This window comes from Pseudomonas sp. RIT-PI-S (assembly GCF_025642975.1).
Taxonomy (GTDB): domain Bacteria; phylum Pseudomonadota; class Gammaproteobacteria; order Pseudomonadales; family Pseudomonadaceae; genus Aquipseudomonas.
Window position 1 is genome coordinate 113,858 of record NZ_JANZKJ010000012.1, and the last position, 41,836, is coordinate 155,693.

At 63.8% G+C, this 41,836-nt stretch carries 41 protein-coding genes and 1 pseudogene (1 of these 42 only partly in view); 17 read left to right on the plus strand and 25 right to left on the minus strand.

Going from position 1 to position 41,836, the window contains the following annotated elements:
- A protein-coding gene (locus OGL93_RS16785) for a DUF979 domain-containing protein (protein WP_263263934.1) crosses the window boundary here: on the plus strand, window positions 1-281 show its final stretch. The gene continues 670 nt to the left of window position 1, outside the view; the window shows 281 of its 951 coding nt (coding positions 671-951); its start codon lies beyond the left edge, outside the window; the stop codon is at window positions 279-281.
- Window positions 282-292: 11 nt separating this feature from the next.
- Here the strand turns inward: OGL93_RS16785 and OGL93_RS16790 are convergent, their stop codons facing one another.
- Complete coding sequence (locus OGL93_RS16790) at window positions 293-1,657, minus strand: sensor histidine kinase (protein ID WP_263263935.1); 1,365 nt, start codon at window positions 1,655-1,657, stop codon at window positions 293-295.
- Window position 1,658: 1 nt separating this feature from the next.
- Window positions 1,659-2,360, minus strand: coding sequence for a response regulator transcription factor (locus tag OGL93_RS16795; RefSeq protein ID WP_263263936.1), 702 nt, complete (start codon window positions 2,358-2,360; stop codon window positions 1,659-1,661).
- A 164-nt stretch (window positions 2,361-2,524) separates the two neighbouring features.
- On the opposite strand from OGL93_RS16795, the gene OGL93_RS16800 reads away from it, so the two are divergent.
- Window positions 2,525-5,284, plus strand: a complete 2,760-nt coding sequence (locus OGL93_RS16800) for a response regulator (protein WP_263263937.1) — start codon at window positions 2,525-2,527, stop codon at window positions 5,282-5,284.
- 203 nt (window positions 5,285-5,487) lie between these two features.
- Window positions 5,488-5,910: a hypothetical protein gene (locus OGL93_RS16805; RefSeq protein ID WP_263263938.1), complete on the plus strand. Its 423-nt coding sequence runs from the start codon at window positions 5,488-5,490 to the stop codon at window positions 5,908-5,910.
- A 153-nt stretch (window positions 5,911-6,063) separates the two neighbouring features.
- On the opposite strand, the gene OGL93_RS16810 is transcribed toward OGL93_RS16805, so the two are convergent.
- Complete coding sequence (locus tag OGL93_RS16810) at window positions 6,064-6,531, minus strand: TlpA disulfide reductase family protein (RefSeq protein WP_263263939.1); 468 nt, start codon at window positions 6,529-6,531, stop codon at window positions 6,064-6,066.
- Window positions 6,532-6,599: 68 nt separating this feature from the next.
- Here OGL93_RS16810 and arsC point away from each other — a divergent pair, with 68 nt between their 5' ends.
- From arsC to OGL93_RS16825, 3 genes are read left to right on the plus strand one after another with little or no spacing between them, the layout of a single operon-like run.
- The gene (gene arsC, locus OGL93_RS16815; protein WP_263263940.1) at window positions 6,600-6,953 is read left to right on the plus strand and encodes an arsenate reductase (glutaredoxin); all 354 of its coding nucleotides are present in this window, start codon (window positions 6,600-6,602) and stop codon (window positions 6,951-6,953) included.
- Entirely contained in the window at window positions 6,950-7,564 is a 615-nt protein-coding gene (wrbA, locus tag OGL93_RS16820) for an NAD(P)H:quinone oxidoreductase (protein WP_263263941.1), read from the plus strand. The genes arsC and wrbA overlap by 4 nt, the downstream gene beginning before the upstream one ends.
- Window positions 7,565-8,236 carry a DNA-3-methyladenine glycosylase I gene (locus OGL93_RS16825; RefSeq protein ID WP_263263942.1) on the plus strand — a complete coding sequence of 224 codons (672 nt, stop codon included), beginning with the start codon at window positions 7,565-7,567 and terminating at the stop codon, window positions 8,234-8,236. It begins immediately after the preceding gene.
- 3 nt (window positions 8,237-8,239) lie between these two features.
- On the opposite strand, the gene ttcA is transcribed toward OGL93_RS16825, so the two are convergent.
- Entirely contained in the window at window positions 8,240-9,064 is an 825-nt protein-coding gene (gene ttcA, locus OGL93_RS16830; protein ID WP_263263943.1) for a tRNA 2-thiocytidine(32) synthetase TtcA, read from the minus strand.
- 181 nt (window positions 9,065-9,245) lie between these two features.
- Between ttcA and OGL93_RS16835 the strand changes: the two genes are divergently transcribed.
- Window positions 9,246-9,740 (plus strand): SprT family zinc-dependent metalloprotease, encoded by a 495-nt coding sequence (locus tag OGL93_RS16835; protein ID WP_263263944.1) that lies wholly within the window; start codon window positions 9,246-9,248, stop codon window positions 9,738-9,740.
- A gap of 160 nt (window positions 9,741-9,900) precedes the next feature.
- Here OGL93_RS16835 and OGL93_RS16840 read toward each other — a convergent pair whose 3' ends face one another.
- The 4 genes from OGL93_RS16840 to OGL93_RS16855 form a co-directional block, all read right to left on the minus strand.
- On the minus strand, window positions 9,901-11,223 hold the full coding sequence (locus OGL93_RS16840; RefSeq protein WP_263263945.1) for a dicarboxylate/amino acid:cation symporter: 1,323 nt from the start codon (window positions 11,221-11,223) through the stop codon (window positions 9,901-9,903).
- Window positions 11,224-11,509: 286 nt separating this feature from the next.
- On the minus strand, window positions 11,510-12,859 hold the full coding sequence (locus OGL93_RS16845) for an ATP-binding protein (protein WP_263263946.1): 1,350 nt from the start codon (window positions 12,857-12,859) through the stop codon (window positions 11,510-11,512).
- Window positions 12,856-13,533: a response regulator gene (locus OGL93_RS16850; protein WP_263263947.1), complete on the minus strand. Its 678-nt coding sequence runs from the start codon at window positions 13,531-13,533 to the stop codon at window positions 12,856-12,858. The genes OGL93_RS16845 and OGL93_RS16850 overlap by 4 nt, the downstream gene beginning before the upstream one ends.
- A gap of 125 nt (window positions 13,534-13,658) precedes the next feature.
- Window positions 13,659-14,861: a PLP-dependent aminotransferase family protein gene (locus tag OGL93_RS16855; RefSeq protein WP_263263948.1), complete on the minus strand. Its 1,203-nt coding sequence runs from the start codon at window positions 14,859-14,861 to the stop codon at window positions 13,659-13,661.
- 194 nt (window positions 14,862-15,055) lie between these two features.
- Here OGL93_RS16855 and OGL93_RS16860 point away from each other — a divergent pair, with 194 nt between their 5' ends.
- Together OGL93_RS16860 and OGL93_RS16865 are read left to right on the plus strand one after the other, a co-directional pair.
- A complete protein-coding gene (locus OGL93_RS16860; protein WP_263263949.1) occupies window positions 15,056-15,880 on the plus strand; it encodes an NAD(P)-dependent oxidoreductase in 825 nt (274 codons plus the stop codon).
- A gap of 68 nt (window positions 15,881-15,948) precedes the next feature.
- Window positions 15,949-16,566 (plus strand): TetR/AcrR family transcriptional regulator, encoded by a 618-nt coding sequence (locus OGL93_RS16865; protein ID WP_263263950.1) that lies wholly within the window; start codon window positions 15,949-15,951, stop codon window positions 16,564-16,566.
- 149 nt (window positions 16,567-16,715) lie between these two features.
- Here OGL93_RS16865 and OGL93_RS16870 read toward each other — a convergent pair whose 3' ends face one another.
- Both OGL93_RS16870 and OGL93_RS16875 read right to left on the minus strand, forming a co-directional pair.
- A complete protein-coding gene (locus OGL93_RS16870; protein WP_263263951.1) occupies window positions 16,716-17,885 on the minus strand; it encodes a zinc-dependent alcohol dehydrogenase in 1,170 nt (389 codons plus the stop codon).
- Window positions 17,885-18,700: an SRPBCC family protein gene (locus tag OGL93_RS16875; protein ID WP_263263952.1), complete on the minus strand. Its 816-nt coding sequence runs from the start codon at window positions 18,698-18,700 to the stop codon at window positions 17,885-17,887. Before OGL93_RS16875 ends, OGL93_RS16870 begins: the two co-directional genes overlap by 1 nt.
- Window positions 18,701-18,893: 193 nt before the next feature.
- Between OGL93_RS16875 and OGL93_RS16880 the strand changes: the two genes are divergently transcribed.
- The 5 genes from OGL93_RS16880 (at window position 18,894) to OGL93_RS16900 (ending at window position 28,182) form a co-directional block, all read left to right on the plus strand.
- Window positions 18,894-19,433: a hypothetical protein gene (locus tag OGL93_RS16880; RefSeq protein WP_263263953.1), complete on the plus strand. Its 540-nt coding sequence runs from the start codon at window positions 18,894-18,896 to the stop codon at window positions 19,431-19,433.
- A gap of 115 nt (window positions 19,434-19,548) precedes the next feature.
- Complete coding sequence (locus OGL93_RS16885; protein ID WP_263263954.1) at window positions 19,549-22,461, plus strand: chemotaxis protein CheB; 2,913 nt, start codon at window positions 19,549-19,551, stop codon at window positions 22,459-22,461.
- A complete protein-coding gene (locus OGL93_RS16890; protein WP_263263955.1) occupies window positions 22,436-24,694 on the plus strand; it encodes a GGDEF and EAL domain-containing protein in 2,259 nt (752 codons plus the stop codon). Before OGL93_RS16885 ends, OGL93_RS16890 begins: the two co-directional genes overlap by 26 nt.
- Window positions 24,695-24,798: 104 nt before the next feature.
- Complete coding sequence (locus OGL93_RS16895) at window positions 24,799-25,794, plus strand: sulfate ABC transporter substrate-binding protein (RefSeq protein WP_263263956.1); 996 nt, start codon at window positions 24,799-24,801, stop codon at window positions 25,792-25,794.
- A gap of 231 nt (window positions 25,795-26,025) precedes the next feature.
- The gene (locus tag OGL93_RS16900; RefSeq protein ID WP_263263957.1) at window positions 26,026-28,182 is read left to right on the plus strand and encodes an acyltransferase family protein; all 2,157 of its coding nucleotides are present in this window, start codon (window positions 26,026-26,028) and stop codon (window positions 28,180-28,182) included.
- On the opposite strand, the gene OGL93_RS16905 is transcribed toward OGL93_RS16900, so the two are convergent.
- From OGL93_RS16905 to ccmA, 10 genes are read right to left on the minus strand one after another with little or no spacing between them, the layout of a single operon-like run.
- Window positions 28,077-28,472: a hypothetical protein gene (locus OGL93_RS16905; protein ID WP_263263982.1), complete on the minus strand. Its 396-nt coding sequence runs from the start codon at window positions 28,470-28,472 to the stop codon at window positions 28,077-28,079. The genes OGL93_RS16900 and OGL93_RS16905 overlap by 106 nt on opposite strands.
- A gap of 14 nt (window positions 28,473-28,486) precedes the next feature.
- On the minus strand, window positions 28,487-29,668 hold the full coding sequence (ccmI, locus tag OGL93_RS16910; protein WP_263263958.1) for a c-type cytochrome biogenesis protein CcmI: 1,182 nt from the start codon (window positions 29,666-29,668) through the stop codon (window positions 28,487-28,489).
- Window positions 29,661-30,122: a cytochrome c-type biogenesis protein gene (locus tag OGL93_RS16915; RefSeq protein WP_263263959.1), complete on the minus strand. Its 462-nt coding sequence runs from the start codon at window positions 30,120-30,122 to the stop codon at window positions 29,661-29,663. Before OGL93_RS16915 ends, ccmI begins: the two co-directional genes overlap by 8 nt.
- On the minus strand, window positions 30,119-30,655 hold the full coding sequence (locus tag OGL93_RS16920) for a DsbE family thiol:disulfide interchange protein (protein ID WP_263263960.1): 537 nt from the start codon (window positions 30,653-30,655) through the stop codon (window positions 30,119-30,121). Before OGL93_RS16920 ends, OGL93_RS16915 begins: the two co-directional genes overlap by 4 nt.
- Complete coding sequence (locus OGL93_RS16925; RefSeq protein WP_263263961.1) at window positions 30,652-32,616, minus strand: heme lyase CcmF/NrfE family subunit; 1,965 nt, start codon at window positions 32,614-32,616, stop codon at window positions 30,652-30,654. The genes OGL93_RS16920 and OGL93_RS16925 overlap by 4 nt, the downstream gene beginning before the upstream one ends.
- Window positions 32,613-33,056: a cytochrome c maturation protein CcmE gene (gene ccmE / locus OGL93_RS16930; RefSeq protein ID WP_263263962.1), complete on the minus strand. Its 444-nt coding sequence runs from the start codon at window positions 33,054-33,056 to the stop codon at window positions 32,613-32,615. Before ccmE ends, OGL93_RS16925 begins: the two co-directional genes overlap by 4 nt.
- The gene (ccmD, locus tag OGL93_RS16935) at window positions 33,053-33,229 is read right to left on the minus strand and encodes a heme exporter protein CcmD (RefSeq protein WP_263263963.1); all 177 of its coding nucleotides are present in this window, start codon (window positions 33,227-33,229) and stop codon (window positions 33,053-33,055) included. The genes ccmE and ccmD overlap by 4 nt, the downstream gene beginning before the upstream one ends.
- Window positions 33,226-33,987, minus strand: coding sequence for a heme ABC transporter permease (locus tag OGL93_RS16940; protein ID WP_263263964.1), 762 nt, complete (start codon window positions 33,985-33,987; stop codon window positions 33,226-33,228). The genes ccmD and OGL93_RS16940 overlap by 4 nt, the downstream gene beginning before the upstream one ends.
- 25 nt (window positions 33,988-34,012) lie before the next feature.
- The gene (gene ccmB, locus OGL93_RS16945) at window positions 34,013-34,696 is read right to left on the minus strand and encodes a heme exporter protein CcmB (RefSeq protein ID WP_263263965.1); all 684 of its coding nucleotides are present in this window, start codon (window positions 34,694-34,696) and stop codon (window positions 34,013-34,015) included.
- Window positions 34,693-35,322, minus strand: a complete 630-nt coding sequence (ccmA, locus tag OGL93_RS16950; RefSeq protein WP_263263966.1) for a cytochrome c biogenesis heme-transporting ATPase CcmA — start codon at window positions 35,320-35,322, stop codon at window positions 34,693-34,695. Before ccmA ends, ccmB begins: the two co-directional genes overlap by 4 nt.
- Before the next feature lie 199 nt (window positions 35,323-35,521).
- On the opposite strand from ccmA, the gene OGL93_RS16955 reads away from it, so the two are divergent.
- Genes OGL93_RS16955 through OGL93_RS16965 form a run of 3 tightly spaced genes read left to right on the plus strand, consistent with a single transcriptional unit; the run spans window position 35,522 to window position 37,623 of the window.
- Window positions 35,522-37,099 carry a flagellar hook-length control protein FliK gene (locus OGL93_RS16955; RefSeq protein WP_263263967.1) on the plus strand — a complete coding sequence of 526 codons (1,578 nt, stop codon included), beginning with the start codon at window positions 35,522-35,524 and terminating at the stop codon, window positions 37,097-37,099.
- Window positions 37,096-37,437 (plus strand): EscU/YscU/HrcU family type III secretion system export apparatus switch protein, encoded by a 342-nt coding sequence (locus OGL93_RS16960; protein ID WP_263263968.1) that lies wholly within the window; start codon window positions 37,096-37,098, stop codon window positions 37,435-37,437. Before OGL93_RS16955 ends, OGL93_RS16960 begins: the two co-directional genes overlap by 4 nt.
- A 51-nt stretch (window positions 37,438-37,488) precedes the next feature.
- Complete coding sequence (locus OGL93_RS16965) at window positions 37,489-37,623, plus strand: hypothetical protein (protein ID WP_263263969.1); 135 nt, start codon at window positions 37,489-37,491, stop codon at window positions 37,621-37,623.
- A gap of 1,342 nt (window positions 37,624-38,965) precedes the next feature.
- Here the strand turns inward: OGL93_RS16965 and OGL93_RS16970 are convergent.
- The 5 genes and pseudogenes from OGL93_RS16970 to OGL93_RS16990 form a co-directional block, all read right to left on the minus strand.
- Window positions 38,966-39,337 carry a hypothetical protein gene (locus tag OGL93_RS16970; protein ID WP_263263970.1) on the minus strand — a complete coding sequence of 124 codons (372 nt, stop codon included), beginning with the start codon at window positions 39,335-39,337 and terminating at the stop codon, window positions 38,966-38,968.
- A gap of 792 nt (window positions 39,338-40,129) precedes the next feature.
- Window positions 40,130-40,447 carry a hypothetical protein gene (locus tag OGL93_RS16975; RefSeq protein WP_263263971.1) on the minus strand — a complete coding sequence of 106 codons (318 nt, stop codon included), beginning with the start codon at window positions 40,445-40,447 and terminating at the stop codon, window positions 40,130-40,132.
- A gap of 229 nt (window positions 40,448-40,676) precedes the next feature.
- A pseudogene (locus OGL93_RS16980) lies at window positions 40,677-40,979 on the minus strand (IS3 family transposase); the annotation flags it as partial.
- 44 nt (window positions 40,980-41,023) lie between these two features.
- Window positions 41,024-41,326 (minus strand): hypothetical protein, encoded by a 303-nt coding sequence (locus tag OGL93_RS16985; protein WP_263263972.1) that lies wholly within the window; start codon window positions 41,324-41,326, stop codon window positions 41,024-41,026.
- Window positions 41,327-41,337: 11 nt separating this feature from the next.
- Window positions 41,338-41,836, minus strand: a 499-nt coding sequence (locus OGL93_RS16990) for an RHS repeat-associated core domain-containing protein (protein WP_263263973.1), incomplete at its 5' end; no start/stop codon positions are given.

Sequence of the window (41,836 nt, forward strand, 5' to 3'; positions counted from 1 at the left end):
TGATCATGGGCAATGGCTTCGCCGCCTTCCCGGTGATGACCGGCGGCGTGGGCGTGCCGATCCTGGTGGGGGTATATGGCGGCAACCCAGCGGTGGTCGCGGCCATCGGCATGTTCTCTGGCTACTGCGGCACGCTGATGACGCCCATGGCGGCTAATTACAACCTGGTGCCAGCCGCCCTGCTCGAACTGCCGGACCGTTATGCGGTGATCAAGGTCCAGGTGCCGACCGCGCTGGCGATGCTGGTGGTCAATACGGTGCTGCTGTACGTGCTGATGTGATGGGCTGGGGCTCAAATAGCGGGCGCAAGGGGCGGCTCACACGCGGCGAAACGCAGCGCCACCCGTAAACCGCCCAGCGCGTTGGTCGCCTGCAGGGTCCCGCCCTGGCGCTCGACGGCGTGCCGGGCGATGCTCAGGCCAAGGCCAAAGCCGCCATCGCCCGGGCGCGCCCCGTCCAAACGGGTGAATGGTTCGAATATCCGTAGCAGGTCGGCTTTGGCCACGCCGCCGCCTCGATCCTGCAGGCTCAATTGCCAAAAGGCCTCGTCACGCTCCGCAGAGAAGGTGATCTCGGCGCCGGCTGGCGAATGCCGGATCGCGTTGCGCAAGATGTTTTCCAGCGCTTGGGCGAGGCTGTCCAGGTGGCCACTCACCCAGCAGTCTTCAGGCACCGCACAGCGCAGCCGCTCAGGCGCCCAGCCGGTTTCGAAGGCAGCGTCCTCGGCGAGCATGTCCCATAGGGCCTGCACCTGAATCGGTTGCAGTGCCGGCGGCCGGCGCTCGGCGTCCAGCCAGGCCAGCTGCAGAGTGTCCTCCACCAGCCTCTGCATGGTATCGACCTCCCGCGCCAACCGCTCGCGCAGGCGGTCGCTGTCCGGTTCTGCCTCGCAGGCCACGCGTAAACGGCTCAAGGGCGTGCGCAGCTCATGCGAGAGGTCGCGCAGCAACCGCTGTTGCATGTTGACGGTTTCGCGCAGGCGCTCGCCCATGTCGTCGAAGGCGCGGGCGAGTTCGCCCAACTCGTCACGGCGAGCTAGGGCCTGTGGTGCCAGCCGGGTATCGAGGCGGTCGGCGCGCCATTGTTGAGCCTGGCGCCGCAGTTGCTCCAAAGGCGCCACCAGCGTGCGGTACAGCCCCGCGCAGAGCAGCAGGGTAAACAGCGCCGGGACGATGCCCTTGGTCAGCACGTGGGAGAGAAACACCTCACGCCCTGGGGTGAAGCGCGGGGGTAACTCGATCACCAGGTTCCCCCGCGCCGGCGCCACAGGAAAGGGCACCCGCAGCCAAGGCGCTGCCCGGCTGCGATGGCTCACGGGCCAATCGATCCCGCGCAGGAAGGTCAAACGCTGGCGCTGTTCAGGGGTCAGGGCAACCCCCCCGAGGGGCGCCAGGTCAGCGCCGATCGCGGTGACGAACACCCCTTCGCGGGCGGCGATTTCACCGAGCAACGCATCCAGGCCGGCCGTGCCGTGCTCGTCGTAAGCCTGTTCGGCAGCCCTGGCATACCCACCGAGGGTGGCCCGCGCCTGGGCCGACAAGGATGCCGTCTGCGCCTCCAGGTATCGGCCCCAGGCCCAACTGAGCCAGATCATCAGCAGGCAAAAGCCGATCAACAGCGCGGCGAGTTTCCAGAACAGTGAATGGCGACCCGGCATCTCAATCGCCGCTCGCACTGAACACATACCCCCTGCCCCACACCGTGCGCAGCTCATGCCCCAAGTAGCCTATGACCTTGAGCTTGCGGCGGATCTGGCTTACGTGCATGTCCAGGCTACGGTCGTGGCGGGCATAGCCACGCTGCAGCACATGCTGGTACAGGAAGGGCTTGCTCAACACATCTTCGGCATGCCGCTGCAACGTTTCGAGCAGGCGGAATTCACAGGGCGTAAGCCCGGCGGGCTGGCCTCGGTAGCGAACATCCTGGCGCTGCTCCTCGAAGCACAATTGGGCAGCGGCGGCGTCGCGCGGGGGCAGGCCACGCTCCAAGGCCACCCGGCGCAGGATGGCCTCCACGCGCACCTGCAGCTCATCGAGGCTGAACGGTTTGGGCAGGTAATCGTCGGCACCGCCGCGGAAGCCTTCGATGCGGTCCTGTTCGGCACCCAGCGCCGACATCAGCAGCACCGGCGTGCGGTTACGCTGGCGCAACCGCGTCAACACCTCCAACCCGTTCATGCCAGGCAGCAGCACGTCCAGCAGCACCAGGTCGAACGGTTCACGCAGCGCCAGTGCCAGCCCTTCGTTGCCGTCACGGCACCATGTCACATGCAAACCGGCCGCGCCGAGCCGATCCCGCACGAACGCGCCGAGCACGGGATCGTCCTCCACGGCCAGCAAATGAGCTGCGGATCCATTCATAAGACGTATTAGCACCCGCGAAAGATTCTCAGTGCCATTATTCTGCAATATCGTAGCGCCAGCAACGAGCGGAGCGACGGGCGGCACTGGCAGGTGCATGGAGGGCGCCGGCAGGGTATGGTGCGGCAAACCACGGGGGTAGCCCCGGCGACTGAGGTGCGGGCGTGTTGAGGAAACTGGGAATCAAGGGGCGGGTCATTCTGCTCACGATGTTGCCGGCCAGCCTGCTGGCGGTGTTGCTCGGCGGATATTTCACCTGGGTGCAGCAAACCGAACTGCGCGGCCAGTTGCTCGGCCGCGGCGAAATGCTCGCCGGCCAGCTGGCGCCGCTGGTCGCCCCGGCGCTGGCCTCGCGCGATACGGCGCAGCTCGAACGGGTCGCCGCGCAGGCACTGGAGCAAGCTGACGTGCGCAGCGTGACCTTCCTCGACGCCGAGCGCGGGCTGCTTGCCCATGCCGGGCCAAGCATGCTCAATGCTGCCCCCAGCGGCAGCGCTGGCAAGCTTGCACAGCGCAGCGGCAGCGACGCTACCCGCTACTTGCAACCGGTGTTCGGTCGTGACCGGGACCTGGCCGGCGCGCAGGTGCCCGATGAGGCCGACCGCCTGCTCGGCTGGGTGGAAATCGAGTTGTCCCACACCAATACCCTGCTGCGCGGTTACCGCATGATGTTCGCCAGCCTGATGCTGATCGCCACCGGGCTTGTGATCACCCTGCTGCTGGCGCTGCACCTGGGCCGAGGCATCAGCGCTCCGCTGGGACATATAAAGCTGGCCGTCGCGCGGATCAAGGAAGGCCGCCTGGACTACCGCCTGCCCACGCTGGGCAACCATGAACTGGACGAACTCGCCGCGGGCATCAACCGCATGGCGCAATCCCTGGAAGAGGCGCACGACGAACTGCAGCACAGCATCGACCAAGCCACCGAGGACGTGCGCCAGAACCTGGAAACCATCGAGATCCAGAACATCGAGCTGGACCTGGCGCGCAAGGAGGCCCTGGAGGCCAGCCGGATCAAGTCCGAGTTCCTGGCCAACATGAGCCACGAGATCCGCACCCCGCTCAATGGCATCCTGGGGTTCACCCACCTGCTGCAAAAGAGCGAGCTGACCCCGCGCCACCTCGATTACCTCAACACCATCGAAAAGTCCGCCGACAGCCTGCTGGCGATCATCAATGAAATCCTCGACTTCTCGAAGATCGAGGCCGGCAAGCTGGTGCTCGACAGCATTCCGTTCAACCTGCGCGATTTGCTGCAGGATACCCTCACCATCCTTGCCCCCGCCGCCCACGCCAAGCAGCTGGAGCTGGTCAGCCTGGTGTACCGGGACACGCCGGTGGCCCTGGTGGGCGACCCGCTGCGGTTGAAACAGATCCTCACCAACCTGGTGAGCAATGCCATCAAGTTCACCCGTGAAGGCACTATCGTCGCCCGCGCCATGCTCGAAGACGAAGGCGGCAGCGAGGACACCGCGCAACTGCGGATCAGCGTTCAGGACACGGGCATCGGGCTATCCAACGAGGATGTGCGCGCCCTCTTCCAGGCGTTCAGCCAGGCGGACAACTCACTGTCCCGGCAGCCCGGCGGCACCGGCCTCGGTTTGGTGATTTCCAAGCGCCTGGTGGAGCAGATGGGCGGCGAAATCGGTGTGGACAGCACCCCGGGCGAAGGCAGCACCTTCTGGATCAGCCTGACCCTGCCCCGCGCTCGCGAAGACGCCGAAGACCTGCCCTCGCCGCCGCTGCTCGGCCGCCGGGTCGCCCTGCTCGAGCACCACGACCTGGCGCGCCAGGCGCTGGAGCACCAACTGCAAGACCTTGGGCTCAAGGTTGTCGCCTTCAATGCCTTGGAGCGGCTGGCCGAGGCGGTCACGGCGGCGCGCCTGGGTGGCCAGCCGATCGAACTGGCGGTGTTGGGCGTCACCAACCAGCAACAATCGGCCGAGCGCCTGCGCCCGTATCTGCGTGAACTGCAACAGCAAGGCTGCCACGTGCTGGTGCTGTGCCCGACCACCGAGCAGGCGGGTTATCACTCGGCGGTGCCCAATCCGCATAGCCAGCTGCAGGCCAAGCCCGCCTGTAACCGCATCCTGCGCCGCGTGCTCAGCGAACTGGTCAGCCCAAACCGGATGCAGCCGGCGCTCGACGACGCGCCCACGGACCGACCACCACGCATCCTGTGCGTAGACGACAACCCCGCCAACCTCTTGCTGGTGCAAACCCTGCTCGAAGACATGGGCGCGTTGGTGCAGGCGGTCGACAGCGGCCAGGCCGCGCTGGAGGCGGTGCAACAGCGGCCGCTGGACCTGGTGCTGATGGACGTGCAGATGCCGGGCATGGATGGTCGCGAGACCACCGAACATATTCGCCAGTGGGAGGCCGCGCGGCCTGGCTCGGCACTGCCGATCGTCGCCCTGACCGCCCATGCGATGGCCAACGAAAAGCGCGCGCTGCTGCACAGCGGCATGGACGACTACCTGACCAAGCCGATCAGCGAGCGCCAGCTGGCCCAGGTGGTGCTCAAATGGACTGGCCTTTCCCTGCGCGGCCAGCCTGCCGAGCGGCTGAGCGAGTGGTCCAGCGGCGAGGGCGAAGAGCAGATCATCGACCACGAGGAAGGCCTGCGCCTGGCGGCCGGCAAGGAAGATTTGGCCGTGGACATGCTCGCCATGCTGCTAGCGGCGCTAGACGATGACCGCCAGGCCATCCACGCGGCCCGGCAAGACAACGACCGCCATGCCTTGCTTGAACGCATCCACCGGTTGCACGGCGCCACGCGCTACTGTGGCGTGCCACAGCTGCGTGCGGCCTGCCAGCGCAGCGAGACCCTGCTCAAGCAGCAGGACCCCGCCGCCGACGCAGCGCTGGACGCCCTTGACCAGGCCATCGTGCGGCTGGCGGCGCATGCCAGGGTGAGTGCCTAGGCTGAAGCTGGCGCCGCCCTGGGGTTAGCAGGCTGCACCCGTTCCCAAACAATCCCCCTACCCTGCGGCGGGGGGCGAAGCCCGCGAAACGGCGGCACCTGGGTTGCTAGGGCTCTCGCATCGGCCGGCCGCCCCGAGCCTACAGTCGCGCACGTGGGCCACACCCAGCCGTGCTACCATGCGCGCCCTTCTTCGGAGGCCCTATGGTCGAACACGATTTCCGCTACAGCCTGCTGACCCCGCAACACACCCTGATCGAGTGCCGGGCGTTGTCGCCGGGCCGTTACCAAGTCACCGGTAATGGCGGCGCCGTTCGCGCCGACGACGTGCTGCTGGTCACGCTCAAGGGCAGCCAGACCCTCAGCATGCGCCTGACCGTTGAAAAGGTTCGTCACCTGATCAACCCAGTCGGCCAATGGACGGCCGTAGCGCGTGGCCCGGCGTTCAATGCCTTGGCGATCCATCGCTGGGACGTGAACTGCGATCGCTGTGGCAAGGCGATGAATTTCGAATTCGCCGTGGACGCCAGCCTTGGCGAGGCGGCGTTGCAACCGGCCGCGGCCGCGCGCATCGCCGAGTTGGGTTGGCGCAGCGAGGGCGACAAGCACTTCTGCCCTGACTGCTAGGCTCTGTACGAAAAGCGGCGAGCGACGGTCAGGCAAGGCTACAATCGGCCGGGCCGCGTAGGCGAGGACGTGACGTTTACTGGTTGGGAATGAGCATTCCGAGCCGGTTTTTCAACGCAGCATGGCCGGGCGCAGCTGCTTTTCGTACAGAACCTAACCCCCGCGCAGCTGCGCCAGGCGCTGCTTGAGGCCCGCGGCGGTCTGCTCGCCGAGCAAGGTCGCGCGGACCTGGCGTTGCGGGTCGAGCACAAAGGTCACGGGCAGGCCCTCGGCCGCGGGCAGGTTCAGCGCCTCGGCGGGGTTCTGCACGAGCACCCGGTAGGTGATGCCCATCTGCTCGGCCGCCTGTGCCAGCTCGTCTGCGCGCATGGGGTCGAAGTTGACCCCCAGCACCTGTACCCCCTCGGCGGCCGCCTGCGCGGCGAACGCGTTGAGTTCGGGGATCTCCCGGCGGCATGGCCCGCACCACACCGCCCAATAGTTGATCACCAGCCACTGGCCTTTCAGGCTTTCGCCGCTCACCGCCTGGCCATGCTGGTCTGGGCCCAGGTCTTGCCCACAACCGGCCAGGCAAAGCGTCGCCAGCAGCGCGAGCAGATACCCCTTGCAGCAGCGAACCATCGTCGTCCTCGTCTTCGCGGGTCAGGCAGGTAGAATAGCCGCCACTCGATAGCACAGGCGACCCCTCGATGAGCGACCTTACCCTGTATCACAACCCGCGCTGCTCCAAGTCCCGCGCGGCGCTCGAACTGCTTGCCAGCCGCGGCCTGGCCCCGACCGTGGTGCGCTACCTTGAAAGCCCGCCCAGCGCCGACACCCTGCGCGACCTCCTACAGCGCCTGGGCGTGGGTGCCCGCGAGTTGCTGCGCACCGGTGAAGACGAATATGCGGCATTGAACCTGGCCGACCCGGCACTCTCAGAGCAGGCCCTGATCGAGGCCATGGCGGCACATCCGAAGTTGATCGAACGGCCAATCCTGGTTCGCGGCGACAAGGCCGTGATTGGCCGGCCCACGGAAAAACTGCTGGAGTTGCTGCCATGAGCGCCCCCTACGTTCTGGTGTTGTATTACAGCCGCCACGGCGCTACTCGCGAAATGGCCTTGCAGATGGCCCGGGGCATTGAACGCGCCGGGCTCGAAGCACGCATTCGCACTGTGCCGGCAGTGTCCAGCGAATGCGAGGCAGTGGCGCCGAGCGTGCCCGAGCACGGCGCTGCCTATGCCACCCTGGATGACCTGACCCACTGCGCGGCCCTGGCCTTGGGTAGCCCCACCCGCTTCGGCAACATGGCCGCGCCCCTGAAGTACTTCCTCGATGGCACCAGCAGCCTCTGGCTCAGCGGCGCCCTGGTGGGCAAGCCAGCGGCGGTGTTCACCTCTACCGCCAGCCTGCATGGCGGCCAGGAGACCACCCTGCTGTCGATGATGCTGCCACTGCTGCACCACGGCATGCTGATCACCGGCCTGCCCTATAGCGAACCTGCGTTGCTGGAAACCCGTGGCGGCGGCACGCCCTACGGCGCCAGCCACCACGCGGGCAGCGACGGCAAGCGCCCGCTCGACGAGCATGAGACCGAACTGTGCCGCGCCCTCGGCTTGCGTTTGGCGCAAGCTGCCCGGCGCTTGGCGCTAGCGCTGGACGGCGAGGCCTGAATGCGGGATTACCAATGGTTGTATGAGCATTGCCTGAACCGCTTCGGCTCGGTGCAGGCCCTGGAAGCGCGGCTGCCACGGCCGCGCCCGGACAGCGAACTGCAGGCGCTGGGCGACGACCGATACCTGTCCACGCTGGCCCTGCGCATCTTCCGCGCGGGCCTCAAGCACAGCCTGGTCGATGCCAAGTGGCCGGCGTTCGAAGAGGTGTTCTTCGGCTTCGATCCGGAAAAGGTCGTGTTGATGAGCGGCGAGCATCTGGAGCGGCTGATGCAGGACAGCCGGATCATCCGCCACCTGGGCAAGCTGCGCAGCGTGCCGATCAATGCGCAGATGATCCTGGACGTCACCCATGAGCACGGCAGCTTCGGGGCGTTCATCAGCCAATGGCCCGTTGAAAACATCACCGGCTTGTGGCGCTACCTGACCCGCCACGGCAACCAGCTCGGCGGGCTATCAGCGCCACGCTTCCTGCGGATGGTGGGCAAGGACACCTTCATCCCCAGTGCCGACGTGGTCGCCGCGCTCAACGCCCAGGGCATCGTCGACCGGGTGCCCACCAGCCAACGGGACCAGGCGGCGGCCCAAGCGGCGTTCAACACCTGGCAGCAACAAAGCGGCCGGCCGTTGTGCCAGCTATCGGTGATGCTGGCGCATACCGTGAATCACTGAGCTTCAGAGGTTCATCACATCGACGAAGCGCGGCGTTGCGCTGTCGTCGATGCGCAGGTCGGCGAAGTTGAACAGATCGCGGTCAGCCAGCTGCGACGGCACCACGTTCTGCAGGCCGCGGAAGATGCTCTCGGTGCGCCCGGGGTGCTTGCGCTCCCAGTCCTGCAGCATGTCCTTGACCACCTGGCGCTGCAGGTTTTCCTGCGAGCCGCAGAGGTTGCAAGGGATGATCGGGAACTGCTTGAGATCCGAGTAAGCCTGGATGTCCTTCTCGGCGCAGTAGGCCAGCGGGCGGATCACCACGTTGCGGCCATCGTCGGCGAGCAGCTTGGGTGGCATGGCCTTGAGCGACCCGTTGAAGAACATGTTGAGGAAGAAGGTTTCGACGATGTCGTCACGGTGATGGCCCAGGGCCATTTTAGTGGCGCCTATTTCATCGGCGAAGGTGTAGAGCGTGCCGCGACGCAGGCGTGAACACAGCGAGCACGTGGTCTTGCCTTCCGGGATCAGCGCCTTGACCACCGAATAGGTGTCTTTCTCCAGAATGTGGTACTCCACCCCCAGCTCCTTGAGGTAGGCGGGCAACACATGCTCGGGGAACCCCGGCTGCTTCTGGTCCATGTTGACCGCCACCAGCTCGAACCGGATGGGCGCCACCTTCTGCAGGTGCAGCAGCACGTCCAGCATGGTGTAGCTGTCCTTGCCACCGGACAGGCACACCATCACCTTGTCGCCGTCCTCGATCATATTGAAGTCAGCCACGGCTTCCCCTGCCAGGCGGCGGAGGCGTTTCTGCAGTTTGTTCTGGTTGACCGAAAGGGTGCCCATGATTGAGGAAGTCCTGATACGTGCCGACAGCGGAATGCGAAGGCGCGCATTCTACCTGCAAAAGGCCACGGGGCGTAGGCCGGCCGGCGACCTTGGCGGGGGGTGTGGAGCGTGGCGGTGACGAGCGGCTCGGCAAGGGGATCGGTGCCGAGGCATAATTGGCCCTCGCGGAGCCAAGCCTATGTCAGACCCTCTCCTTAGCCGAGTCGAAGCCTGCTTCGAACAGGCGGAGCATTTTTTCAAACGCCCCTTCAAGCGCCCTGCCGTAAGCCTCAAGCTGCGCGGGCAGAAAGCCGGCGTGGCGCATTTGCACGAGAACAAGCTGCGCTTCAATGCCGAGCTGTACCGGAAGAACACCGAAGACTTCCTGCGCCAGACCGTCGCCCATGAGGTGGCGCACCTGATCGCCCACCAGCTCTATGGCGACCGCATCCAGCCTCATGGCGAGGAGTGGCAGTTGATCATGCGTGGGGTATACGAACTGCCCCCGCACCGCTGCCATAACTACGAAGTGAGCCGACGCCAGGTGAAGCGCTACATCTACCGCTGCCCCTGCGCCGACGGGGTGTTTCCGTTCAGCGCCCAGCGCCATAGCCTGGTGCGCCAAGGCCGCCGCTACCTGTGCCGACGCTGTCGGCAAACGCTGGTGTTCAGCGGGGAAATGCAGGTGGTGTAGCAAGCCTGTGGCAGCACGGCTTGCCGGCGACAGGGCTCTGCCGCGATACCGATCATGCCGCCCGGCCGACCCTTAGCGGGCAAGCCCGGCTGCTACGGAGACACATCCCCTCACCTGTAGCAGCACGGCTTGCCGGAGACCGGCCGTGACGCCATCGCCGTTACAGGCGGGTGCCTTCGGCCACTTGCAGGTCGTCTTCAGGGCGGATCAGCTCCAGCGGGGTGCCGCCGGACGCCAGTTCGCGCTGCAGGGTGGTTTCGTCAAGCTGCCCTACCCACTTGGCGACCACGACCGTAGCCACGGCGTTGCCCACCAGGTTGGTGAGTGCGCGGGCCTCGGACATGAAGCGGTCGATGCCGAGGATCAGCGCCAGGCCCGCCACCGGCAGATGGCCGACCGCCGACAGCGTTGCCGCCAGCACGATGAAGCCGCTGCCGGTGACCCCGGCCGCGCCCTTGGACGACAGCAACAGCACGGCCAGCAGGGTGACCTGATGGACGATGTCCATGTGGGTGTCGGTCGCCTGGGCGATGAACACCGCCGCCATGGTCAGGTAGATGGAGGTGCCGTCCAGGTTGAACGAGTAGCCAGTAGGAATCACCAGGCCGACCACCGACTTCTGCGCCCCCAGGCGCTCCATCTTGGCGAGCATGCGCGGCAGTGCCGATTCCGACGACGAGGTACCCAGCACGATCAGCAGTTCTTCGCGGATATAACGCACCAGCTTCAATACGCTGAACCCGTGGGCGCGGGCAATGGCGCCTAGCACCAGCACCACGAACAGCACGCAGGTGATGTAGAAGCACAGCATCAACTGGCCCAGTTGCACCAGCGAGCCCACGCCGTAGTTGCCGATGGTGAAGGCCATGGCGCCGAGCGCACCCAGGGGGGCGAGCTTCATGATCATGTTGATGATGTTGAACATGGCATGGGCGAAGCGGTCGATCAGGTCCAGCAGGGGCTTGCCGTAGGCGCCAAGGCGATGCAGGGCGAAACCGAAGATCACCGAGAACATCAGCACCTGGAGGATATCGCCGTTGGCGAAGGCGCCGATGATGGTGTTCGGAATCACGTTGAGCAGGAAGCCGACGACGCTCTGGTCCGCACCCTGGGTCACGTAGGTGGCGACCTTCGAGGCATCCAGCGTGGCGGGATCGATGTGCATGCCGGCGCCCGGCTGCACCACGTTCACCACGATCAGGCCGATGATCAGCGAGAGGGTGGATACCACTTCGAAGTACAACAAGGCGTAGCCGCCGGTCTTGCCCACGGCCTTCATGCTCTGCATGCCAGCGATACCGCTGACCACGGTGCAGAAGATGATGGGCGCGATGACCATCTTGATCAGTTTGATGAAGCCATCACCCAGTGGCTTGAGCATCTGCCCGGTCTGCGGGTAGAAGTGGCCAAGCAGAACGCCAATGATGATCGCGACGATCACCTGGAAATACAGGGACTTGTATAGCGGCTGACGAGTCGTCATAGCAGTTTCCTCAAGCGTGCCGGCCAGCGCTCTTCCGAAAGCGCCACGGCACATGAAGCGAGAACCCTCCTGGCTGGAGAGATTTGTTCTTGGCTGGCTGCCCGTGCGGATATCACGGTCAGGGCTGAGCTTCCAATCGCAAAGGCCATGCCAAGCTGCTAGTACACGCCCTGATGCCAGCGGGTGTGGCCCGCGCGGGCCCGGGCTAAACCAGCGCTCGCCTGCACTTGGCGGTTTTTCGCCAAGCATGGACCTGGGCAACGGCACGCCTGGCGGATATCCGCCATCAGTCCCGAGGAAAGCTCATCCGAAAGCGCGCGCCGCCCAGGGGTGAGTCCTCGATGCTCAAGCTGCCGTGGTAGCTGCGGATGATGTCGTGGGCCACCGCCAGGCCGATGCCCTGCCCCGGATGCTGTCGGTCCAGCCGCTCGCCACGCTGCAGGATCAGGCTGCGCTGTTCGACCGGAATGCCCGGCCCGTCGTCTTCGAGCAGCAGCTCCAGGCGCTGGCCGATCACGCTCAAGCTTACGCTGATGTCCTCCAGACACAGCCGCCAGGCGTTTTCCAGCAGGTTGCCGAGCAACTCCAGCAACGCGCCTTCGTCGATAGGCAACTGCCCAGGTGGCGCCAGCGCCACATGCAATCGCACAGGTTTATCAGGGTAGACCTTGCGCAGGGTTGCGGCCAGGCTGTCCAGCACCGGCCGCACCACCACCTGGCGGCGAACCAGGCCGCTGTTGCGCACGTTGGCGCGCTGCAACTGATAGCCGATCTGCTGGTTCATCCGCGCCACTTGCCCACGCAGGATCGCCGCCTGCTTGCCCTCATCGCTGTGCGGGCTGCCGCTGGCCAGTGTTTCGCCGATGCCCTGAAGCACACTGAGCGGGGTTTTCAGGCTATGGGCAAGGTCACTCAGTGAATCGCGGTAGCGCTGCCGCTGCTCGCCCTCGCTGGCCAGCAGCCGGTTGAGCGAGCGGGTCAGGCGCAACAGCTCGCTGGGGTGGCGTTCGCTCAAGCCCTGGCGCTGCCCGGCTTCGATCTCGTCCAGCTCGTGGCTCAGCCGGCGCAGCGAGCGCAGGCTCCAGGTCATGCCGCCCCAGAACAGCAGCAACAGCGTCAGCAAGGCCGCGCCGAAGCCTAGGTACAGGCGGTCGCGCAGGGTTGCGAGGGTGCGCTGGTAAGGCTCGGTCGACTGCATGGCGACGAAACTGAGCGCGGTGCTTTGGCCGCCCAGTTGACGCACCGGCAGGTCATAGACCCAGAAGGCTTGGCCGTCCGTACGGTTGAAGCGCGTGAAGGGGTCCCCCTGGCTGTCATCGCGGGGGCGATAATCCGGCAAGGGCGCGCCCTGGCTGCGCCATAACAGGTGGCCCTGGCCGTCGAAGATGTACCCCAACAGGCGCTCGGCCTGCGCCGGCAGGCGCTCGTCGGGCACCGGCGCAGGCATGTGCAGCTGGCCCTGCTCCAGCCGCGCCGCGGAAACCAGTGCGCTGACCTCGGTGGCCAGCCGCTCCTGGACCGACTCACGCAGGGCGAGGCTGAAGGCCCCTTGCAGCGCCGGCAGCAACCCCAGCATGAACAGCACCGCCAGCAACGCCCCTGCCAGCATCAAGCGCACCCGCAGGGAGCGGATCATCGGCAGCGCTCGGTAAACAGATAGCCCAGCCCGCGCACGGTATCGATCGGTCGAAAGCCATCGGCGGCCTCCAGCTTTCGCCTGATCCGGCCGACCAGCACTTCGATCACGTTAGGGTCATGCTCGCCGTCGTCCGGGTATAGCTGCTCCATCAGCCGCTGCTTGGCGACCACTTGCTGGTGGTGGCGCATCAGGTATTCGAGGATGCGGTATTCGAAGGCGGTGAGCCCCAACGGCTGGCCTTGCAGGGTCGCCTGCTTGCGGTTCAGGTCGAGCATCAGCGGCCCGGCGGCGACAGTGGGCTGGATGAAACCGCTGGCGCGGCGCAGCAATGCGCTAAGGCGAGCCTCGACCTCCTCGAACTGGAACGGCTTGACCATGTAGTCGTCGGCGCCGGCGGCCAGGCCCTCGACCTTGTCCTGCCAGCTGCCACGTGCCGTCAGTATCAGAATCGGGAACCCCAGCCCCTGGGCGCGCCACTGGCGAATCAGCTCCAGCCCGGATAACCCCGGCAGGCCGAGGTCGACGATGGCCAGGTCAAACGCGTTATGCCCGGCCTGGCGCACAGCTTCCTGGGCATCAGCCACCGCCTCGACGATATGCCCGCTCTCGCTCAGGCGCGTGTGCAGGTGGTGGCGCAGCAGGGCCTCGTCTTCTACCAGCAACAACTTCATCGCACGCTCGTATTTGCTCAGGTCAACCCGCCACGGCGCCCGCAAGCCCCGCCCCAAGTGCCAAGGGTAACCTGTGCCCCGTGCGCGTCGCCATCTACCGCAGCGGGCCGGCGCAGCGCTGAAGGTCAGCCAAGCGCTCTGGCCAGGCGCCGCAGCCCTTCATCGATCTGCTCCAGGCTGGGCGCGGCGAACGACAGGCGCAGGCTGGCTGGGTCCGCCCCGCTCGCATAGAAGGCACGGCCCGGCACGAACATCACGTTATGTTCGATAGCGTGCTCGAACAGCCGCTGAGCGTCACTGCCGTCGGCCAACCGCCCCCACACAAACATCCCGCCAGTGGGCGCCTGCACCTGGAGGCGGCCGCCCAGAGCGGCGATACCGTCGAGCATGCGCTGGCATTTCTCGCCGTAGCCCTGGCGCAGCCTGGGCAAATGCCGCTCAAGGGCACCGCCGGCCAGGTAACAGGAGGCAATCTGCTGGCTGATGGGTGAAGTGCACAGGTCTACAGTTTGCTTGGCAATGACGCAGCGCTGGCGAATGGCCGCGGGAGCTACCATCCAACCGATCCGCAGGCCGGGAGCGACCACCTTGGACAGGCTGGAGAGGTGGACCACCCGCCCTTCGGCGCCGTCTACCTGGCCGGCCAACGCCAACAGCGACGGCAGCGGGTCGCCGTTGAAGCGCAGGGCCCCGTAAGGGTCGTCTTCCACCAGCAGGAGCTGATGCCGCGCGGCCAGGGCGAGCAAGGCGAGCCGCCGGGCCAGCGACAGGCACGCGCCGGTAGGGTTGGCGAAGTCCGGCACGCAGTACAGCAGGCGAAAATGCCCCGGCGGCGCGGCGTCCAATTGCCGGGCCAGGGCATGAATGTCCAGGCCCTCGGCGTCACTGGGCACGCAATCCAGCTTGCAGCCGGCCAGGCGCAGGGCCTGCAGGGCTGCCGGATAGGTGGGCCGCTCGACCAACACCGCATCACCGGGGCTGAGCAACACGCGAATCAACAGGTCTAACCCTTGCTGGGAGCCGGTCATGACCACGATCTCCTCGGCGGCTACCGACGCGCCACGGCGGGCCATCAGCGCGGCCAGTTGCTCACGCAGCGCGGGGGTGCCTTCGGTAGCGCCATACTGCAGGCTGGCAAGCGGCTCGCTCATGGCCTCGGCGCTCGCAGCGGCCAGCCCCTCGGCGTCGAACAGGGCGGGCGCCGGATAACCACCAGCGAACGAAATCATCCCCGGCCGCGACAAATACTTGAACAGCTCGCGAATCGCCGAACCGCCTGGCGCCTCGAACGCTGGATTGAAACGATAGCCCTGCGGTGTTCCGAGCATGGTCCCCGCCCCTGTGTGCAAAGGGCGCAGTATCCGAGCGGGGCAAGGCGGGGGCAAACGAGCTATCGGCAGGATGTTATGCCGTGGCGGCATGACCACAGCAGCGGACGAGCGCAGACCCTTTGACAAATCAAGCAGCATCGCGATACTGGCGATGTTATACGACAACTGATAACGACAAGAACGGAGAACCCATGACTGCATCGAGCAACGCCACCGCCTCGCCTCGCCGGATCCTTCTCACCGGTGCCGCTGGCGGCCTGGGCAAGGTTCTGCGGCAAACCCTCAAACCCTATGCTTCGCTGCTGCGCCTGTCGGACATCGTCGAGCCCCAAGCGCCGGGCGAGAACGAAGAGGTCGTGGTCTGCGACCTCGCCGACAAGGCCGCGGTCGACCAGATGGTCAAGGGCATGGACGCGATCCTGCACTTTGGCGGTGTGTCCGTGGAACGCCCTTTCGAAGAAATTCTCGGGCCTAACATCAGCGGCACCTATCACATTTACGAAGCCGCGCGCCGGCACAAGGTCGGCCGGGTGATCTTCGCCAGCAGCAATCATGTGATCGGCTTCTACAAGCAGACCGAGACCATCGACGCCCTGGCGCCGCGCCGCCCGGACGGCTACTACGGCCTGTCGAAGTCCTATGGTGAAGACCTGGCGACCTTCTATTTCGACCGCTACGGCATCGAGACCTTGAGCATCCGCATCGGCTCATCCTTCCCAGAACCGCAAAACCGCCGCATGCTCAGCACCTGGTTAAGCTACGACGACCTTACCCAACTGATCGTCAAAGGCCTGGATGCACCTGAACTTGGCCATACCGTGGTGTTTGGCATGTCCGATAACCCGCACGTGTGGTGGGACAACCGCCTGGCCGCGCACCTGGGGTATGAGCCGCAGGACAGTTCCGAACGCTTCCGCGCCAAGGTTGAAGAACAACCGCAGCCAGCGGCGGATGACCCAGCAGCGCTCTACCACGGCGGCGCCTTCGTGGCCCAGGGGCCATTCGAAGAAGTGTGATCGCCCAGTCGCAAACGCTTGCACCTGTGAGCGTTTGCCCTGAAGCTTGCCGCTTTTGCGCCCCTCCCATGACCCGTATCCGCGAGCGTAACCGCGAGCTCATCCTCCGCGCGGCCAGCCAGGAATTCGCCGACAAAGGCTTCGCCGCTGCCAAGGCCAGCGACATCGCCGCGCGCGCTGGCGTGCCCAAGCCCAACGTGTACTACTACTTCAAGTCCAAGGAAGTGCTGTACCGCGAGGTGCTGCAGAGCATCGTGCAGCCGCTGCTGCAGGCCTCCGCCCCGTTCAATGTCGAAGGCGACCCCCGGCAGGTATTGACCGACTACATTCGGGCAAAGGTACGGATTTCCCGAGACCTGCCGGACGCCTCCAAGGTCTTCGCCAGCGAGATCATGCACGGGGCGCCGCACCTGCCGGCGGAGCAGATCGAGGCGCTCAACGGCCAAGCCCGGCATAACATTGCCTGCCTGCAACAATGGATCGACCGCGGGCTGATCGCCGCCATCGATCCTCATCACCTGATGTTCAGCATCTGGGCGGCCACCCAGACCTACGCCGATTTCGACTGGCAGATTTCCGTGGTCACCGGCAAGGCCAAGCTCGACGCCAAGGATTACGAAGCCGCCGCGCAGACCATCGTCACCCTGGTGCTCGGCGGTTGCGGGCTGATACCCGGCCACGTGTAAGGGCGGGTATGGCAGCGGGCGCCAGCGCATAAACGCCAGGGCCGCAGCGGCCGGGCTTGCCCGCGATCAGCCCCGTGTAACGCCCGTTGCCGGCACGCCGCGCCGCTGCGTGCAGAACGTGCGAACAACCCTGGGATCTCCTGCGGCCGTCAAGGGCGGAACACCGCCCGCAGGCATTGATCAGACTTCTCCTTGAACAGCTTGTACCCCTGCGGCGCGTCTTCCAGGTCCATCGGGTGGGTGAGCAGCCAGGAGGGATCGAGCTGGCCTTGCTGGATGAGTTCGAACAAGCGATTGGCATAGCGCTGGCCAGGCTGTTGCCCGCCGCGGAGGGTCAGGCCCTTGTTCACCACCGCGCCCATGGGGAATTTATCCAGCAGGCCGCCGTACACGCCCACCACCGAGACCGTCCCGCCCTTGCGGCAAGCGCGGATGGCTTGGCGCAGTACCGTGCCGCGTTCGGTATGCAGCCGCAGCAGCTGCTTGGTCTTGTCGTAGAAGAAATCCGCCTCGGTACCGTGCGCTTCCATGCCCACGCAGTCGATGCAGCGGTCAGGCCCACGGCCACCCGTCAGTTCCAGCAGCGCCTGGTGGATGTTGGTGGTCTCGTAGTCCAGCGTAACGGCGCCTAGCTTGTTTTCGGCGAGCATCAAGCGGTCGGCCAAGCGATCGATAGCGATGACCCGCTCGGCGCCCAGCAGGTAGGCACTGGCAATGGCCATCTGGCCCACGGCGCCGCAACCCCACACCGCCACCGTGTCTCCTGGCTCGATGCCGGCGTTGTCCGCGGCGAAGTAACCCGTTGGCGCGGCATCGGAAACGAACACCGCCTGCTCGTCGCTCACCCCTTCCGGCACCTTGAACAGGTTCACGTCGGCGTAGGGCACGCGGATGTAAGTGGCGTGGCTGCCGGCATAACCACCAAAAGCGTGGCTGTAGCCGATGATCCCGCCGCAGGGTTGGCCGTAGGCCATCTCAGTGACGCAAGGGTTGGGGTTGGAGTTGTCGCAACAGGAAAAATCCTGCCGACGGCAGTGCTCGCATTCCCCACAGCCAATGATCGATACCGTGATCACCCGATCCCCTTTGCGCACGGACGATACCCGCGCGCCTACCTCCACCACCTCGCCGAGAAACTCGTGGCCAAGGATGTCTCCGGCATGCATGGTCGGCACATAGCCACCCAGCAGGTGCAGGTCCGAGCCACATACGGAAGAGAGCGTGACTTGGATGATGGCGTCTTGTGGGTTGAGCAGGGTGGGGTCCGGGACGGTATCGACCTGTACGTGGTTCGGGCCTTGCCAGGTGAGTGCGCGCATCAGTGAATGCCTCCTTCAAGCGGCTCGGTCGCGGACGACGGCGCGGCCTGGGCCCGGTGATCGGGGTGGATGAAGAGAAAATCGCGTTCACCGTTGCGTGGCCGGCTGGTGGCTATTTCGCCGGTTTCCATTTGTTGCTTGAGCGCGCGGAGCAGGTACAACAACGCCTTATGGGTAAAGCGGCTGATCAACGAAGCCACTGCATAGCCCGGCGCGCCCTTGGGCGGTTCGGTGGCCAGCACCAGCTTGATCTCCGTGCCCTGCCCTTGCGGCGCCTCGCTGAAGCGCGCATCGGCCTCGTGCTGCCAGGTGCCTTCGCCTGGGGTGTTCCAGCGCAATGCCCGGCCTGGGTCTGGCTCGCTCTGCATAAGGGTCCAACTGTAGATGCGCTCGCCGGGCCCGCGCACCGTCCAGCGGAACTCATCTTCGGCGGTCTGCTCGATGGAATCGATCCAGGGGATCAGGGGCCCGATATTGGCGGGGTCGCGGCACCAGGCGATCACCTCCGCCAACGGCTTGTTCACGGTGATGCTGCGGCTTACCACCTTGCTGCTGGCCCAGCCGGTTTCCTCCTCCCACTCCTGCTCCAGAGGCGTATGGGCCAGCGCAGCCTTGAGCTCGCATCGGCCCTGGTAGCCGCGCCACAGCGACCAGCCGCCGGCCAGCAACTGCAAGGCGCCGCCCACGCCCCCGGTGCGCAAGCCATTGACCAGTAAGGCGCCGCCACCAGCCATGGATAGCACCCGCTCTGGTTGGCTCAGGTTTTCGCCGGTGCCGCCGGCCTTGGTAGATGCGAGGGTGGGACGAGTCGCCATGGCGCTTCCTTCTCTCTGGGGCTTTTTCGAGAGATTGGCGTGGCGCCGTGGCGTTCCATCGGCTGGGGTTTTTCCGGACGAAAGCATCCGAGGCAGCATTCGGTCTGCTGGCACGGTCCAATGCAAAGCGCGAATGCTGTTTCAGGGCGGCGGTCTCGTCGCTAAGGTGGTCGAACATGCAAAGGGCCGCGAAATGAAGATTGTGTGTCTAGGCTGGGGCTCGCTGATCTGGAAGCCCGATGGCCTGCCGGTCGCCAGCCCGTGGTACGCCGATGGCCCCGAGTTGCCGGTGGAGTTCTGCCGGGTTGGCGACAACGGCGAGCTGGCCACCGCACTGTGTATCGACGCGGCGCCGGTACCGGTGCTATGGAGTTGGCTCACCGCACCCTCAGTGGAGGAGGCCTCCATGGCGCTCAAGCGCAGGGAAGCCATCCCCGCCGAACGCCACGATGGCGTCGGCAGCCTGCGGGTGGCCGAGCATACCAACGGCCTGGTGGGCCGATGGGCGCGGGCCAAAGGCATCGAGGCGGTGATCTGGACTGCCCTGCCGCCGCGGATCGACGGCATCGAAGGGCGCGTTCCCCGGCTCGGTGATGCCCTGGATTATCTCGCCTCGCTCACCGGCGATGTTCGTGAACACGCCCGTAGCTATGTCGAGGCCGTGCCGCCACAGATCGACACCGAATACCGCCGGCAGATCGCCGCCCGGCTAGGCTGGGCGGTAGCGCATTAGCGCTGCGCCTGCCACGCAGCCGAGGCATTACGGCACCGTGCCCGGCATATCCTCCCTAGTACGGAGCGGGCATACTTCCCCGCTACTTAACTCCCATAAACAAAAGGCGCCTGCTTTGACAACCATCCCCCCTGAAGGCGCTCCGGACGACAGCGTACAAATCGTGGGCGTGGGTGCGTCCGCCGGTGGGCTCAAGGCGCTGGAACACCTGCTGCGGGGGCTGCCCGCCGATTCGGGCTTGGCCTTCGTGATCATCCAGCATCTGTCTTCCACGCACTCCACCCTGCTGGTGGAAATCCTCGCGCGCTGCACGCCAATGCCTGTGGCCGAAGCCAAGGATGGCACCGTGGCCAGATCGAACCACGTCTATACCATTCCCTCGAGCCATGACCTGCTGCTCGAAGGCAGCACGCTGCGGCTGGTCGCGAAGGTCGTTGAAGGTGGCAGCCACCTGCCCATCGACAGTTTCTTTCGCTCATTGGCCCGGGAGCGCGGTGCGCGGGCCATCGGCGTGGTGCTGTCCGGCAGTGGCGCGGATGGCACCCTGGGATGCCAGGCGATCGCCGAGGCCGGTGGATATACCCTGGCGCAGCTGCCGGACGAAGCGGACTACGACAGCATGCCCAGCAGCGTGATCGCCGCCGGTAACAGCTGCGCGGTGGCGCGCCTGAAAGACATGCCCGAATTGCTGCTCAGCCAGCATCTGCATCCGTCCAAGGCTGTGGCAGGCAGCGTCGAAGACATTCTGCAAACACTGCGCGAAGCCACCGGCCACGACTTTACCCATTACAAGAAGAGCACCATCGAACGGCGCATCGAACGGCGCATGAGCCTGCACCGCTTCACCGAGCAGGCCGGCTATGTGCAATACCTCAAGGACACCCCCGCGGAATTGCCCCTGTTGTTCGATGAACTGCTGATCAACGTGACCAGTTTCTTCCGCGACGCTGAAGCCTTCGAGGCGCTGAAAAACCGTGTGCTCCGGCCCATGCTGGAAAACAAGCCACACGGCTACGTATTCCGCGCCTGGGTCGCCGGTTGCGCCACTGGCGAAGAAGCCTACTCCCTGGCCATGCTGCTGCAGGAATTACGCAGCGAACTGCTCGGCGACTTCGACATCCAGCTCTACGCCACCGACCTGGACGCCGATGCCATCCGCATCGCCCGGGCGGGCCTGTATCCGTTGAGCGCCGGCGACCAGGTGCCCCCCCGGCGACTGCGCGCCTGGTTCACCCGCGAAGAACAGGGCTACCGGGTGCGCAGCGAACTGCGCAAGCTGGTGGTGTTCGCCGTGCATAACGTGGTCAGCGACCCGCCCTTCACCCGGCTGGACCTGCTCTGCTGCCGCAACCTGCTGATCTATCTCGGCGCTCGCCTGCAGCAGCAGGTCATCCCGGCGTTTCACTACGCCCTCAAGCCCAAGGGCGTGCTGTTTTTGTCGCCCTCCGAGAGCATCGGCCAGCACGGGGCGCTGTTCACCCCCCTGGACCGCCGCTGGAAGCTCTACGAGGCGGTCAAGGCTTCCCGTCCGTCAGCCTCGACCGCCAACAGCCCGCGCGGCTGGATACCCGAACGGATGAACAAGGCCCTGGAAACCCCATCGAAAATGGTTCGGACCACGAGCATCGACGACCTCATCCGGCGGATGCTGCTGCAGGATTTCGTGCCGACTTCGGTCGCCACCGATCTGCGCGGCAACATCGTCTACGTACACGGCGACACCGGCGACTACCTGCGGCCAGCGCCTGGCCAGGCAACCCTGAACGTGATCGAAATGGCCCGCGAGGGCCTGCAGGCCGACCTGCGCGCGGCGATCCATACCGCTGCCAGCGGCGGCAGCCATAGCGTGGTACGGCGCCAGGTCAGGTTCGGCGCGCATACCGCGACCAAGGACCTGTGCCTGAGCGTGCGCCACCTGACTGCCGACAGCGAAGAGCCGACCCTGCTGATCAGCTTCGAACCCCTGGCCAGCGACAATGCCCGGCAACCGGCGGCGAACCAGCCCCTGACGCCACTGGATGACGGACAAATAACCGAGTTGGAGCGGGCCCTGGCCAATACCCGGGAGAACCTGCAGGCGACCATCGACGAGTTACAGATCTCCAACGAGGAGTTCTGCTCCACCAACGAAGAGTTGCAATCGGCGAACGAAGAGCTGCAGTCCACCAACGAAGAGCTGGAAACCTCCCGCGAAGAACTGCAATCGGTGAACGAAGAGTTGATCACCGTCAACGCCGAGCTACAGGCCAAGGTGGAGCAGTTGTTCGACATGCAGAACGACATGAAGAACCTGCTCGACAGCATCAATATCGGAGCTATATTTCTTGATACACAATTGTGTATCCGGCGTTTCACCCGCGACGCAATCAGCATTTACCGGCTTATATCCAAGGACATTGGGCGCTCTCTGGGAGACATCACTTCCCATCTCGTAGGTGCGGACCTGATGGTACCCGCCAAGGGTGTGCTCGATACCCTGATCCCCTACGAATGTGAAGTTTGCACGCACGACGACCATTGGTACTTGGCGCGCCTGATGCCCTATCGCACGCTGGACAACGTGATCGAGGGCGTGGTGCTGACCTTCCACGACATCACCAGCCGAGTGGCCACCGAGCGGTCCGTGCAGGCCGCCCGGGCATTGGCCGAAGCAGTGATCAACACAGTACGCGAACCCTTGCTGGTGCTGGATCACGAGTTGATGGTGATGTCGGCGAGCCAGTCGTATTGCGAGACCTTTCACACCCGCGCCAACCAGGTGGTAGGGCGCCCCTTGCTGGAACTGGGCGGTGGCGCATGGAACATCCAGGAGCTGAAAAACCGGCTCAGCACTATCGTTGAAAGCGACACTAGCTTTACCGGCTTTTGCATAGAACAACTATTTCCCGGCCTCGGGCTCTTGGAAGTCCAGCTGGACGCCAGACGCGTGATAGGCGATGGCACACGGCCCCACCTGATTTTGCTAGCGATGCAAATCAACCGTCGCTCACGACGAGGCCAAGATGAAGAGACTACTGCCCAACGTTGAGCTCAGCCTTCGAGAGCGCGCCGAGCAAGCCCTCGGCGACCACATCCCGCCGCCGTCGCGCAGCGTGGCCTGGCGCGAGCTGCAGGTGTACCAGGTTGAACTGGAAATGCAGAACGAGGAGCTGCGGCGCATGCAGAACACCCTCGAAGCCTCTCGCGACCTGTACCTGGACCTCTACGAACGTGCCCCGGTGGGCTACCTGAGCCTTACCGACAGCGGGGTCGTCCAAGCCGTCAACCTGCGTGCCGAACAACTGCTGCGGGTACCGCGCCAGCAACTGCTGGGGCGCCGTTTCGACCGCTGGGTTCAGCCCGATGACCGTGAAGGCTGGCGCGGGCTGTTCGTGCGCGCCTGCCGCGACACCGCCGCGCAGGAGGCAGACCTGCGTCTGCTGCGTGGGGATGGCGAACCGCTGCCGGCGCACCTGGACTGCGTTCGCCAATCCGATGGGCCGCGCCTGGTGCGCCTGACGGTCACTGACCTCAGTGCCCGGCGCAAGGCCGAGGAAACCCTGACCCTGGCGGCGAACGTGTTCACCCATGCCCATGAAGGGATCATGATCACCAACGCCAGCGGCGATATCGTCGACGTCAACGACGCCTTCCAGACCATCACCGGCTACAGCCGCGCCGAGGTGCTGGGCCGCAATCCACGCCTGCTGGCGTCCGGGCTGACCACCCGCGGGGTCTACGGCGGGCTGTGGCGAGCGCTGACCGAAGAAGGCTTCTGGAAAGGAGAATTGTGGAACCGACGACGAAGCGGCGAAATCTTCGTGGCGGGGCAAACCATCACCGCGATCCGTGACCCTCACGGCCGCGTGCAACATTACGTGGCGCTGTTCACCGACGTCACCGAACTGCGCGAGCACCAGAACCGGCTCGAAACCATCGCCCATTACGACGCCCTGACCCAGTTGCCCAACCGGGTGTTGCTCGGTGAGCGCATGCAGCAGGCCTTCGCTCGTGCCCGGCACAGCAAGCGCATGCTGGCCGTCGCGTACCTGGACCTGGACGGCTTCAAGGACGTCAACGATACCCACGGCCACGCCACCGGCGACCGGGTGCTCACCGCGGTGGCGCAGCGCATGAAGCACACCTTGCGCGAAGGCTGCACGCTGTCGCGGCTGGGTGGCGACGAGTTCGTGATCCTCATCACTGAACTGGAACAGAGCCACGACACCGCTCCCATGCTCGACCGCCTGCTCGGCGCCGCCTCCAAGCCGGTGCGGGTGGATGGCTTGCAGCTGAGCCTCACCGCGAGCATGGGTGTGACCTTCTACCCGCAAGGGCAAGACGTTAGCGCCGACCAACTGCTGCGCCAGGCAGACCAGGCCATGTACCAAGCCAAGGTCGGCGGCAAGAACCGCTATTGCTTCTTCGACCCCGAGCAGGAGCTGGGCCTGCGGGTGTACAACGCACGGGTGGAGCGCATCCTCCTGGCCCTGCACCGGCACGAGTTCGTGCTGTATTACCAGCCCAAGGTCAACATGCGCAGCGGCGAAATATTGGGCGTCGAGGCATTGATCCGTTGGCAACATCCCGAGGAAGGCCTGGTGCAGCCGGAATCCTTCCTGCCGATCATCGAGAACAGCCAGCTGTCACAGATGGTCGGTGAATGGGTCATCGGCCGTGCCTTGCGTCAGGCGCAAACCTGGGCGGCCTGCGGCTTCTGCCTGCCGATCAGCGTTAATGTCGGTGGCTGGCAGCTGCAGCAGCCAGACTTCGTCGCCCGCCTGCGCCGCCAGCTTGAAGCCTGCCCCGGCCTGCCCCGGGGCATGCTGATGATCGAGATCCTTGAAACCAGCGCCCTGAAAGACATGGACCGGGTGTCCGAAACCATCTGCGCGTGCAAGGAGCTGGGCGTGGGCTTTGCCCTGGATGACTTCGGCACGGGTTACTCCTCGCTGACCTACCTCAAGCGGTTGCCGGTGTGCCAGCTGAAAATCGACCAGACCTTCGTTCAAGGCCTGCTGGAAGATAACGACGACCTGTCCATCCTGTTGGCCATTACCAGCCTGGCCAAGGCGTTCAAGCGCGAGGTCATCGCCGAGGGCGTGGACACGGTTGGCCATGGGGTGCGGTTGCTGGAACTGGGCTGCGAACTGGCGCAGGGTTTTTGCATCGCCAAACCGATGCCCGCGGCGGCAGTGCCGGAGTGGGCGATGAACTGGCGGCCCTCCCTTCGCTGGCAGCAGGTGGTACCGCTATCGGCGCCCAGCCAAGCTGCTTTCTGAGGCTGCTCGGAGTGCATAAGCTCAGCGCATTTGGTGCTTTCGGGGCCATGGCGGGTTGGCTATAGTCGCCGGCACTGCCCATAACGACACCAAGGACCCGATTCGTGAAAAAACTGCTCGCCGCCTCGCTGCTCTGTGCCGGGGCCCTGCTGACGGGCGCCGCCAACGCGGCACCGACCCTGCTCAACGTTTCCTACGACGTGATGCGCGATTTCTACAAAGACTACAACGCCGCCTTCCAGAAGCACTGGCAGGCCGAGCACAACGAACAGGTCACGGTGCAGATGTCGTTCGGCGGGTCGAGCAAGCAGGCCCGCTCGGTCATCGACGGCCTGCCGGCGGATGTGATCACCATGAACATGGCAACCGACATCAACGCCTTGGCCGACAACGGCCAGCTGGTGCCGAGCGACTGGGCCACCTTGCTGCCGAACCACAGCGCGCCGTTCACTTCTGCCACGGTGTTCATCGTGCGCAAGGGGAACCCAAAGCAGCTCAAGGACTGGCCAGACCTGCTCAAGGACGGCGTTCAGGTAATCGTGCCTAACCCGAAGACCTCCGGTAATGGCCGCTACACCTACCTCTCCGCCTGGGCCTACGTGCTGAAGAACGGTGGCGACGACGAAAAAGCCAAGGCGTTCGTGGGCAAGCTGTTCAAGCAGGCACCCGTGCTGGACACCGGCGGCCGCGCGGCCACCACCACCTTCATGACCAACCAGATCGGCGACGTGCTGGTAACCTTCGAAAACGAAGCCGAAATGATCGCCCGGGAGTTTGGCCGCGACCAGTTCGAGGTGGTTTACCCCAGCGTGGCCGCCGAAGCCGAGCCACCGGTGGCGGTCGTGGCCAAGGTGGTGGACAAAAAGGGCACGCGCGCGCTGGCCGAGGATTACCTCAAGTACCTGTGGTCCGCCGAAGGCCAGGACATCGCCGCCGCCAACTACCTGCGCCCACGGGACCCGGCCGTGCTGGCCAAATACGCCGATCGCTTCCCGAAAGTGGAATTCCTCTCCGTGGAGAAAACCTTCGGTGACTGGCGCACCGTGCAGAAAACCCATTTCAGCGATGGCGGCGTGTTCGACCAGATCTACCAGCCGTAGAGGCGCGCCCGTTCGGCCGCTAGGCGTGTCGCGAGGGCAACGTCGGTCGCGGGCGAGCCCTGCTGCTACGGAGCGTGACACCCCCGACCGCCGCTTGATCTTCCGTCACCCGCGAAGTACTTTGTAACCCTTCCCATGTATCCATTGCTTTCGCGGGGCCGCTTCAAGGCCTCCGCGGTAGCGTGCTCGCCTGCCTGATCACTTTACCCGGCCCCACCCGGGGGACACTTCATGACCATCGCTCACTCATCCGCTGTGCCTTACCGGCCAGAGGTAGACGGCCTGCGCGCCCTCGCCATCTTGCCCGTGGTGCTTTATCACGCCGGCGTGCCGCTGTTCAGCGGTGGCTTTGTAGGCGTCGATGTGTTTTTCGTCATTTCGGGCTACCTGATCACTTCGATCATCCTGGCCGAACTGAACCGTGGGGATTTCTCCCTGCTGGCCTTCTACGAACGCCGGGCGCGGCGCATCCTGCCCGCGCTGACAGTGATGATGCTGGCGTGCCTGCCGCTCGCCTGGCTATGGCTCGACCCGCTGGATCTCAAAGCCTTCGCCAAGAGCCTGGTGGCGGTGCCGCTGTTCTCTTCCAACCTGCTGTTCTGGCTTGAAAGCGGCTACTTCGACGGCGAAGCCGAACTCAAGCCGCTGATCCACACCTGGACCCTCGGCGTGGAAGAGCAGTATTACCTGCTGATCCCGCTGTGGCTGATGCTGACTTGGCGCCTGGGCGGGCGCTTTCGCCTGGCGAGCCTGGCGGCCATGGCGCTGGCCAGCCTGGCTTGGGCGGAGTACGGCGCGCAGCAGGCGAGCAATGCGGCGTTTTTCTTGCTGCCGGCGCGGGCCTGGGAGTTGCTGCTGGGCTCCTTCGTCGCCTTCTATGCGCTGAGCCAGCCCAGGCATGCCGAAGGCGGCGACGCGCTGCACCAAGGCATGGCGGCCGCCGGCCTGGGGTTGCTGGGATGGGCCGTCTTCGGCTTCGACCGTGGCACGCCCTTCCCTGGCCTGCACGCGCTGGCGCCGACCTTGGGCGCGGCGCTGTTGATCCTGTTCGCAGGCGGCCGCACCTGGGTCGGCAAGGTGCTCGGCGCCCGCCCGTTGGTGTTTATCGGCCTGCTCAGCTACAGCATTTACCTGTGGCACCAGCCGCTGCTGGCCTTCGCCCGCAACCGCAGCCTGGTGCCGCCCTCGCCAGCTGAACTGTTGCTGGTGGCGGCCGCCTCGATGGTGGTCGGCTGGCTCAGTTGGCGCTATGTGGAACAGCCGTTCCGCCAGCGCCGGCGCTTCACCCGCCAGCAGGTTTTTGCCTATAGCGCCCTGGCCTCCACGGTATTCATCGCCGTGGGTGGCGCGGGCTATCTAAGCCAAGGCTTCATGCGCCCGGGGGCACAAGACACGGGGCTGGCCCAGGCCTTTGAAGACCCCACCGTGCGCGCGGGCTGTGACCGCGATTACCGAGGCGACGGTTGGGGCATCGGCCTGTGCTACTTCGGCGCGCCGCTCAAAAACGGCGGCGCCGACGTGGCGGTATTCGGCGACAGCCATTCGGAGGCCATGTTGCCGGCGTTCGACGAGGCGGGGCGTCAGCTTGGCTTGAGCGTTGCGCACCTGGGCGTGGGCGGCTGCCCGCCCTTGCTGGGCGTGGACGTGGCCGTGGGCAACTACGCCCCCGGTGCCTGCGCGGCCCTGGCGCAGCGGCAGCTGGCGTACGTCCGCGAGCACCCTGGGGTGAAGCGTGTGGTGCTGATTGCCCGCTGGACGCTCTACACCGAGGGTGGCTACGGCCAGGAGCGGATGACCAAGTATTTCCTGGTAACGCCGGAGCAGCCGGCGCACAGCCGCGAAGCGTCGCGTGAGGTATTCAGGCAGGCGTTGGAGCACACCGTGGCGGCCTACCGGGCGCTGGGCGCGCAGGTCGATGTGGTGGCGCAGGCGCCGCAGCAGCTGGCCAACCCTAAGTACCTGTATTACCGCCTGGCCCATGAGCCGCAGGCCAGCGCCGAGGAGAAACGCGCGGCGGTGCGGGCGCTGTCCATCCCAGTGGCCGAACACCAGCAGTTGCAGCAGTACACCCGAGCGTTGTTCGAACGGCTCAGCGCCCAGGGCGATCTGCGGCTGGTGACCCTGGATGGCCGCTTATGCGACCAGGACCGTTGTTTGATCGGCGATGCGGGGTCCTTCTACAAGGACAGCGACCACCTCAATGGCCGCGGCATCGCCTTGTTCACGGGCGATGTGCGGCAATGGCTGGCCCAGGCCTCGGCCACCGCCGTGGCCGGGTGCATTCAAGGGTGCTGGCGGCCCAACCCAGGCGGCACGCCGCTGCTGTCCGTGGCTTCCCAGGGGCCGTTCGGGCTGGTGGCCCAGCTCCAGCCGTTGTTCCAGCGGTAATAGGTGCGCTGGCGGTAATACACCCCGGGTTGGCTGTCCAGCACGTACACCCCGAGCGCCTGGTCCCAGTGGCTGGGGCCGCTGGGTGGCGGCGCGAAGCTGGCGGAAGTGCGCGGCGCGGCGGGCGTGGCCGGTTTGCTCGGCACCGGCTTGGTAGCGGGCGGCACCGGTGCCGGGACCGTTTGGATCGGCGGCAGCGGTTGCGGTGGCGGCGAGGCTGGCCGCTGGACCGAACACGCGCCCAGGCCCAGCGCCAGGGTCAACAGCATCAGGCGCGAGGCGGCCGTCATGGAATGAGACATGCTTAATGTTCCGGGCTATCAATGATCAGGGTGTAAGTACCGGGCTGGCCGGCGACGGGAACGCCAACGCCGATCCATTCGCCCTGGGTGGGCTGGCCGGCACGGCTGACGCGTGCCATCAGTTGGACGTCCCCGAACGCCGAGAGTTTCAGCGCTGGCTGCATGGCATCGGCGTCGCTCAAGCTCACGCTCGCCGGCAGGTCCGCAACCCTGAGGCGTTTGACCGCAAGCGGTATCCTCGGCCCGTCGACCGCCTTGGCGAACACGAACACGGCGTCGCTGGGGCTTACCTTGGCTGCCAGCGCCGGCGCCAGCTCGACCCGAACCCTAAGGGTGCGCGCAGGCGCTTCGGCTTCGCCACTGGCCTGCAACTCGCGCCGCGCACGGTCGATGCCGGTCTGCAAGGCGGCCCGCGCCGGGTCCGTGGGTGCTAATCCGGCTTGCAGGCGCTGCCAGTAGCCGACTGCCGCGGCCCAATGTCGTCCTTCGAAGGCAGCGATACCCAGCAAGCCGAGGCTGGTGCCTTCGTTCGGATTGCCCTGGAGCGCTTCATCCACCAAGGCCTGCACCTCGCCGGACCATTGCCGCCCGGCGGCGAAGTATTTGGCCTGCGCCCATTGCCCGAGCAGTTCCGGCGGGCGCCCGGCAAGCTGGGCGGCCCGCTCGAACAGCGGCACCGCCTCCCCTGCCCGGTTTTGCGCCATGTAGGTACGGGCCAGCAGATAGAGCGCATCGGGGGCGTCTGGCTGCGCCTGCACGGTACGCTCGAGGCGGTCCAGCATCTGCGCGGGCGTTGCCGCCGGGGTCGCCAGCTCGCGGCTCAAGCGCAGGCGGTCGAGGGCACCGAAGTGCAGGTACAGCGCCAGCGCCGCCAGCGGCACCAGCACCACCACTGCCCAGCCGACCCGCCGCCCGCCGTGGTCGACCGCGACCGTAGCGGTGTCGGCGTCCACCTCGGCCAGCAACGCCTGGCCGGCCTCCGCCTGCGCCGAGGCCCAGCCGGCTGCGTCCAGCCTTCCCGCCCGGTGCTCCTCGCGCAGCAGTGCCAGGCGTTCTTCATAAACGCTCAGGTTGACTGCGCTGCGCGTGCTCGCCTCGCCTCGGCGGGCATCGCGCAGCGGCCAAGCGAGCAAAGCGCTGGTGATCAACAGCAAGACAACCGCCGCTACCCAGAAATCAATCATCGTCGCGGCTCTTCAAGAGGGCAGCCAGGCGGGCCTGTTCGCCGGCATCGAGGGTGGCCGGCATGGCCTCGGCGTGGCGCCGGCGGAGCAACAGCCAGCCCACACCAGCCCCTACCAGCAACAGCCCCGCCGGGCCAAGCCAAAGCAGCCAGGTACGTGCTTCGAAGGCCGGCTTGTAGCGCACGAACTCGCCATAGCGGGCCACCAGGTAATCCACTACTTCCCGGTCACTCTTGCCCTCAAGCAGCAAGCGGTGGATTTCACGGCGCAGGTCCGCCGCGATAGGGGCGTTGGAATCGGCCAGGTCCTGGTTCTGGCACTTGGGGCAACGCAACTCACGGGTGAGTGCGGCGAACCGCTCGCGCTGGGTGTCGTTACCGAAGGCGTAGGTGTCGATGGCGGCCTGCGCCACGCCACCGAGCGCCAGCATGAGCACCAGCCACAGCCCCCTCATCGCGCGCCCTCGGCGAGCAAGGCCTGGTAGCGCGGCGCAAGTTCGTCGCGCCATACCTGTTCGTCCACGATGCCCACGTGCTTGTAGCGAATGATGCCTTGGGCGTCGATCAGGAAGGTTTCTGGCGCGCCGTACACGCCAAGGTCCAGGCCGAGGGTGCCTTGCGCGTCGCTCACGTTCACCCGGTAAGGGTTGCTCAGCTGCACCAGCCAGCGGTTGGCCGCCACGGTGTCGTCCTTGTAGTTGATGCCATGGATGAGCACGCCCTGCGCGGCCAAGCGCGCCAGGGTCGGATGTTCGTCCCGGCAGGCCACGCACCAGGTGCCCCACACGTTGACCAGCGCCGGCGCGCCGAGCAGCGCGGAGCGGCCCAGCGGGCGGCCGTCTTCCACCGCCGTCAGCGCAAAGGCCGGGAAGGGCTTGCCGATCAGTGCCGAGGGCAGCTCGGCGGGGTCCAGGTAGAGGCCGCGATACAGCACTGCGGCCAGGCCCACGAACAGCACCAGGGGAATGGCCAGCCATGCGCGCGTCATGTGGCCTCCAGCCCGAGGCCGGCGCGGGCGCGCTGGCGAACCTTGGCGCGGTAGCGGGAATCCAGGGCCGCCAGCACGCCACCCAGTGCCGTGAGCAGGCCGCCCAGCCAGATCCAGCGCACGAACGGCTTGACCTGCAAGCGAACCGCCCAGGCGCCGTCAGCCAAGGGCTCACCGAGGGCCACGTAGAGGTCGGCGAAGAACCCGGCGTCGATGCCGGCCTCGGTCATTACCGAGCCCTGGGCGCTATACAAGCGTTTTTCCGGGTGCAACACGCTGATCGTGCGACCGTTTTCGCTCACTTCGATGATCGCCGTGTCTCCTCTGTAGTTCGGCCCTTGCATCGCCTGGGTACCGCGGAAAATAAAGGTGTAACCGCCCACCTCGGCGCTGTCGTTGGGCGCCATGCGCAGGTCACGCGCGGCGTCCAGCTGGGCGGAGAACACCACGCCGACCGCGGCCACCGCCAGCCCCAGGTGCGACAACTGCATGCCCCAGTAGCTGCGGCGCAGGCGCCCGAGCCCGGCCACGCCTTGGTGGCGCAGCTTGTCTGTGAGGTCACGCAACCCGGCCAGGACCACCCAGGCCGCCAGGGCAACCACGGCCAGCAGCGGCCAGTGGTCCAGGCCAGTGAACGCTCCCACCAGCACGCACAGCGCCAGTGCGCCGATCAGCACCGGGCTGAGCATCCGCACCAGCCAGGCTCCGGGTGTGGCTTTCCAGCGCATCGTCACGCCAATGCCCAGGGTCGCCAGCAGCAAGCCCATCAGCGGCACGAACAGGGCATTGAAATAGGGCGGCCCCACGGACAGCCGAGCACCGGTGAGCGCGTCGAGCAGCAGCGGGTATAGCGTGCCGAGCAGGATGGTCGCGGCGGCGACCACCAGCAGCAGGTTGTTGGCCAGCAGTAGGGTTTCCCGGGAGGCCCAGGCGAAGCGCGCATGGCTACGCACCACCGGCGCGCGCACCGCGAACAGCGCCAGCGAGCCGCCGCTGACGATCAGCAGAAACACCAGGATGAACACGCCGCGGGTGGGGTCCGAGGCGAACGCATGCACCGAGGTGAGCACGCCGGAGCGCACCAGGAAGGTCCCCAGCAGGCTCAGGGAGAACGCGGCGATCGCCAGCAGCACCGTCCAGCTTTTGAACACGCCGCGCTGCTCGGTCACCGCCAGGGAATGGATCAGCGCCGTGCCGACCAACCATGGCATGAAAGAGGCGTTTTCGACCGGGTCCCAGAACCACCAGCCGCCCCAGCCCAGTTCGTAATAAGCCCACCACGAACCCAGGCTGATGCCCGTGCCGAGGAAACTCCAGGCCACCAGCGTCCACGGCCGCGACCAGCGCGCCCAGGCAGCGTCCAGCTGGCCGCCGAGCAGCGCGGCGATGGCGAAGGCAAAGGCCACCGAGAAGCCCACGTAGCCCATGTAGAGCATGGGCGGGTGGACGATCAGGCCGAAATCCTGCAACAGCGGGTTCAGGTCCCGCCCTTGCAGCGGCACCTGCGGCAGGATGCGCGCGAAGGGGTTGGAAGTCGCCAGCAAAAACAGCAGAAAGCCCGTGCTGATCAGCCCCATCACCCCCAGCACCCGGGCCAGCATCGCCGCTGGCAGTTGCCGCGAAAACAGCGACACGGCGAAGGTCCAGCCGCCAAGGATCAACGCCCAGAGCAGCAGCGACCCTTCGTGCGCGCCCCATACGGCGCTGAATTTGTAATACCAGGGCAATGCGGTGTTGGAGTTCTCAGCCACGTAGGCCACGGAAAAGTCGTCATGCAAGAAGGCCTGGGCCAGGCAGCCGAAGGCAAACAGCAGGAAGGCGAACTGGCCCCAGGCGGCCGGGCGTGCCGTTGCCATCCAGGCGGGCACATTACGCCAGGCGCCCAGCAACGGCAGCAGCGCCTGGGTCAGCGCCAGGCACAGGGCAAGGGCAAGGGCCAACTGGCCCAGTTCGGGCATCATGGGTTGGCTCCTAGGCGGCCGCTGTCCTTCAGGGCTTTGTTCACTTCCGGGGGCATGTACTTCTCGTCGTGCTTGGCCAGCACTTCATCGGCCTGCACCACGCCGTTGGCATCGAGCACGCCAAGGGCGACGATCCCCTGCCCTTCGCGAAACAGGTCCGGGAGGATGCCCCGGTAATGGATGGTCACCGAGCGGTTGAAGTCGGTGACCACGAAGCTGACGTCGAGGCTGTCGCTGCTGCGCGTCAGCGAGCCGCGTTCGACCATGCCCCCGGCGCGGATGCGTTGCCCATGGGGGGCCTCGCCACTGGCGATCTGTGTGGGCGTGTAGAACAGGTTGATGTTCCGTTGCAGCGCACTGAGCGCCAGCGCCGCGGCAAGCCCGACGCCAGCCAGCAGCGACAGGATGATCGCCAGGCGCCTTCTGCGAAGCGGGTTCATGGCTGGGCCTCCCGCCGCGCGCGGCGCGCTTCCTGCTCTACCAGCCGGCGCCGTGCGAGCAGCGGCGCGGCCAGGTTCCAGGCCAACACTGCCAGGCACACCCCATAGGCGGACCACACATACACGCCATGGCGCCCCATGGCGAGGAAGTCTGCCAGCGTGGCGAAGTTCATGGCCGCTCCCCGACGTGGCCGGCCGCCCGCAACGCCGCCCGTGCCCATTGGCTGCGGCCCTCACGGCGCAGCAGCTCCAGGCGCATGCGCAGCAGCAGCACGAAGCCAAAAAAGAGATAGAACCCTGGGAGCGTCAGCGCCAGCGGCAGCCACATCTGCGCAGGCATGGCAGGCTTTGCGGTAAGGGTGAAGGTGGCGCCCTGGTGCAGCGTGCTCCACCACACCACCGAGTACTTGATGATCGGCACATTGACCACGCCGACGATAGCCAGCACCGCGCAGGCCTTGGCGGCGCTTTCGCGGTTGCTGATCGCCTGGCCCAGGGCGATCACCCCGGCATAGAGGAACAGCAGGATCAGCATCGAGGTCAGGCGCGCGTCCCACACCCACCAGGTGCCCCAAGTGGGCTTGCCCCAGATCGAGCCGCTTACCAGGGCCAGCGCGGTCATGGATGCCCCAATGGGCGCCGCGCTTTGCAGGGCCACATCGGCCAGCTTGATTTTCCACACCAGCGACACTACGCCTGCCACGGCCAGCAACACGTAGCAGGACTGCGCCAGCATGGCTGCCGGCACATGGATATACAGAATGCGCACGCTATCGCCTTGCTGGTAATCCGCTGGCGCGAACGCCAGGCCCCAGATGGCGCCTGCCAGCAATAGCACCGCCGCGCCGCCGCCCAGCCAGGGCTGCAACCGCCCTGCCAGCTCGTAAAACCTCGGCGGTGACGCCAGCCGGTGAAACCAGGCCCAGCTCATAGCTGCTCACTTCCCATGCAATGGTTCATTCATTAAGGCTGATCCGCAGCCCGGCGACCACTGCCCATGGGCCAAGGGTAAGGGCCAACGCGGCAAGGCTGCCGAGCCACAACAAAAAGCCCGACACCGGCAGCCCCTCGAGCGCGGCGCGCAACGCCCCGCTGCCCAGGATCAGCACCGGAATATATAAGGGCAGCACCAGCAAGGCCAGCAGCAGGCCGCCGCGGCGCAGACCGACGGTGAGCGCGGCGCCGATAGCGCCGAGCAGGGTCAGCACCGGCGTGCCCAACGCCAGCGCGGCGATCAGCGCCGGCAGGCTGTGCGCGGGCAGCCCAAGCATCAGGCCGAGCAATGGCGCCAGCAGGGTCAATGCCAAACCGCACAACAGCCAGTGCGCGGCCACCTTGGCCAGCACCGGCAACAGCATGCCGTGACGGCTCAGGGCCCACTGCTCCAGGGAGCCGTCCTCGAAATCCTCCCGGAACAGCCCGTCCAGGGACAACAACACCGCCAGCACCGCCGCCACCCAGACCAACCCTGGCGCCATCTGCTGCAGCAGGCTGGGGTCTGCGCCGATCGCCAGCGGAAAGAGCGTGGCCACCACGGCAAAAAAAACCAGGGGGTTGGCCAGCGCCGCCGGGCGCCGCGCCAGCAACAAGCCTTCGCGGCGCAACAGGCTGGCGAACACTCGCATCCCCGCGCTGCTCATGCGGTTTCTCCCAGGTGCAGTTCGCGGTAACCCGCGGGCCGCTGGGCCAACACATGGTGGGAGGTCAGCACCACCAGCCCGCCTGCCTCGCAGTGCTCCACCAGCCGCGCTTCCAGCCGCGCCACCGAAGGGGCGTCCAATGCGGTGAAGGGTTCATCGAGCAGCCACAATGGCGGCGGGTCCAGGTAAAGGCGAGCGAGCGCCACCCGGCGCAATTGGCCAGCGGACAGGCCCTGGCAGGGCTGGTCTTCATGGCCGCGCAGGCCCATCAGGCGCAACGCTTCGTCGATCGCTGGCAGCGCCACCGCCTTGCCCAGCGCGCACAGCCAGGCGAGGTTTTCCCTCGGGGTCAGGCTGAGCTGGAGGGCCGGCGCGTGACCTAGCCACAAGAGGTTTGCCGCCAGCGCCCGGGCTGCGCCTGGCAAGGGTTGGCCATTGAAGCGCACCTCGCCGGCGCTCGGCGGCAGCAGGCCGCACAGCAGGCGCAGCAGCGAGGTTTTGCCGCTGCCGTTGGGCCCGCTCACCTTGAGCATCTCGCCGGCGCGCACGCTTACGTCCAGCCCTTCGAAGAGCAGCCGCCAGTCTCGTTCACAAGCAAGCGCCAGGCCTTGCAGATGGGCAGTCACGGTGAGCCTTAGGGTTTGTACGAAAATGAGCAGAGCCGCCGGCGGGTTCAAGTACCTCGCAGGCAAGCCGATAGCAATAAGCAACGAACGCCTTACGCTCGCCACCAGGGCAGCGGGCGATTATACACAGCGGCGCGCGCGGTCCACCTGGGCGTCGCGCGGTTTACACACCGAAACACTCTTCCCGGTCAGCTAAACAATGACAAATGAAATCAGCGGCGTGGCCGCGGCTTCAAGCGTTGCCGCCGCCAGCCGCTCCGCCGCACTCAACGGCGAGCTGCTTAAGCTGCTGCAGTCGGTGGACGGCGTGCTGGAAGCGGGGCAAACCGCCAAGGCCGAGGTGCTGTCGATCAAACAGCTGCCGGAAGATTTTCAGCTGCTGCTCAAGCTGACCATGGACAGCGGCCGCCAAGCCACGGTGCAGGTGGCGGCAAGCCAACCCCTGGCCATCGGCACGCCGCTGCTGGTCACCAAGATGCTTTCCGAACAGCTATCGGTCAGCCTGGCGGGTTCGCCGCGCACCGGCCTGACCGAGCTGGACACCAGCCGCCTGCCGGTGGGCACCTTGCTGCAGGGCAAGGTGGTGACCTCGCTGCCGGTGGCCGCCAACGACGGCCCGCCGGTGTACCGCGCGATGGTGACTTTGCTCAACAGTGCCCTGGCCGGGCAGACCCTCACCATCGACAGCCCGCAGCCACTGCGCTTGGGTAGCCTGTTGAGTGCACAGGTTCAGGGTAACCAGGCGCTGAGCGTAGTGCAGTTGAGCGGGCGCCTCGACGAGTTGGCCGTGGCCCAGCAAATCACCACGCAAAACAGCCGCCAGGCCTCGTTGCAAAGCCTGCTGGCGGTGATCCAGGCCAGCCAGGGCACAGACCGCCTGCCTCCGGCAGTAAGCGCCAGCGCCAGCGCACTGCTCGCCACCCTGCCGGACATGCCTGCGCTGACCAACCCCGACGCGCTGGCCCAGGCCTTCGCCAAGAGCGGGCTGTTTCTCGAATCCGGGTTGCTCACCGGCAGCCTGGAGGCACCCGAGGTGGACCTCAAGGGCGCGCTGCTGCGGCTGGTGGCGCAGATCCTGCCCAACCTGCCCGCCAGCAATAGCCCGCCGCTGAACCCAGCGACCCTGGCTACCATGGCCCAGGCCGCGCCAGGCTTTATCCGCAACGCCTTGGGCATCCTTGGCCAGGTGGGCCCGCGCTCGGTGGAGGCGCCAGCCTTCCCGTTGGCCAGCCGTACGCTGCAAAAGAACGACAACGAGGACGAGCTGCACTCATTGCTGCGCTTGGCCTCGGCGGCGCTGTCGCGGGTGCAGACTCACCAGCTGGCCAGCCTTGAACAAAGCACGCCCGGCCCCCACGGGTTGACCCAGCACAGCTGGCAACTGGAAATCCCCATGCGTGCGTTCAATGACATCGTGCCCATGCAGGTGCGGGTTCAGGCCCAGGACGATCCCAGCGAACGCGAACAGGACATGGAGCGCGACGCCGAGGGCAACCGCCTGCCGCCACGCAAGCTCTGGCGCCTGGACCTGGCCTTCGACCTGCCCCGCCTCGGCCCGCTGCATGTGCAGGCACAGCTGTTCAACAGCAACCTGTCCAGCCAGGTGTGGGCGCAAGCCCCGGCCACGTACAGCGTGGTGCAGCGCGAGCTGCCCTGGTTCCGCGAACGCCTGGCTGCCGCTGGCCTGAACGTGGGCGAACTGGCCTGTCACAACGGCCGCCCCCCCCAGGGCAACCGCACACGCCTCGAACAACGTTGGGTGGACGAAACCGCATGAGCAACCGCTACCCCCGCCAGGCCATTGCCCTGAGCTACGACGGCACCCAGGCCCCTACCCTCTCGGGCAAGGGCGACGACGAACTGGCCGACGCCATCATCGCCATCGCCAAGGCCCACGAAGTGCCTATCTACGAAAATGCCGAGCTGGTGAAAATGCTCGGCCAGCTGGAGCTTGGCGACAGCATTCCCCGCGAGCTGTATTTGACCATCGCCGAGATCATAGCCTTTGCGTGGTACTTGCAGGGGAAGGTGCCGGTGGGGGTAGACATGAGCCCGCCGCCACGCGAGCGGGATGTGACGCCAGTGGCCCGGTTGGAACAATCGTCGGGGGGCTAAACTGAGAGGCGATTGGGCTGGGAGGCTGCTGGCTTTCGTAGGGATAAACCGATGAACTTCGGCCGAGCGGTAGCGTTCTCGGTCATCTCCAGCGGCGCCGGCCTGAAGGGTGTGGAAGTCGTAGGGCTTCTGCTGCTTCCCTTTAGCTTGGTCGGTTCGGCCTGCGACGGGGGTGATGGGGTGTAGAGCTGTTCTGCTCCCAAAGGAGGCTTGTAGCTGAACAGCGCCCTCTGGGGTATGCACTCACAGCGCAAACGGCCCAACAAGTCGTGGGTGAAATCGAGCGTTTCCTCCATGATACCGAGTGGCTTACCTACGGCCGTGGGCGCTCGATGCACAGCGGGCGGTTGCCATTGTCGCAGGTGTAGGCCTGGCGCTCTTCTTGATTCACATTGGCCAGCAGCTTGCCAGTGAGGTCGCGCTCGAACTCGGTGCTGCGTTACAGCGCGATCGCCGCGTTCGCAGTAAGCAGCATTCGTGCCTCTGCCAGAGGACGCGATAGGTCTGCAACCAAGGCCCAGGACTCATCTCCGATTTTATAGCGTCTGACTGTCAAGGAAGTTCCACCTCTGATGGGCACGCGCTCTACTGAACCTAGGCGCTTGTGCGAGATGAGATGGTTCAGGCTAATTTCGTACAGGGGTCTAGAGCCTCGTCGAGGCAGAGCATTGACCTATCTCTAAGCAGTCAACTTCCTCAAACCATCCGAAAGCCTCTTCATATTATTTATGTCCCCACCTTTATCCAAATATGAGAACCAACCAGGTATAACTTTTTTAAAAAGCTCTGCGCACTCAACTTTTGTATCATCTCTTTTTAGAATTAAATCCAAATCAAACCACCATCGGCATTGAATGGCTCAGAAAAAATTAGATCATTCTCCTTCAAAAACTTCATTAACGCATTAAACTTTACAACTATGCGATCTTGATATTCTTTGCTATTGTTTCGACCGCACAACATAGGAATGCTACATAACGTAAAATTAAAATAACTCACAACCAACCTACTATTTTTTCTTATAACAAGAGATACGTCAGACACACTTATAAGTTTTTCCTTCCCTGGCCTTCTTACAAACACGCCTCCTGCCTCTCGAATTCGCTTTTCTTTCAAAAGCTGGGGCAGTTTTATCTGAAGTAAACTAGCCACCTCATTTGCGGTCTCGCTACCGTCCGCGTTCTTAACAACGAAACCAAGTCTATGCGCCTCACCCGTAAGAGTGATCCTTAACGAGGTGAAGTTCAGCCGGTTGGCGGCGGGGTCGTAGCGGAAGGCTTCGTTGTCTGCCAGCCGACCGGTGTCGCGGCGGTGCAGTTGGCCATTGGCCTCGTATTCGTGACTATTTTTTTGCTGCGAAGTTTATCAATAGCTTGGGTGAGCTTGCTGGTAACGCCGGTTTTTCGTTCTTTTATTATTGATCACAAATCACCTTTCGATTTAAAAATTATCGACCGGCAAGCTGTTCCAGGCCCCATCACGACTTTAAAAATCACAACTTACAGAGTGTCAACTTCAGCTCAAACACTCACGATGGAAAAACTCCTGATCTATATGCATCGAACAGCCCTAAAACCCAGCACGTAATCTCATTTTTGGCAATAGCCTGCCCAATCAGATCTATATCGTCCGATGCATAGCTGGATACTTCTGAGTTTTTTGTTATCCGAAAAACCTCCTTAAAAACGTACTCCCTAAGTTTGTTCAGCGCCTCTTCGTCCTTATCGGAGCAGGGTTTCAACTTTAGAGCTTCATTATTTAATACCCATGATTCATCAAAATCTCCTGCATCTCTTTCATCCAAGATAACATCCCAATCATCAACCCCCGAGAAAACCGCCTCAAAAAAACCAGGAGTAGTTAGCACATTAGAAAAATCACGCATGGACTTTGGAATCATCTTAAACCGCTCTCTTTAAGCCGCTCTTCAATTAAATCTACTGCCGCATGTGGAGTAATTAGGCGACTTTATTTCAAATTGAATGTTGTCCAATTCTCCATAAGCCTTCCTGTAAGCAGAAAATAATTCTTCATCCGCTCTCGGAAAAACTCCCTGGCGCAACTAAGATTTTAAGCTTGCCGGCACCAACAGACTTCTCGACCAAATTACCCCAGGCGTCATAGCGGTATTCCTATTCTTGCCATGTCTTGAGGCGGTTGCCCTTCACATAGTCGAACTGGCGATTGTTTAAGTTCAGCTGGTTGGCGGGTTGACCGTAGCGGGTTTCACCGCACAGATTGTCAAAGGGTATGCATCAGTTCACTCATATCTTACTGATAGCGGCGGTGGTTCGCACTTTGCAAATTCCACAGAAAATTACGCTGATGCTCAGTCATGGGGCTGCTCCCACATCCTACTAAATGTTTTTTTGAAAACAATGAAAATTAGTATTGAGTAATTTTTTAGTAGACAGTTAGCGATATCTACCAAGACTTCATGTCATCTATACTTTTTGCCACGTAATAAGAAATTCCAAGCTCTTTACAATACTCCATTATTCTCGCCCGTTCATTTTTACTAAAGAATATTAATGTTTCTCCAGCCTGTGGCGCATAGTTATTCCTGACAAATATTTTTTCCAAAAATTCTTCGTTAATTCTTTCAACATCCAGTTTCCCCGAAGAAAACCATTCCAAAATCTTTGGCTTTACGGACTGAATAGCTAAGGCTTTACCGTACCGAGTTGCCACATCAATTTTTTTTTAAATTTCGAGCGTATTCCGAAAGCTCGAACTCCAAGGCCTTGCTTATTTCGGAAAAATAAAAACCCTGAGCTGTAATATTTTCCACAGGTGATATTTGAAAATTTTCTTCTGAATATCTGTAAACCGACTTAAACCGCTTAGCTATTAGAGCAATGGCCAATTCCGTATTAAACCCATAAGGCCCATATCCATTTCCATCCACGTCAGACTGGTAGCAAATGCAAAAAGCATTCTCTGGTATGATGCTGAATGGTATATTCCAACTTGGAACTGGGAACTCAATTACTCTTTCTTTAGCTACCATACAAATACCTCTACCATTCCGTCAGCGTCCGTGCGCACATGCCCAGATTCGTGGTGACTCGGAACGCCTGGAGATGTTCTAACCATCCATTTCTACCATTATCTTTATTAACTCAAAGTTTATTCGCATCTCCTTCCTTTATTTGATCCAGTTTCGCCCTCTACTCGTTTGATTTAGTGTGTCCAATGGGTTTTTCCTCTAATCTTGCCTAGCATTAGTGGACACGGGATTAGGCACTCATCCCAGCCTCGAAGGCTAGCGGGCTGATATGACCCAGCATACTGTGACGCCGCTAGCGGTTGTAGTCGGTTTCAATGTATTCAAACAGAGTTTCAGCCTCTGGGCACGACTGCGGAATTCTTCGCATGGACGCATTCAACCTTCGAACTATGGAAGAAGCTCTCCGCACAGGCGTTGCCGTAGTAGTTGTCCTTGGCGCTCATGCTGTATTTCAGCTGATGAGGACGATTAATTGCTAGTAAGTCGCTGAGCAGTACTGGCTGCCATGGTCGCTATGTACGATTACCCCCTCTACGACGAACGTTAAACTAAAAGCGCTTCAATCCCAAGAATCTTTCAGTCTAAGAAATCATCATTTTCAATATAATACAAAACAGCCTCTAGAAGCTCACTCGAACTTGATGCAGGACTATATTCAGTTTTGTTATCAACAATTGCCTTAAATACAGGATATTCTAACCAAGTTTTATAAATCTCTTCCATATCCTCATCCTCCTCTTCCGATTCGGGTATATAATAATTGGCGAAAGTCATGAAAGATTTATTATTTAAAAAAAATTTGTCCACATAAAATCCGCCCACTGCAGGAAGATTTTTATAGACCTGCAGCAATCCCTCGAAACCTCTAATCATCTTCATTTTTAACTCCACTATCGACAAGTAGAACCACCGCCCCATTTCTTACGTCCACCCGATCCGTCTGGATGGTAAATCCTGTGGTAAGCTCTATGATCATTATAATCAACCAAACTTAAATTACCCCTTTTACTTTCATGGTGCCAAGTCAAATCAGGCGGAGAATATTTGCTAAAATTTCCTTTTGAGTTTGGCTGAACATGATCCATGAGGGAAGGATACTTGGTCTGCATTTCTCTTCGGAATTCCACATCAGCATTCAAGCGTTCGAATACTGATTGATTCCCTCGTCTAAAATGCTCTGCATCTGACATCAAATATTCTTTCTGCTGTAAATTATGCTCATGGAAAACATGATACTTTCCGAGGCCACGCTGTCCTTCGCCATTGTATAATCCCCAAGGATCCACCCATGCAACCGGATTAGCTGCATACTGATAAAGATTATCTCCACCCAACAACCCTATCGGATCCTGCGTTACAAACCGCCCTACCTCCGGATCGTAATACCGA

Coding starts and splice junctions, on each gene's coding strand:
- OGL93_RS16850 (WP_263263947.1), bottom strand. CDS start 13,533: ATGAAGTTGTTGCTGGTAGAAGACGAGGCCCTGCTGCGCCACCACCTG.
- OGL93_RS16890 (WP_263263955.1), top strand. CDS start 22,436: ATGAAGAGACTACTGCCCAACGTTGAGCTCAGCCTTCGAGAGCGCGCC.
- OGL93_RS16795 (WP_263263936.1), bottom strand. CDS start 2,360: ATGAATGGATCCGCAGCTCATTTGCTGGCCGTGGAGGACGATCCCGTG.
- OGL93_RS16940 (WP_263263964.1), bottom strand. CDS start 33,987: ATGAGCTGGGCCTGGTTTCACCGGCTGGCGTCACCGCCGAGGTTTTAC.
- OGL93_RS16835 (WP_263263944.1), top strand. CDS start 9,246: ATGTCAGACCCTCTCCTTAGCCGAGTCGAAGCCTGCTTCGAACAGGCG.
- ttcA (WP_263263943.1), bottom strand. CDS start 9,064: ATGGGCACCCTTTCGGTCAACCAGAACAAACTGCAGAAACGCCTCCGC.
- OGL93_RS16840 (WP_263263945.1), bottom strand. CDS start 11,223: ATGACGACTCGTCAGCCGCTATACAAGTCCCTGTATTTCCAGGTGATC.
- OGL93_RS16880 (WP_263263953.1), top strand. CDS start 18,894: ATGAAGATTGTGTGTCTAGGCTGGGGCTCGCTGATCTGGAAGCCCGAT.
- ccmI (WP_263263958.1), bottom strand. CDS start 29,668: ATGATTGATTTCTGGGTAGCGGCGGTTGTCTTGCTGTTGATCACCAGC.
- OGL93_RS16975 (WP_263263971.1), bottom strand. CDS start 40,447: ATGGTAGCTAAAGAAAGAGTAATTGAGTTCCCAGTTCCAAGTTGGAAT.
- OGL93_RS16915 (WP_263263959.1), bottom strand. CDS start 30,122: ATGAGGGGGCTGTGGCTGGTGCTCATGCTGGCGCTCGGTGGCGTGGCG.
- OGL93_RS16855 (WP_263263948.1), bottom strand. CDS start 14,861: ATGCTCGGAACACCGCAGGGCTATCGTTTCAATCCAGCGTTCGAGGCG.
- ccmE (WP_263263962.1), bottom strand. CDS start 33,056: ATGAACCCGCTTCGCAGAAGGCGCCTGGCGATCATCCTGTCGCTGCTG.
- arsC (WP_263263940.1), top strand. CDS start 6,600: ATGAGCGACCTTACCCTGTATCACAACCCGCGCTGCTCCAAGTCCCGC.
- OGL93_RS16905 (WP_263263982.1), bottom strand. CDS start 28,472: ATGACGGCCGCCTCGCGCCTGATGCTGTTGACCCTGGCGCTGGGCCTG.
- ccmD (WP_263263963.1), bottom strand. CDS start 33,229: ATGAACTTCGCCACGCTGGCAGACTTCCTCGCCATGGGGCGCCATGGC.
- OGL93_RS16875 (WP_263263952.1), bottom strand. CDS start 18,700: ATGGCGACTCGTCCCACCCTCGCATCTACCAAGGCCGGCGGCACCGGC.
- OGL93_RS16920 (WP_263263960.1), bottom strand. CDS start 30,655: ATGACGCGCGCATGGCTGGCCATTCCCCTGGTGCTGTTCGTGGGCCTG.
- OGL93_RS16925 (WP_263263961.1), bottom strand. CDS start 32,616: ATGATGCCCGAACTGGGCCAGTTGGCCCTTGCCCTTGCCCTGTGCCTG.
- OGL93_RS16825 (WP_263263942.1), top strand. CDS start 7,565: ATGCGGGATTACCAATGGTTGTATGAGCATTGCCTGAACCGCTTCGGC.
- OGL93_RS16805 (WP_263263938.1), top strand. CDS start 5,488: ATGGTCGAACACGATTTCCGCTACAGCCTGCTGACCCCGCAACACACC.
- OGL93_RS16955 (WP_263263967.1), top strand. CDS start 35,522: ATGACAAATGAAATCAGCGGCGTGGCCGCGGCTTCAAGCGTTGCCGCC.
- OGL93_RS16845 (WP_263263946.1), bottom strand. CDS start 12,859: ATGATCCGCTCCCTGCGGGTGCGCTTGATGCTGGCAGGGGCGTTGCTG.
- OGL93_RS16965 (WP_263263969.1), top strand. CDS start 37,489: ATGAACTTCGGCCGAGCGGTAGCGTTCTCGGTCATCTCCAGCGGCGCC.
- OGL93_RS16865 (WP_263263950.1), top strand. CDS start 15,949: ATGACCCGTATCCGCGAGCGTAACCGCGAGCTCATCCTCCGCGCGGCC.
- OGL93_RS16970 (WP_263263970.1), bottom strand. CDS start 39,337: ATGATTCCAAAGTCCATGCGTGATTTTTCTAATGTGCTAACTACTCCT.
- OGL93_RS16900 (WP_263263957.1), top strand. CDS start 26,026: ATGACCATCGCTCACTCATCCGCTGTGCCTTACCGGCCAGAGGTAGAC.
- wrbA (WP_263263941.1), top strand. CDS start 6,950: ATGAGCGCCCCCTACGTTCTGGTGTTGTATTACAGCCGCCACGGCGCT.
- OGL93_RS16960 (WP_263263968.1), top strand. CDS start 37,096: ATGAGCAACCGCTACCCCCGCCAGGCCATTGCCCTGAGCTACGACGGC.
- OGL93_RS16985 (WP_263263972.1), bottom strand. CDS start 41,326: ATGAAGATGATTAGAGGTTTCGAGGGATTGCTGCAGGTCTATAAAAAT.
- OGL93_RS16870 (WP_263263951.1), bottom strand. CDS start 17,885: ATGCGCGCACTCACCTGGCAAGGCCCGAACCACGTACAGGTCGATACC.
- OGL93_RS16810 (WP_263263939.1), bottom strand. CDS start 6,531: ATGGTTCGCTGCTGCAAGGGGTATCTGCTCGCGCTGCTGGCGACGCTT.
- ccmB (WP_263263965.1), bottom strand. CDS start 34,696: ATGAGCAGCGCGGGGATGCGAGTGTTCGCCAGCCTGTTGCGCCGCGAA.
- OGL93_RS16790 (WP_263263935.1), bottom strand. CDS start 1,657: ATGCCGGGTCGCCATTCACTGTTCTGGAAACTCGCCGCGCTGTTGATC.
- OGL93_RS16860 (WP_263263949.1), top strand. CDS start 15,056: ATGACTGCATCGAGCAACGCCACCGCCTCGCCTCGCCGGATCCTTCTC.